This window comes from Phycisphaerae bacterium (assembly GCA_017999985.1).
Taxonomy (GTDB): Bacteria; Planctomycetota; Phycisphaerae; order UBA1845; family Fen-1342; genus JAGNKU01.
Map to the genome: position 1 here is coordinate 57,672 of JAGNKU010000014.1, position 57,671 is coordinate 115,342.

The window sequence follows — 57,671 nt, forward strand, 5'->3', positions numbered from 1 at the left end:
CAATATCCAGCACGGGCGCCGGGCCAGTCACGTATAAGGCGACGCGTGCCTCGTAGGCCAGTTTCTGGCTCTTGCGCAGTTCCTGCACCTGGTGGATCAACTCACGGCACAGCCCCTCGTCGCGCAGCTCCGGGGTGAGTTCGGTTTTGACGACTACGACGCCACCACGGCCCTGGGCCGCGGACCAGCCGGGCTTCGCCTCCAGCCGGACGGCGACCTCCTGCTCGGTAAGGTGCACGGCCTGGCCTGCGACGGTCACGGTCAGCATGCCGGTCTCGACGAGCGCCTTACGGGCGGCGGTCGGCTCCAGCGCGGTGAGGGCGGCAGCGACCTCTTTGGCGAGCTTGCCGAACTTCGGGCCGATGGCCTTGAAGTCGGGCTTGATCTGGTAGGTCACGTACTGCTCGGCCTCGGTCGTAAAGCCGACCTGCTTGATGTTCAGCTCTTCCGCGATAAGTGCGCTATGTGACTGCAGCCACTCCGTATGCTCTCGGCGGGCGAGGATGATCTCGGCCCGGGCGAGCGGCTGGCGGACCTTGAGCTTCGCGGCCGTACGCGCGGCGCGGCCGAGGGAGACGATCTGGCGGACAAGGTCCATCTCCTGCGCGAGCCCCTCGTCGATGAGCGTCTCATCGGCCGTCGGGTAGTCGCACAGGTGAACGGAGATCGGCTGCCCTTCGCCGCTGCGTGGCTCCGTGGCTGCGTGGCTTTGGTTGATGAGGTTCTGGTACATCGTCTCCGCGAAGAACGGCGTGAACGGAGCGATGAGCTGGCTGAGCGTCCAGAGTACGCCATAGAGCGTGTGGTACGCGTCCCACTTGTCCTGGTCTTTCTGGCCGCGCCAGAAGCGCTCGCGCGAGCGGCGGACGTACCAGTTCGAGAGGCCGTCGACGAAATCGTTGATCCGGCCGGCGGCGGGGTAGTTTTCGAAGCGATCCATGTTCGCGCGGACGTCGCGGATGGTGCGGTGCAGCTCGCTGATGATCCAGCGATCGAGCTCGGAGCGCTCGGCGGCGGGTCGCCAGCTTGTTCCCTGTTGCCTGTTCCCTGTTCCCTCGATCGCAAAGCCGTCGATGTTCGCGTAGATGTTGAAGAAGCTGAAGACGTTGTAGAGGCGCACGAGGAACTCGCGCTGCGCGTCGCGGATGTTGGCCTCCTGGAAGCGGACGGAGGTCCAGGGGGCCTGCGCGCTGAAGAAGTACCAGCGCATCGCGTCTGCGCCGTAGTGGTCGAAGATGTACGTCGGCTCCTTGTAGTTCTTCGTCCGCTTCGACATCTTCAGCCCGTCCTCGCCCATGACGTGGCCGAGGACGATGCAGGTCTTGTACGGCATGGGGTACGCGCGCGGAGCATTGGGTGACCCCGGCTTGAACAGCAGCGTACTGATCGCCAGTAGCCCGTAGAACCAGCCGCGCGTCTGGTCGATAGCCTCGCTGATGAAGTCGGCGGGGAAGCGCTTCGAGAAAGTCTGCACGCTGTTGTCCGCGTGCGGGAAACCCCACTGTGCGAACGGCATGCTGCCGGCGTCCCACCAGCAGTCGATGACTTCCGGGACGCGCCGCATGCGGGCGGTGGCCGTTCCCTGTTCCCTGTTCCCTGTTCCCTGATCCACAAACGGGCTGTCATACGTCCACGCGTCGATGTACGGCTTGTGGACCCGCAGGTGATCGGGGATCGTCGGATCTTCGCGTTTCGCCTGCTCCCAGACGCCGCCATCGGTGGCGCCGGGCTTGGCCAGCAGTTCCGCGTACGAGCCGATTGCTTCCATCTTGCCGGTCTTCTCGCAGACCCAGATCGGCAGCGGCGTGCCCCAGTAACGCTCGCGCGACAGCGCCCAGTCCACGTTGTTGCGCAGGAAATCGCCGAAGCGGCCTTCCTGGATGTGCTCGGGCAGCCAATTGACCGCGTCGTTGTTCTTGAGAAATTCCTCTTTGAACTGGCTTGTGCGGACGAACCAGCTCTGCCGGGCGTACTGGATGAGCGGGTCATCTTCCGACCGCGGGCAGAAGGGGTACTCGTGCTCGATCGTCGCCTGGTGATACAGGACGCCGCGCTCTTTCAGCTCCTGCATGATCTCCTTGTCGCAGTCCTTTACCCAGCGGCCCTGGTACTTTGCGGGGGCCTCCGCACTGAAGTTGCCGTCGGGCTTTACTGCGTTGATCAGCGGGATGGCGTCGAAATCGGCGAACCGCTGCCGCTCGTCCTGGAGCAGCAGGAAGTCCACTTCGCCGTACGCCGGCGCGATGTGCACGATGCCCGTGCCGGTCTCCAGGTCGATGAAGTCGGCGGGGACCACGCGCCAGGCGATGGCTTGCACGCTGCCGTCCTTGCACGCGGCGGTCTGGCTGGCCATCGTGCGGGCATAGCAGTCGAATGGCGGCGCATAGCGCAGGCCGATCAGGTCGCTGCCTTTGCACACGCCGATGGCTTCGAAGTCGTGCTTCGTCTTGCTGGCGACGTCGGCAACCAGCGGGCTGGCGATGTAGAAGCACTCGTTGGTCGTCTTGTCGCGCATCAGGGCGTAGTCGATGTCCGGGCCGACGGCGGCGAAGTGGTTGCTGATCAGCGTCCAGGGCGTCGTCGTCCAGACAAGGAGCGAAACGCGCTGAGAGGGATCGAGGGATCCAGGGATCGAGGGATCAAGGTGCGGCGGTGGGCGGCCTTCGCTCGACCCCTTGATCCCTGGATCCCTTGATCCCTTCTCCGGCACCAGCGGGAACCGGATGTACACCGACGGGTCCTGCACCGTTCGGTAGCCCTCGCCGACCTCGCCGGCGGAGAGGGCCGTGCCGCCCTGGGCCCACCACCAGACGACCTTGTGGCCCTGGTAGAGCAGGCCGCGCTCGAAGAGCGTCTTCAGGCTCCACCACACGCTCTCGACATAGCTTTGATGGAACGTGACGTACGCGTCCTCGAGGTTCACCCAGAACCCGAGCCGGCGGGTCATCTGCTCCCATTCGCGGGTGTAGCGGAAGACGCTCTCGATGCATTTGCGGACGAATTTCTCGACGCCGTAGGCCTCGATTTCCTCTTTCGTGTGGATGCCAATGCCCTTGCAGACCTCGACCTCGACGGGCAGGCCGTGGGTGTCCCAGCCGGCTTTACGCTCGACGAGCTTGCCGCACATGGTCTGATAGCGCGGGAAGAGGTCCTTGATGGCGCGCGTCAGGCAGTGCCCGGGGTGCGGCAGGCCGTTGGCGGTCGGGGGGCCCTCGTAGAAGACGAAGCGCGCAGCCTCCCGGCGCTGGTCCAGTGAGCGCTGGAAAATGTTGTGCCGCTCCCAGAATTCGAGCACGCGTTCTTCGGATTCAGGAAAGCTGAACTGAGCGGGCAGCGGCGCGAACATTCATACCTCCGCGGGACAAGAGCGACGTACGTCCGCGAAATCCTACACCATACAGAATCCCGGCCGCGCCTGCTACGGGCCGCCCGCAGCCGGTGACGTTGCCACCGCCGCGGTCTTGGCGGCCGGTTCGTTGCCGGCGACCGGGCCGTGGTCCTGAAACAGGCGAATCGCACGCCAGCGCTGACCGTGCCACCGCCACCACAAGACGACGCCCACAACGATGATGTACAGCGTGCACATCGACCACGGGCCGTTCAGGCCCCACCCGGGTGCCAGAGCAACGGTCGCGTAGCCGCCGGCGACGAAGATGCCCCAGCAGCAGACGGCCATGAGAATCGCCATGAAGCGCGTATCGCCGGCGCCACGCAGAGCGTTCATGTATGTGATGCCCATCGCGTCGAAGATCTGGAACACTGCGGCCCAGATCAGCACGTGCCCGCCGGCGCGAATGACCAGCGGATCGGTGTTGAAGATGGCGATCAGCGGTTCGCGGGCGAGCAGGAACAGCAGCCCGACCGCGCCCATGTAGATCATGTTCAAGGCGAGGGCGATGCGGGCGCGCCACATGGCTTCTTCCGGCCGGCCAGCCCCGATGGCGAACCCGACCTGCGAGCAGAGGGCGATGCCGACGCCGATCGCGGGCATGAAGGACAGGTGCATGAGCTGGAGCCCGACGTTGCTGGCGGCCGTGGTGTTCACACCGAGCGGCGGCACAATCAGCAGGAGGAACACGGCCCACGAGCCGATGTCTACCAGCCATTGCACGCCGGTCGGGCCGCCGATCCGCAACAGGCCGGCCAGTTTCTCCCAGCGCAGGCCGAGTGAATGGCGCGTGCCGAATTGGGTGTCGGTCTCGCGGTGGAGGATGGCCACCACGAGCACTCCGACGCGCACCAGCCAGCCAATCACGGTGGCCAGGGCCGCGCCGGCGACGCCCATGCGGGGGCAGCCCAGGTGCCCGAAGATAAACAACCAGTTGCCGGCGACGTTGACGACCAACGCGGCGAGGATGGCCACGAGGGCGATGCGCGGGCGCTGAATGCCGTTGAAGAAGCCCTCCAGGCCAATGCAGAGGACCGACGGCACGAGGCTCCACAGGGCGATGCGCACGTACGCGACTTCCATCTCGACCATCCCGGGCGAATGCTGGCCGAGTTGCGTCAGCGGCGTGAACCAGGTCGCGGTCGTGGCGGCCAGGGGGGCGGTGATCAGCCCCAGCGCCAGGGCGATGTACAGGCTTTGCCACGCGTAGCCGCCGGCCTCGCGGGGCTGGCCGCGGCCCACGGCCTGGGCGACAAACGTCTGTGTCGCGGTGGCAATGCCAAGGCCCAGACAGCCCAGCACGAACACGAACATGGTGGCGGGTGAGATGGCGGCCTGCGCCTCGGTCCCGAGCTGCGACACCATGACGAAGTCGACAAAGGTCATGAGCATGCGGGAGACCGTCATGGCGACAATCGGCAGCGCGAGGCGTACGAGCTCGCGCAGCGCGGTGCCCGTCGTCCACTCGGGATGCTCAACGGTCGTCGTCACGGCAGTACGCCTTTCCCGCCCGGGGTCGTCCCCGGGGAGTACGAAAAAAAGCCCCGGCAGTCGGTTGGCTGCCGGGGCGGTTGGCTTTCGCAGGCTGCGGGCGAGTCTACGGCGGCGCGGGTGACCCCGGCACGAACACGGGCTCCAGGTTCCAGGTAATCAACGGGCCCATCGGCTTCCTCGCAGCGCGAGCCGGTCGCGACGCATCGCAACCGCTCCACGAACAATCCAGTATGCTCACCACTGGCCCATCCTGTCAAGGCGGTGGTCATCATCAGTGGTGCATCCTTTGCGGTGGCCGTAGAATGTGATGGCAGAGACTTCCGGCTGCACGGGTGAACCGCATGCACGCAACACGGCTGTGCCTTGTGCTCTTGCTCGGCCTGGGTGCCGCCGTGACCCACGCGCAAATCGTGCAGGGCCAGGTGGTCGGCATCGGTTTCCAGACCTCCAAGGGGCCGGTGATTCGCGAGGGGCAATGGTTCCCCATACTCGTCACCCTGCAATGCCAGGGCAGCCAGGTGTTCAGCGGCGAGCTGCGGGTCGAGACGGCCGACTTGGACGGTGACCGCGTCGCGTATACGCAACCGCAGGTCACCCTCGCCGGCGAGGGCGGCCCGCCGAAACGGTTCTGGTGCTACGCGGTGGCCGAGGCGTTGAACGAACTGCCGACGGCCGTGGACCTCGTCAGCGACCAGGACGCGCTGGTGGCCGAGCTGCCGCTGCCGGCGCAGCCCGTCGCGACGCTTGTGAGCGAGGACTTGCTCATCCTGGACCTCAGCTATCCGCATGTGACGCGCCTGGACGGCCTCGAAAGCAGCACTTGGTCGCCCGGGGAACGCACGGAGGGGCGGCGGGAGTTTTACCGCAACGTGGTCGTGGCGCACCTGCCGGCGGCGGACCTGCCGGACCGGTGGTGGGGCCTCGAGGCGGTGGATGTCGTGATCTGGGACAAGCCGGACCCGGTCGTGCTCAGCATTGCGCAGCGCGACGCGCTGCGCGCGTGGGTCCGCGCGGGCGGGCAACTGATCATCGGCGTCGGGCCGCAGTGGGGCGCGCTGCGCAAAAGCGACCTGGCCGACATTCTGCCGCTGGCCGGCGAGGGCGCGACCGTCGAGGTCACGCGGCTCCCGGCGCTGTTCGACAACGTCGCGCCTTCCACCTGGCGCACGCGGGAGTTCCGCACGCCGGTGGCCGTCACGACCGCGCAGCCGGCGGCGGGCGCCTTTCGCACGCTGGGCGATTTCGGCCCGACGGGGGCGCTCGCGCTGGTGACGATGCGGCTGGTCGGGTCCGGGCGCGTGGTGACGTTGGCCGGCGGACTGGCGGACATGCTCGACCAGGCACCGCTCGAGGTGGACAAGTTGGTGGGGGCGCTGATCGATTTGAACCGCTATCCGACCGTGTTCAAGGACAAGGAAGCGGAGACGCTGCACTATGGACTCGATGACCGGGAACGGCTCTATGACGGGTTCGTGAAGCCGGTGCAGTTCACCGCCACCACCGCGCTGCTGGGCCTGTTCGCGTTTCTGTTCGTCGCCGCGTATATCGTGCTGGCGACGCTGGCGAGTTGGGCGTGGCTGCGCGGGCGAAAGCAGACGCACCTGAGCTGGACGGTCTTCGCGGGCTGTGCCGTGCTGGCGAGCGCGGCGAGCCTGGGGACGGTCAGCGCGGTGCAGGGGCTGTCGCGCGGCGTGCATTCGTTCTGCATCGTGGACCTGGAGGCGGGGTCGACGGAGGGGCGCGGGCCGTGCCTGTTCGGGTACTGTAGTCCGGTGCGGCAACGCGTGGATCTGGCCCTGGCCGGTGACGCGGGCTGGCTCCGACCGCTGGCCCGCAACCCGCGCGGGGCCACGCGCTACGTGACGCCGGCGCGCTACGCGAACCTGCCGACGCGTGGGCTGGTGCAGGACATGCTGGTGCGGGCGACGCTGAAGCAGGTGGCGGGGCATTGGGCCGGCACCCTGAACGGCACGCTGCGCGGCGACCTGCGCGTGGACCGGGCGACGGGGCGGCTGACGGCCGGGAGCTGGCTGGCCAACGATCTGACCGTCGGCCTCGACGGGGGTTACTTGCTGTTCATCGACCCGCGCCAGGACGCCGCCGGTGTGCCGTGGCGGGCGGCCGGCCTGAACACGCTCTACCCGCTGGTGGACGGGGACGCGGTGAAAGCGGACGTTGCGGAAGTGCCGCCGGCAGCGAACGTGCTGGTGGTGCGCGTGCCGGCGATCGCGGCGGGCCAGCAGGTGTCGGAGCTGGGGAAGGCGGAGTATGGCACGGTGGCCACCAATCGGGCAAAATGGGAGCGGCAGGGCACGCGGGCGCGCAGCGAATTGCTGGGCGACAAGCGCGACCTGCCGACGTTGTGGGGCGAACAGCAGAATTGGCTGAGCGGAGGGCTGAGCGGTCTGCTGCGGCTGCGCGGCGAAACCACCGCGGCCCTGCAGGCTGTGCTGCTCGGCTCGACGCGCAACTATCACCTGCACAACCGCGGGATTGACCTTGGCGGGGTGGGCCGGCCCCTCTCGCTGGAGGCGATGCCGCCGCTGGATATCACGCATTGGCTGCTGCGCGGGCAGGCCGTGCTGATCTGCTGGAGTTCGACGCCCGGGCCGGCGCGGCTGATGCGCAACGGACGGCTGCTGGACGCGTCGGAGGGCCTGACGGTGTATCGCGTGCGGCTGCCGCTGGCGTACGAAGGCGTGCCGCCTCGGCCTGAAGCGGGGCTGGGCGTGGAAGGTGTACCGTGATCATCCAGACCATCAACCTGACGAAGCGCTATGGCAAGCTGGTGGCCTTGAACAACCTGCACCTGGAGATCGCGGAGGGCGAGTGCTTCGGGTACATCGGCCCGAACGGGGCGGGCAAGACGACCACGATTCGCATCCTGTCGACGCTGCTGCAGCCGACGTGGGGCGAGGCACGGGTCTGCGGGCACGTCGTGGGTTACGAGTCGCGGAAAATCCGCCCGCTGATCGGCTACGTGCCGGACTTCTTCGGCGCCTACGAGGATATGGTGGTCCAGGAGTACCTGGAGTTCTTCGCCAGCGCCTATGACATCACGGGCAAGAAGCGCACGCAGATCGTTGGCGACGTGCTCGAGCTGACCGACTTGACCTTCAAGCGCGATGCACTGGTGGACTCGCTTTCGCGCGGCATGAAGCAGCGCCTCAGCATCGCGCGGGTGCTGCTGCACGACCCGAAGCTGCTGCTGCTGGACGAGCCGGCCAGCGGGCTCGACCCGCGCGCCCGCATCGAGATCCGCGAGCTGCTCAAGGAGCTGCACCGCATGGGCAAGACGATCCTGATCAGCTCGCACATCCTGCCCGAGCTGGCGGACCTGTGCACGAGCATCGGCATCCTCGAGCAGGGGGAGCTCATCTTCCAGGGCCCGGTCCGCGAGGCGCTGCGCCGCGCGCGGGTGGGGACCGTCGTGCATGTCGTTACGCCAGACGATGCCCAACGGGCCCGGCAGGTGCTCGCGGCGTTGCCGCACGTGGAAGATGTGCAGGTCAACGACGGGGCGCTGGTGGTGAACCTCAGCGCGGAAGTGTCGGACTTCAGCTTCATCGCGGAGGCCATGCTGCAGAACAAACTGCGGATCAACGAGCTGAAGCGCGAGGAGGTCGACCTCGAGACGGCGTTCATGCGCTTGACCAAGGGCGTGGTGCAGTAGGGTGGGCACCGCCCACCAAGAGCGGGAAAATGTAGGGTGGGCACCGCCCACCACTTTGGTGATATGCCCGAATATCGCCGGATGATTGCCCCGGGCGGTACGTTCTTTCTGACGCTCGTCACCTACGCGCGTCGCCCACTGTTCCGCGACGGGGCGCTGGTGGCGCTGCTGCGCGCGACGGTGGCGCGAGTACGTGGTGAACATCCGTTCGAGCTCCGTGGCGCGGTCGTGATGCCCGACCACATCCATCTGCTCTGCGAGCTTCCGGACGGTGACGCGGACTACTCCACGCGGATCGGGTTGATCAAGGCGCGGTTCACACGGGCTTTCCTGGCGGCGCACGCTGTTCCGGAACCGGTCTGCACGTCACGTCTACGGCATCGGGGGCGTTCCGTTTGGCAACGACGATTCTGGGAGCACACGATTCGCGACGACGATGATTTCGCCGCGCACCTGGAATACATCCATTACAACCCGGTGAAGCACGGTTGGGTGAGCTGCCCGCATGCCTGGCCGTACTCAAGTTTTTCGCGGTGGGTGCGTGAAGGACGGTATCCTGCGGACTGGCAGTGTCGTTGCGCGGCGCAGCATGTGATGCCGCCGGCATTTGACCACATCGCTCGCACGGTTGGAGAGTGATGCCGCGGGGATGGTGGGCGGTGGGCACCCCACGGCGAGGGGATGGTGGGCGGTGCCCACCCTACGGCGAGGAGGTGGAACTCGTGACCGCGTTCGTGCGATTGATGAAGGGTGCGGTGCAGTAGGGTGGGCACCGCCCACCAAAAGCGGGAAAATGTCGAGGGGAAAGGTGTAGGGTGGGCATCGCCCACCATTCGTAGAAACGGCGGGGCGGGCACCTTTGCCTGTGTACCAAGCAGGCGGAATCGCCGGCCGCAGTGCGGCACCCGTGCCCGGAAAAGGCCGGGGGCCCCAACGCACACGGAGGCTCCGAGACGGTACAATACTCGTTACAAGCTGGCTTCACGCCGAGCACGGAAAGCTGGGCACCATCGGTCAACCACGACCAAGCGCATGGCCCGGTGGCGTCCCTCGGGAACAGGACAACCAGCACGTGCCACGAGAACCGACCGTCGTCGATCACCTGCGCAGCCTCGACCTCGGGGCCGACGCCACCGGGGACGAGGTGCGGGCGGCGTTTCGACGGCTGGCACGCAAATACCACCCGGATCTGAATCGCACACCGGAGGGCAATCGCCGCTTCGTCGAAGTGATCGCGGCCTATCGGGCGCTGCAGTTGGCGATGGGCCTGCGTCCGAACATGGCCCACTACCGCCTGTGCCCGCGGTGCGGACACTACGCCGAGTTGCTGGACGGCCTGGACGGCCGACTGGGCTGTCCGGACTGCCTGCTCGGCATGATGGAGAAACGGCGGTATCTGCCTTTGCCCACGTTCGTGACCGTACAGCATTTGGGAGTGATCGTGCTGTACGCCGCCAGCGGCCTGTTCGCGCTGCTTTACGCTGGGCAAGGGTCGCCACAAATGGCCGTGCTGAGCCTGGGCTGTGCGGTGCTGGGGCTGGTGCTGCTCTTTTTCGCGTGCATGACGGTGCCGGACGTTGTCTCGGGGAGGCAGAGCCGGAGGCATCCGTGATGCCCTCGACGTATTCGGTGCGGATGCCGGGCAGGCGATGCGGTGGCCGTGATGTCGGATGAGCGCCTGTATTTCTGTCTGTCACTCGCGGCCGCGGGGCTCCTGATGCTGGTCGTCGCGGCTGGGCTGGCGTTCTCTATGCCGGGGGCGGAAGCGCCGGCGACCAACCGGCCCGCCACCGTCACCGGCGAGGGCGCTGCGGACGGCACCGACGCACCCAGGCCGCCGCCATCCCGTGTGCCCATCTGGCTTCCCGCGTTGCTGGGGGTTGCCCTGTTGGGTTCGGCGTTCGTCGTGCTTCTGCGGGGTTCAGTGTCGCCGGGCTACGCCGGTCCACGGGGCGATCGCACCTGTCGGCGCTGCGGACAGCGGCTCGACTCTGCGGCCGCGCTGGATTGTCCGAATTGCGCTGCGCCGACGCGTTGTCCGCAATGCGGGACTGACCTCACACGCGGTGAGGTTGATGTCTGCCCAACCTGCGGCGCCCCGTGGGGTTGCCGGTACTGCGGATACAGCCTGAAGGGCCTCGCGTCGAACCCGTGCCCGAGTTGCCACGCGCCCACGCTCTGCCACCGCTGTGGCGCTGAGTTGAACCACAACATCACCGGGCGCTGCGCAGGCTGCGGGGCGCGTATTGCCGGCTGGCGCGAGTGGCGTTGACGCGGAGACTACCGGGCCGCGGTGCGTGCCTGGATTGAAAGGCCAATCCCCGGCCCGCACCCGGACTGCTGTACGGCAGTCCACACACTTCACGTGGAAAATCCAGCCCCGTTGGTGGATGGGCGTTCACACGGCGCGGACCTGAACTTCCGGCGCACCGGACTTGCGTGCGGCGTGCATGAGCTTCTCGGCGGCCGCGGTTACCACGTCGAGCGCCTGAGCGCGGTTGGAGGCCTGCACGAACAGCAGCCCGGCATGCACGCCAATCGTCGCCTTGTGCTCGCCGTCAGAGAACGGGTGTCGGGCCAGGTGACTCAGGCAATTGTTGAGCCCCTCGGTCACGTCGCCGCGCCGGCAGGAATTGATCAGCACCATGAACTGGTCATCCGTCCAGCGCGCGACCAGCGCGTCGGACGGCAGGGCGCCGCCCAGCTCGGCAACAACGCTGCGGAGCACGTGATCGCCGAACGCTTTGCCGTGCTGGTCATACGCGGCCTTGAGCTGATCGATGCCGACGGACGCCACGCCGAGCGCCACGCCGTACCGAGCCGCCTGCGCAAGCAGCTTCTCAGCGGCGGCGGTGAACGCGGCGCGGTTTAGCGTGCCGGTCAGGGCGTCGCGGTCGCTGGCCGGCTGCGGACCGGGCACGGCGGCTGGTGCAGGTGCGCCCTGGGCGGCGGCGTCGCGCAGCAGGGCATTCATGCTGCCGACCAGCGCGGTCGTCTGGTCGGCGTTCTCGCGCGCCGTCTGGGCCAGCAGGTCGGTGAGCTGGGCGTGGGGCGTCAGGCCCTCGTTGAAGAACGTGTAAAGCTGCGCGAACTCCGCCTGCACGTCCGCGACGTACGTGGACATGTCCACCGGTGCCCCGCGCTGCTGGAAGAACTCGGACAGCTTCTGTACATCGCCATAGTGCCAGGCGTCCAGCGCGTGCGGGAAGAGCGCCGCGACGTACGTGGCGTCGCGCAGCGGCACGGCATCCACGAACTCGGTGAGCCGTTCGTAGTTGTGGTGGAACGCAATCGTGTCCACGAACATCTCGGGCAGCTCGAGTTTCTGCGCCAGCGCGCGGCCGACCTCGGTGTGATCGATGCCGAACAGGTCACGCTCGCTCTGCAACTGGCTGTCTACGCCGGTCTGCGGATCCTGCAGCAGCTTGAGGTACAACTGGCGGACGACCGAGTACATGACCGTGATGGCGAGGTCCTGGAACAGCCCGGCGACGAAGGCCTCGTCGGCCAGCTTCACGTCGAACAGGCTCGCGTAGCGTTTGGCGGCGACGGCCTTGGAGAGCGACGCTTCCCAGAACGCCTCGGATTCGGCCGGGGTCAGGCGCAGCTCGTTGTGCAGGCCGGTCATGCAGTAACTGATCGCCAGGGTACGCACGGTCCCGAGCCCGAGCAGATTCACCGCCATGCGGACGCTCGTGACCTTCGTGCGCACGCCGGCCCAGGACGAGTTCGACAGCGCCAGGAGCTTGCTGCTCAGCGAGCTGTCGGCTCCGATAACCTTGGCATAGTCCGCCGGCTCAGCCAGCGGGTTTTTGCCGAGCTCGACGAACTTGATCGCCACGGCCGCGGTGGTTGGCAGGTACGAGAGTGAGCCAATCCGGGCCGCGAGCTGTTGCTGCAGATCCGCCGAATTAACCGGAGCTTCAGTGGTGCTGCACGTTTGCGGTTCCATCGGTCGCCCTCACGCCGGCACGTCCGGGGCCGCGCCGCCGGCGTACGACCGTGCCTGCGGTCGCTCCCCCTCCGTCATGACCCCTACTTAGTATCGTGTGGGGATGGGGCCGGCTTGACTGCGGCGGCGCGGTGGCGTGCCGCGCCGGGGCCGCCAGTGCGCGGGTGCGGCCTGCGGCGGGTTGTACTCGGACGCGCGAAAGCAGGGCTGCGTTGTTGATCCTGGCGAACGATCGGGCCGATGATCCCGATGCGTGGGTTGATAAAACCGCGCTGTGTGCGGCCCGGGGCGACACGACTGGCCCCGGGACTGGGAGGTCCGGGCGTGGATCTGATTGCCACGACCAGCAAGCGTGCCCTGCTCGTCGGTGCCGGCGACTTCGTCCGGGACTTGGAGGCATTGCTGCAGGACGACGGCTGGATCTGCCAGCGCGCTGCGTCGACCTCCGGCGTGTTACGCCGCGTGCACGACCAGCCGGACCTCGACCTGGTCCTGCTGATACCGGGGGACGCGGTCGCAGACTACGTCGAGCTGTGCCGCCATATCAAGTTCGATGCACGCACGGCGTTCCTGTCAGTCATCTTCCTGCTTGCGGCCGACGTGCCGACGGGACGCGCGGCTGTGCTGGCAGCGGGCCCCGATGACTGCATCCGCCTGCCGGCCCAGCCGGATGAGCTGATGTTGCGGCTGTCGAGCGCGCTGCGGGCGAAGCGGGCCACGGACTCGCTTGAGGACGCGACGGCCGTCATCACGTCGCTGGCGAATGCCATCGAGGGACGCGATGCCTACACGCGCGGCCACGTCGAGCGCGTCAGCACCTACGCTGTCGAGATGGGCCGGCGGGTCGGCGTCCCGGCGGATGACCTGGCGGTCCTGCGCATCGGCGGGGTGGTGCACGACATCGGCAAGGTGGCCGTGCCGGACCATATTCTGAACAAGCCCGGAAAGCTGACCGACGAAGAGATCGCCATCGTGCAACGCCATCCGGTGGTGGGGCACGACATCCTGCAGCCGCTCCGGACATTTCGCCGCGTGCTGCCACTGGTGCGCTGGCACCATGAGCGGCCGAATGGGCGCGGCTATCCAGACGGCTTGCGCGCGGACGAGGTGCCGCTGCTGGCGCGGATCGTCGCCGTGGCCGACGTCTTCGACGCGCTGAACACCGCCCGCTCGTACCGGCCGGCGTTTCCGCCGCCGCAGTGCCGGGCCATCCTGCTGAAGGCGTCCGCCGACGGAGACTTGGACGCCGAACTGGTCACCGTGCTGCTCGAGATGCTGGACCAGAGCGCCAGCGCGCTCGGCGCAGCGGTTCCGGACGTGCTGGCGGCGGGTGGCATGATCGCCAACCGCAACTGACGCTCGGGCGACGGGGGTACGCGTACAGGATCTGGACCGCAGACGCGTCGCGGCGGGCCCGCTATACTGGATGCCCTCGGCCGCGGCCCACAGCGGTGGGGGCCGGCGGACGCTGTGTGGCCGGTCCTTGGACGGGTGTGCGGCGCGCATGGGAATCCTCCGCGACATCGGGCTCTGGCTGTGGCGGCTCTTGCCGGCCAACCCGATTCTCGTGCGCGTCGTGTCCGGCGGAGGGCGCCGTACGCGTCATCTCTGGGCGCGCATCGTCTACCTGGGCGTGCTGGCGCTGGTCTTCCTGCTTGGGGGTGGGTTGTTCCTGTCGGCGGGCCAGCAGTCGCTCGCCGATCTGGCCAAGAAGGCCACCAACACGTTCATGTGGGTGAGTGTTACGCAGCTCTTTCTCATGAGCTTCGTCGCGCCCGTCTTCTGCGCGGGGGCGATCACGCAGGAGAAAGACGCCAACACTTACCACATCCTGCTTACCACGCCCCTCAGCAACGCCCAGATCGTGCTGGGGTCGCTCTTCAGCCGCATCTACTTCGTCTGGGCGCTCCTGCTCTCCGGACTGCCGATCTTCTGCATCACCATGATCTACGGCGGCGTCACCACGGCCGAAATCCTCGAGAGCTTCGGGTTGGCGGCCTGCACCGGGCTGCTGACCGGCTCCATTGCCATCATGATCAGTTTCCTCAAGATCGGCACACGACGGACGATCTTCGCGTTCTTCGCCGGCGTCGCGGTCTACCTGGTCGGCGTCGAGCTGCTGGGCCTGTCGTCGTACGGCCAGTTGGCGGCCGCGCCGGCCGCGTTCCCGTTCTTCGACCCGCTGCGGCCATACCGCATGAGCTGGCTTGCGCCTGTGCACCCATTCCTGGCGCTGCTCGTCGTGACCGGCCAGACGCCCGCGCCCGATCCGGCCGCGGTGCAGGCGGCGGGCTGGCCGGCACGCTGGCTGCTGGCGTACCCGCAATACGGGTACGTCGTGCTCACCACGGCGGCGTCTGCCCTGATGGTGCTCATCAGTCTGATCTACGTCCGCCGGGGCGCGCGCGAGGGCGAGACGACGTGGCTCTCGCAGCTCGTCGAGCGCGTCGTGCCGCATCGCGCCGGCGAGCGCCGCCGGACGCCGCGCCGCGTGTGGCGCAACCCGATCGCCTGGCGCGAGGCCGCGACGCGCGCCTCGGCGGGCGGGCGTTCGTTTCTGCGGCTGTTCTTCATCCTGGCCGGCATCGTCATCGGGTTCTATCTGCTCATCGTGTACCACGCCGGCGGGTTTGGCTCCGGTGCGGTCGGGGCGGCAGCGGTACGCGCCTGGCTGACTCCGCTGGTCTGGATCGAGCTGGCGGTCATCCTGCTGGTCGTGACGAACACGGCCGCCACCACGCTGACGCGCGAGAAAGAATCGCTGACGATCGAGCTGCTGCTGTCCACGCCGCTTACCAGCCGTTACATCATCGCGGGCATGTTGCAGGGCCTGGTACGGCTGGTGATTCCGCTCATCGCCGTGCCCACCCTGACGATCGCGGCCTTCTGGCTCGCGGACCTGCTGCACACCGGTGCGGCGATGGACGTGATGACCATTGAGGCCGTGTTCCTCGTGCCGCTGCTGATGACGGCGTTCGCGGCGCTGGCGGCGATGGTCGGGCTGCACTTCTCGCTGCTTTCGCGCAAGACGGTGCAGGCCGTGATGGTCAGCACCGGCATCGTGATGGGCGCGGCGGGCCTGCTGACCGCGTGCGGGCTGGCGTTCCGCGGGACGAACCCGACCATCGCCGCGGTCGTGTTGCCGTTTACGCCGGTGTGGGGCTTGCAGAGCCTGCTTGATCCGTGGGCGGTCGCGGAGGCCGCCAACGCCGGCAGCCGCAGCCCGGTGTCGGTGGGCGATCTCATCGCGTTTCGCGTGACGCGGATCGTCTTTGCGCTGGTGGCGGCCGCGGTGTACCTGGCGATCACCTACGCGCTCTACAGCAGCATGGTGCGCAGCTTCGATATGACGGTGCGGCGGCAATCCGTGTGAATGAGGGGAGTCGCGGTTCAGGCGGTGGCGTCTCGAGTGCGCGGCGTGCCCGCGGCGGACGCGGGGACGAACCGCGAGCGCTCTGGGCGCTGACACAGGGCCGGTATGCCGCCCGCGGCCGAGTTCGCCGGTATGTCGTGAATCACGACGGCGCCGGGCTCAACCAGTGCGCCACACCCGATGCGCCGGCCGGGAATGACCGCAGCGCCGATGCCCAGCGTCGCGAAGTCCTCGACCGTGACGGTGCCGGCGAGTCGGACGGCCGGGTGCAGAAACACGCCCCGCCCGAGGACGTTGTCATGTTCCGCGATCGCGCCGGCGGAGATGACGGTGTGGGGCCCGATGCGGGCATGCACGCAGATGGTGGCGCGTGGCCCGATGATGACGTGTTCGCCCAGCACGGCGGAAGGGGAGATGCTGGCAAGCGGGTGGACGGCGGACGCCAGGCACATGCCGCGGGCCTGAAGCGTCTCGGCGAGCGCGACGCGTGTCACGTTGTCGCCGATCGCGACGATGGCGTAGCGGATGCCCGCGCGCAGCAGCTCGTGGACCTGCTCGATTCCGCCGCGCACCGGCAGGCCGGCGACGATCTTGCCGTGGCGCGCGGGATTCGAGTCCAGAAAGGCGACGGGCTGGTAGCGCTCGGCCTGCTCAAGAATGTCCTGGACGAGGCTGCCAAGTCCGCCGGCACCATAGATGACCGCGGGGTCCATCATCTCAGCTCCGCTGCTGTTCCTATCGGCCGAAGTAAGCGGGCGGGGTCGGCGTGATATACGCGACGGCAGAATGTGGTACCATGTGCACGCCGCCCGGGTTTGCGGGCGACCACGGACGGGAGTTCGACGATGGTGTCCTGGATTCTTGCCACGCTTTGCACAACCTGGTTGTTCGTTTCTTCGCCCACGGCGCAGGATCCGCCGGTGCCACCGGCAGAGTCTCAGCCGGCCAGCAGTCAGCCTGGCGCGAGCGGGACGACGCTGCGAAAGCCGCCGCAGGCGGCGATCCTGCGCGGGCTGCTACGGCGGGAGGATCGCCCCGCGCCGATTCGCCCGCAGGACCCCAGTACGGGGGCAACGCAGCCCGAAGCCGGCACGGATGCCAACGGCCAGCCGCTGTTGCTGGAAGGCACGCTGCTGGTGGAACGTCCCGGGCGGCTGTTCATCGAGGCTGACCGCGCCAAATTCGTATTCCAGGCCGGCGCGGACTCTCAGGCCACGCAGTCGCTCGAAATCCTGCCGAATCAACTGCTTGAAGCAATGGAGCGCGAGGCCCAGGGCGGGCTGGGCGACTTCATCATCACCGCGGAAGTGACACGTTACCGCGATCGTAACTATTTGATCCTGCGAAAGATACTGCGTCGAGTCGCGCACGGCAACCTGAGTCCCTGACTTGCGGGACCGGATCCGTAAATCTGGATAAGGTGGGGGAAAGGGGGTCAATAAAGGCTGGCCATAATTGCTCAGTTGCCCCCATATAAAGCAGCCCTAATCAAACAACAACGCTGTATCTGGTGGCCTGTCACGACTGTCCATAAACCTCGCGAAGGAATCGCGATGTGGATGGTAAAATTGGTAATTGTTTCCGGACATCTGGGGAAAATATGTGATATTATAACTGCGTCCGATTAGTTAACGCTGTGAAGGCGGTAGCTGCGGGTCTCCTCGGCTCGCCGCGACTGATCGTGGCCAGTGTGGATCCCGGTCGGCACGGCCGCTCAGGGATGGGCTGCGGACGACCGAAGCGCATCGGCCGGGCATGGAAGCCCCGCCGATGCAACCCTTCAGCGCTGCGGACCCGACTTGGCACGGAGTGCGTGAGGGCGACCTGAAGAAACGACGTCCCAGGCCATCATAAATCGGCATCCATACGATGCATGGTTGATGGCCCCCTCGCTCGAAACCCAACCCCCCCTCCTGTGGACGTCTATCTGGGTCGCCCTTTTCTATTGCGCGATCGGCGTCAAGGCGCTGCGGCCGGCGCGGCCCGCAGCCATTGGTAATCCAGTGTCGAGTGGCTGCCATCGAGGCCGCCGCCCCACGAGAGCATAGCCGCGGGGAACCCGTCGGCATCGTCGTCGGCGTAGCGGATGGCGAGCAGCAGTAGATCTCCAGGGGCAAACGGACCAGCTCCGAATGTGCTTGCGGGGATCGTGAAAGAGAGAATCCGCGGTCCGGTTGCGGGGGCGTCGACCGTGCAACGCCAGCCGGCAAGCTGGCCCGCGGACGTGGTGTGCAGGGCCTGCGGCTGTGGGGCGGTATCCGCGGGAGCAACGCGGACTTGGGTCAGCGCGTCGCTGCCAACGCGTGTAATGCCGATGAGGAGCTGGTCGCCGCTTTCCCGCGCGTGCGCGTCCGCCGAGAACGGGACCAGCCGGTCGTCTTCGATGAGGAGGGCGAGTTCAATGGCGGCGGGCGTGTAGGCGCCGTGGACGCTGACGGAGGCAGTGGCGCGCTGTTGCGCTGCGGGGGTTAGGGCTGCGACGCGGAAAGTGGGCTCGGTCAACTTGCGGTCGCCGGCGGGCAGCAGGTTGGTGAGCGGTCGCGCTGCGAGAGGCAGGTCGATGGTCTCACCCTCGAGGGATAGCCGCAGCGTCAGTTCGACGGGACGTGGCGGCTCGCCCGGCTGGGGCGTAAGGGTGATGACCTGGCGGATCGTGTCGCCGGCTGCGCCGCGCATTGCCACGGCGGACGCGGACGCAGCCAACGGTGAGGGCTTCGGGAGGCGAAGTTGGACATAGCTGCCTTGGAGGTTGCGTGGCGCGTCCAGCTCGAGTTCGAAGGAGGTGTTCGTTCCGTAGAAGACGGTCGCCGGTACGCGGAACCAGGGTGGTGCCAGCGTCAAGGCCGGCTCGGTCTCGGCCTGCTTCAGGGCAAGGGTCAAAAAGAGCGGACGCGGGATGGTGGGCACGAGCGGTGGAGCGCTCGACGTAACGACGGTGCGGCTGCGTCGTTCAAAGTCCTGCACCGTGAAGTCGCCCGGGGACGTGCTGACCGGGACGAGGGCGATAGGGAGCAGGCGATTGGGATGGGGCAGCAGCACCGCGACCTGGCGTTTGACGCCGATGAAGAGAGCGGACTCGAAGGCGTCGGGCGTGCCCGGGAGCGGCCCGGAGCACCGATGTCCAGTGAGGATGCCCGCGGCTGAGGCAAAGCCGAGCAGCGGTGTGCGCGGGCTGAAATCCCGGCGGATCAGGCCGCGCCGGGTCGCCGGCTCGGCGGATTCGTTGTCGTCGTCGCGCAGATCGAACCACGTCAGGGTGGCCACGCCGGCGCGGGCAGCGCGGACGTAGTGGCGCAGAACGTCTTCGGCGTCGGAAAAGTGACCGGGGCCAATGAGCGGCTCGCTGAGATGTGACCACCAGTACGAGGGGTGCCATTCGAGGCCGGTCTGCGCGCGAAACGCCTCGAGCGCCCGGAGGCTGGTCGTTGAATCGCCGGTCGTTTCGAAGCCGAGCGGCAGGTGCGGATTGGCGCGGGCGAAGGCGGCCAGATCGAAGTCCGGGGCGTCAGCGGCGACGCGGATGGGCGGCGGCAGCACGTCGATCTTGGGGTGGGTCTCGGCGAGGCGTGCGCGCAGGGCAGCGACGGCCTCGAGCTGGGCCGCGAGCGTGGCTTGGCCTACGGCTGCGGCCTCGAGCCGAAAGCGGACGAGCCGCTCGCCGAAGTGACCGGCCAGAGCGGTAATTAACGCGTTGAGCGGCTGAACGCGCGCGGCGGGATCGGGCGGAAGCCATTCGGGCGGTTCGGTGATGACGAGCAGGGTGGCCATGTCGCGCGACACGATTGGAATGATTGGATCGAGCAGTGTGAAATCGAATGCGCCGGCCTTGGGCTCGATGAGTCGCCATGGTGCGTCCAGGGCCAGCAGGTTGACGCCGATGTCGCGCGCCACGCTGATTTCCAGGAGTTGATCGAGTTCCGGCTCGCGCAGCAGGTTCGTGCGGACGCCGAAGAACGTGGACCGGCCGCGCGAGACGCGGCGGTTGCTGGGTGTGACGGCGATGCTGGTCTCGACGGCGTTGGGCGTGCTCCAGGCGGAGGCGCGCGCCTGGGCGACCAGCCGATAGAGCCCGGGCTCGCGGATCCGCTGCGAAAAGTCCAGCTTGCGGCGCGAGCGGAAGTCGACGCCGCTGGCGGGCAGATTCAGCTCAGCGCGCTGCGTCTGGAGCACGGTGCCGTCCGGGCGCATCCAGGCGAGGTCGACGGTCAGGTTCAGGGCGGTCTGTCGTGAGCGATTCTCGAGCAGCACGGCCGCGCGAATGTCGGAGCCCGGCTCGTAGATGCGGGTTGGCTCGTCAAACTCGAAACCGCCCTGGATCAGCTCCTGCGGGCGTACGCGGTGCTCGACCAGCAGCTCGTCGAAGAACACCGACTGCTTGCCGAGCCGGTCGGTCGTAACGCGATAGCCCTGAATCTGTAGTGGGTAGGCCAGCGGTTCGGTGCCGCGCACACGCTGTAGCTTGTCCGGCTTGAGGTCGGCGCTAACCGGCACCCAGCGATGCGGGAGTTTCACGATCTGGACGGGCGACTCGAACAACTGGCCGCGGGCGTCGCGCACGCGAAACGCGATGCCGTTTTCCCCTTCGTTGATCCAGCAATAAGTGGAGACGCGGTCGGCCTGTGAGAAGCGGGTCGGCTCGCGAAAGGTGAGATCGCACGCGACACTAACGGCGTGCGTCGTGGCGCCGATCTCCAGTGTCAGCGAGCCTTGGCCGCGCGCGGGGATCGCGACCCGGCCCACGCGGCAGTCGCTGGCGAGCACATTCCGGGCCTCGGCGATCTGGGCGGCGACGGACGCATCCTCGAAGTCGGCCAGCACGGTGAACGCCGGCTCGTCCGCCACCACGCAAGGTGGATGCGCGAGCAGCCCAGCCGCAGCCAGCATGTATGCCGACAGGGCCGGTGATGACGTTGGCCGGGCTCTGGACACGACGGGTCTCCGGGTGCGACTCACGCGCCACGGGCGCACGCCAGCAACTCCTGCCAGCGCCGCGCATATATATGCTTATCGGCGACATGTTGGCGCGCGCGCAGGGCGCGGGGCGACGCCGCGGAGCTGCGTAAGAATTCTAGGCGTTGCCGGAGTGTCCCAAGGTCGGCGAAGGTTTCGAAATGCTCCCCGGGGTGCAACACGTCGCCAAATGCCGACGCGGGCATACGACCACCGGCGGCGTGGACCAGGAGCGGCCAGCCACGGGCAGCGGCGTGGAGGGCTGCCGGGTGCAGGGGGTCCGGCTGGCCCGCCAGCACGCAGGCCCGTGGACGCCAGCCGGGCGGAATCACGGGGTCTGCCCGCAGATGCGTTGCGAGTGACTTGAATTGTCCGCCGGACGGACGCTGCCAGCCGTGGCCCCAGGTGTAGACCGGCGCGCTGCGTGCGGCGGCGGCGGCGGTCTGCGCGGCGATTGTCGCGGGAATCAGAACCTGGGCGATCAGCCGAACGAACGCGGCCCGCAACTTGTCGTCGGTGATGGGATAGTGGCAGTCGCGTTCGGCGGTCGCCAGCAGACCCTGGGCGTCGAGGACGCGCGCTTCCTGCCAGCGCCGCGTCACCTGCTGACCCAAATGCTCCCACAGCATGAGATGGGCGTGTTGCTCGATGCCGCAGGACGTCGGTGTCGCGTCGGGCAGATCGGCCGCGATCACCACGGCATCATCCGGGGTATCCGAGCTTGTGTCTGCGGGAGGCGGCGAGCACGCCCAGTACCAGGGATGGATGCGCTCCGGCGCCACGCCGGCGTCCGCGAGCGCGCGTGCGATTGTGGGGGAGGCGGCGAGGTACTGGGTATCGTTCGCGAGAAGTTCGTCCGGGCGGGTCGGCGCATCGAGCTGCCACACGTACGTTACGCCGGGCGCGGCGATGGGCAGGTGGCTGCGCGGGTGATTCACGCAGACCGTCAGGTCCGGCTGGAACGCGGCGAGCGCTTCACAATGAGCAAGGGCGTGTGCGTGCAGCGGGTCGGTGACGGCGCTGAGCAGGACGGGCCAGCCGAGTTGTCGCGCCGCGCGCGTGATGTGCTCGGCGACGTTCTGAGTCGGAGCGTATGTCGTGAGCGAAATCACGGCGACGCGCGGCCGGTCGGGGAGAGCGCGAGCGGGTGGCCGGGGAGCGGCGGCGAGTTCGCGCAGGCGGCCGGCGCGCTGCTGCGTGATCGTTCGCAGCACGTCTTCACCCAGCGTCCGCAACGCGGCGACGCGCGCGGCGGGCACCAGAAACGGCAGCAGAATTTCGCCGGGCGAAAGCAGGCCGGGGTGCCGTTCGAGGAGTTGTGTCAGGAAGGCGTATTCGCGTTCCGGCGGAACGAGGATACAGCGGTGGCTGTTTAGCGCGGCTGCGAGATTCTGGACGCGCAGCACGGCCGCGAGGGCGCGTGTGTCGTTCTCCATGACGAACACAGCGCGATGGGCCGGCAGGCGCTCCAGGAGCATGACGATCTCAGCGCCACTGCCGCACGTGGGCAGGGCGGGGTTTTTGCCACTGGGATCGAGCTTCGCGATCAGGCTGCGCGCCCGGGCGAGTGGTGCGGCCGTGCCGCCAAGCCACGTGGGCGGCGCGCCCGGCGGTTCGATGCGGTAGGTGACGAAGTCGTCGAGGGCCAGTGCGGGGCGCCAGTGGTCCGGGAGCGCGACACGCGCGAGCTCATCAGACAGCCCGGGGTTCTGGCCCTGCAACGCCGCCAGGTTGGCGGACCACACGGTCGGGTCGAGGTTGGCGGGGCGCAGCGCGTCGAAGTGCGTCAGGTCGATCCTCGTCGGGTCGGAGCTCATCGCTGCGCGCCTCCGGTGCACGCCGCACGATCAGCGGGCAGGATAGTACACGGCCAGCCAGACCAGAAACGCGCACCAGAGGATGAAGAGCGCGATGAGCGCGACGAGCGGCCACGCGGGCCGGCGCGGATGTGTGCCGAGCGGAGCGTCCGGCGGTGATTGGGTTTTCGTGTCGACCATGGCCGGTTTCCTGTGCTAGCCGCGCGCGTCCGGTTCGGGTTTGGCCGGCGCGGCGGCGGCGGGATCGGGGGCGAGTGCGGGCGGTCCGTGTGCCAGGCGGCGGACCTCGGGCAGCACCCACTCCGCGGCGAACGTTCGCAGCGTACTGGCGACCGGGATGGCGAGCAACATGCCGAGCAGGCCGCCGAGCTGACTGCCGATCAGCAGCGCGACCACGATGACCAGCGGATGCAGCCCGGAAGCCTGGCCTTCGATGGCTGGGCTGAGGACGAACGACTCGATTGCCTGCACCGCCATATACACTGCCATCGTGAGCACGACCGGCCAGAGCCAGGGGGTCCCGGAATCGTTGGCAGCGAGGAATGCGAACACGAGCGCGGGCGGCAGCGCGAGCAGCGACATGAACGGCACCAGGTTCAGCACGCCGGCGAGCAGTCCCAGCGCCAGGCTGTAGGGCACGCCGACCAGCGTCCAGCCCAGCGCCATGAGCAGCCCGACCACGAGGCATACGATGCACCGGCCGCGGAAGAATGTCGCCATCGCCCCGTCGATTGTCCGTACGGCGCGGATCACGTTCTCGCGGTACGCCGCCGGCAGGTAGTCGCGGATCAGGGCGATGCCCTCATTGAACCGCCACAGGAAATAGAACGTGAACACGGGCACGAGCACCAGGAAGCTGAGGCAATTGGCGACGTTGGCGGCGGCGGCGCTCGCCTGGTCGAGGACCACACGCGCAATTCTGATTCCGTGTTCCTGGAGCAGCGGTGCCGCCCAGGCCCACCAGTCTCGGCCGGTTGCCGCGGCGGTTGCGGGTGCGGTTGCCGCAGGCTGTGTTTGCGCCTCGGCCTGCAGTCCCGCGATGAATTTTCCGGCCACCTGCACGTAGTGGGGGATGCGGGCCTGCAACTCGGCGAGCTGCGCCAGCGTCCGGCTGCCGGCGTACAGTCCCCCGACGAGCACGACCAGCGCCAGCAGGGCGAATGCGACGATCACCACCGCCAAGCGCGGGATGCGCCGCTGCCGCTCGAGCCAGGTTACGAGCGGATTGAGCACGTAAGCCAGCGCGGCGGCGACCAGCAGCGGCGTGAACACGCCGCGGAGCACGAACGCGATCCAGCAGAGCAGCCCGAGCGCGATCAGCAGGGAGCCGAATCGAATCCAGCGCCGGGCCGGCTCGGAGAGGCTGGGGATATAACTCGGCATGCCCAGCGGCGTCCCTACCCTTCGGTGTCGTCCATGTTGATTTCGTATGTCCCGAACGCGGTGTCGAAGTCGTAGACATCGTCGAAGTCAGTGATGTCGTCCGAGTCCTGCCGGCCCATCATGTGCAGGCCGATCATCAGGTAGACCATCTCGCCGAAGTCACGCGTACGGTGGATGTTCCAGCGGCGAAGCACCTCGCGGGCCAGTGGGCCCCACATCTGGATCGCCAGATGACGGAGCGCCTCGCACAATTCCTGCCCGGTCACGTGACGCGGGCCGGCGTCCGCTTCCGTGCCGTACTTGCCGCGGGTCGCGAATTCGAGGCCGCGATGCAGGAACTCGAACGCCTCGGGCGCATAGCGTCCGTCGGCGCGAATGGCCTGCTCGAAGCGTTCCATCAGCTCCACGTCCATAACCGCCATTCCCTCGCGCGCACTCAACCCGCCGCACCCCCGCCCGCCGGCGGCGTCCCACCCTCGGTTCGCCCGCGGCGGCGACGCCGTCCCCGGCGGCGGCGCCGCGCCGACCCCTCGGGGCGCGCGGCCGGCGCCTGGTCGGGCAGCGCGCCGGGCGGCACCGCCGGCGCGGGCGCTGCCGGGGGGGCTTCCGCTTCTGGCGCTGGCGGCGTCAGCTTGCTCTCCGGTGGCGGTGGAGCCACGGGCGGCCGCGCCGGGGGGCGCCCCTGGTCACGCGGGTCGCGATCGCGGCGCCGGCGCTGGCCGGCGTCGGCGGCGCCGCCGCGTGTCTCCGTGGGTGCATGACCCGCGGCCGGCGTTTCCTTCGGCGGCGCGGGTGGCAGGTTGAACGCGCGGATTTCGTCGAGCGGCACGGCGAAGGGACGATTATCGTCGGTCTGCACCAGCACCAGTTGCGTGAGCACCTGGCGATCGACGACGGTCGCCGGCCCGTACTCGGTCTCCACGCGGCTGCCGGTGCGCGGCAGGCGTTTACTGAGCTCTTCGTAGCCAAAGTGCTCGTAGCGCAGACAGCAGCGCAGGCGGCCGCAGCGCCCGGAGACCTTGCTCGGGTCGAGCGTCGACTTCTGGAGCTTGGCCATCTTCATGTTCACGGGCCGCAGCTTCTTCAGGAAGTTGCGGCAGCAGCACTCACGCCCGCAGACCTCGTAGTCGGCCACCAGCCGGGCTTCGTCGCGCGCGCCCACCTGGCGCATCTCGATCCGCGTGCGGTAGCGCTGTGCGAGCTGCTTGACGAGCTGCCGGAAATCGACGCGCGTCGGCGAACCGAAGTAGAAGACGATTCGCTCGCCGCCGAGCAGATGTTCGGCGGTGATGATCTTCATGTCGAGCTTGAGCTCGTGCGCGGCTTCGGCGCAGTGGTGAATGTCATCGCGGACATGCGCGTTCAGGCGCGCGTGCTCGTTGACGTCCTGCTCGCTCGCGACGCGCAGAATGCGGCCCGCGCGCGGCCGGCAGAACTCTGCGCCGCTGGTCTTGATGTACGCGAGCATCGTCTCGCGCGGCACCCCCAGGTCGCAGCCGCAGCCCGGCACCGGTGCGCCCACGGGCTGGCCGAGCTCGATGCCGCGCTCCGTCTGGACCACCACGCGGCTGCCGCAGGCAAAGGCGAGGCCGGGCTTGCAGGAAAACTCGCCCAGGTATCCCATCGCCCCATAGCGCACAACACGGGCCGGGCGCAAGGGCTCCTTGCGCGGCTCACCGCCAGGTGCGCCGCCACCGCGGTCGGCGCTACCCGGGGCAGGGTTCAGGTTGTCGGGTTCCGTTGCCATGGTCCAGCCATCGCGGGCGCGCTCGGCTCGCAAGACGCGCGCCGCGCCCGCAGTTAATTCTAACGTATTCTGGCGTTATTGCGGAACGGCGACAAGCTGATCGAGGGCGCGGCGGCCACCGATCTCCTGGGCCCCGAGCCAGACGCGCGCCCCGGCGAGGTCGCGGGCACTGGGTACGACGTACGTCTGGGCACGCAGTTCGCCGGGCAGGACGGCCAGGAACACGCCTTCCTGCTGGGGCCGGTGCGGGGGCTGGCAGAACGTCTCGAAGCTCACCGGCCGGTTCGAGGAGTTGCGCAGCGACTGCTCGATGACGAGGTCGTCACCCTGCCACCAAGCCGTCACGTCGATCGAGATGTTGCGCAGGCCGATCTGGATGGGCACGTCGAAATGCAGGTCGACGTTATCCGGGCTGCGCAGCCGGATGTCCGTGCCCATGGGCTGCTCGACTGCCAGCTCGCGCGGCGGCAGCTTGATCTCGAGCCGCTGGGAGAGCGTCTGGCCGGGGGCCAGGTGCACGGGGATGGGGTTGGGCGTCAGGTTCCAGGAAGAAGGCACGGTCAGCTCGATGGTGCCGTACAGGTCGGTGTCGTACGGGTTGCGCAGCGTCAGCACCGGCCGCGGCTCGGGTTCGTGCAACTGCAGCAGGGCGGGCGCGACCCGGAAGCTGTCCTGCAGCAGCAGCAGCTCGGCATTCAGGTTGGTCAGAAAGGCTGGCGTGTTCGTCAGTGGCACATGGGCCCGCAGGCCGTCGAATTCAAGCGGCACCGTGCAGCCGTCCAGCCGCGTCAGCTTCGCGTCCGGGCCGACGTAGAGGTCGGCAAAGACCGGTGCGTCGTCGCCGCGCCATGTCCAGAAGACCAGCGTCTGGCGGCGGCCTTGCCCGAACAGGATCGCGAGACCATCGCCCGGCAGCTCAAGCGCCGTGACAGCGGACAGGCCGGACAGGAAGTGCACGAGCGTCCGCAGCGCGATGTACTCGTCCGTGGGCTGCCAGTGCGCCACGCCGCCGGTGGGCACCAGCTCGAACGGGGCCGGCACGTACACGCGGGTTGCCCCCAGCGCCTTCGCCAGTGTGACCCGCTGCGCCAGGTCCGCCAGCCGCGCCGCCTTCGGCACGTTGCGACCACGCTCCACGCCGAGGCTGAACCAGCTCGTGGCACTGCTTGCGGCAGCGGCGGGCTCGTCGCCCTCGTCATGCGACAGGAGGAACGCGAGATGCCACGGCAGCGCGGCTGGCGGCAGCGATGCCGGAAGCCACACCGACCATGTGAATGTGCCGGGGGGCAGCAGGCCCGGGGTGGCCGGTGGGATGGCCGGCATGCGCTCCAGGGGCGTCTCCGCGTTCGCCAGCGTTTCCAGGAGCGCGGCCGTGGGAGCGAGGTCCAGCGCGGAGCAGGGGATCACGAACGGGGGAATTGCCGTAAACCGCTCCAACCGGTGTCGCACGTCTTCCACAGCCGCGCCGGTCCAGGCCGGCACCTCTTCGACCTCGTCCGCGTCGCTGCCAAGCTGCCAGGCCGCGAAATGGTTGCCCAGCGCGGCGAGCGCCGGTCCGAGGCGTTCGTCCCAGCCCGGACCGCCGCGGAGTGCGCGGGATACCGTGGTGCGGGCGCGGGACTGGTCTGCACTTGTGAACGGCAGCACCACGGCCGTTGCTTCGATCTGATCGGCGCCCAAAGCCTGAGCGAAGTCGCGCACCTGACGCATGTAAGGCATCTGGTCGAGGTCGGGGGACGTACCGACGATCGGCAGTCCGAGCTTGACGGCGCCACATCGCAGCCCGCGGATCAACTCCGCGGCGCCCGGCGTTTCGCGATTGCGGAATCGCCCCAGGTCGATCCCCAGGTCGGGCACCAGCGTGCCGCCGGCGGGCAACGCGGGCAGCACGGCGAAGCGCAGCGCGCGCTCGATCAGCCGGTCGTCGCCGGAGGTCACGCGCACGTGGGCGTCGTAGGTGCCCGGCGGCAGGGACGGGACGGGCACGCTGTATTCCTCGGTCACCAGCGGCGGGAGACAGAAGTTGGTCTGCTTGTGCGGCACACCAGCGTCGTCCACGATCATTAACTCGGCGCGCAAGTCCGCGAGCGTGGCGTTGTGCAGCGTGAGTTGAATGAACTCTCCGCTGCCGGGATGCACCAGGCCCCCAGGATTGGAGAACCGTAGGGTGGCGCGCGGGACGCGCACGATGGCGACGTCGTCGAACCACACCTGCGCATCCACGTCCTGGCGCACGATGGGATCGACGCTGTTGGCGGGCGGCTCTTCGAAGACGTACGTCTGCAGTACCCAGAGCTGCACGCGCAAGGCCCGGGCGCGCGCGTCCTCGACGCGCAGCGGGATGTCGACCCGCTGCCATTCCTCTTCGCGGCCGTTGTGGGGGCTACGCGACCGAATGAGCTGGCTGACGTGCACGCTGTCCGCAATCCGTTCGCCGGCCTCGTCCACAAGGAAACAGGCGATGAACGCGCGGGCGTGGACCAGCCCCGTGGCGCGGACGAAGCCTTCGATGAGGTAGTCCGACTCGGGCGAAATCTCCAGGTCGGCGTGTGCATACTCGTAGACGATGTTCCCACCACAGAGATTGAACCGGAACGAGGGCGCCGCGCGGTGGCCGACGGCGTCGTCGAAACGCCCGTCGGAGTACAGCGGCAGCCCGTCGCCACCAAGCCGGTGCCAGTACATGGGCACGTCTTCGAAATTGCCGAGCGGGCGCTCATCGAAGTCGAAGAGCTTCACCAGGCGATAGAGCTTGGTGGGATCCACGTCGACCGGTGCCGTGCTGACGAGATACAGCTCCTCGGCCGTGACCGAGATGTCGCCGTCCGGAAGCACGGTCCCATCGTCGGTGGCCGTGAACACGGGCGGATCCTGGGTCGGGGCCGACGCCGGGACCTCCGCACTGGCCACCGGTACTGGAGGCTCAGCCGGTGGCTCGTCAGCCGTTTGCGCAAAACCGGCGCTGCCCGCGGCGAAAGTGTACAACGCCGCCGCGAGCACCCCGGGCAACCAAACGGGCGCGCGGAATGAGTGGATCATGTCTCTCACCATCCCATCGGATAGGGCGGGGCAAGCGGTGAAGATGGCGCATGAGCGGGAGCGACGGAGCGTTGCCGGGGTCCGTGTGCGCGCACGGCCTACATCAGGCTTGCCCGGTGCTCACGCACCAGTGCTTCCGGGCGAACTCGGCCTGTCGCCGGAGCGCAACGCGCAGCTTGAGGTGGTAGAGCGCGGCGCTGAATAAAAACACGATGAGGAGCAGGCTGGCGATTCCGGAGGCCACCCGCAGCCAGACATGGACGCTGCCGAGAATCCCGGTTGTGCCGCGGAGAATTCCCGCGGCGGGCGAGGTCGTGGCGCCGAACGCTGGGAACCCCAGCAAACTCAGTCGTACCGAGAGCCAGATCGCCGTACGCTCAACGAGAATGATTGAGCATGCGCCGGCAAGCATATTGCCCAGCGACGACGCGCGCCTGGCCGCCCGCTGGTCGGGGATGCGCGCGGCGATGTCCCGCAAACGGCGAAAGTGCGCCCAGACGCCGAGGATGCCCAGGATGTACAGCCCAAACCACACGAGCGTCAGCCAGGAGGGCGACGCCACGATGACGCGCGTATACGTCACGACAAATCCGATCAGACCGAGCGGCAGGCAGACTCGGACGGCGAGTCGGAGAGCGTCTTGCCGGAAGGGCAGGTGCGACTTGGGCTCCGGGCAGGAGACTCGCCAGAGGCCGATCAGCATCAGGATCGGCCCGATGACGAGGCAAGCCGATAGCAGCAGGATCGAGGCCGCGTTCAGCAAGTAATCGAGCGCAGGGCTCGGGCTCGCCAAAGTGGCGAACAGGAATAGGACGGCTGCAATGAGCCCCACGGCGACCAGTGCCAGCCCGAAGGCAATCCAGCGCACGCCGCTCGCGACGTGCGCGACGTACGCCGGCTCCGCGTAACACAGCAGGTCCTCGCGGGCCGACAGCGCGACGAGCGTTGCGCACTCCGGGCACTGCCCGCTACGCCGCAAACCGCGGAGGTTGTAGCCGCACTGGCGGCAGGGTACATCCGACGTCAGCACGCCGTCTGGTTCAGGCGCGGCGTGCGCGGCCCGGGAGACGCTGACCGGCAGGCCGCATTCGACGCAGCATTCGGGGTCGGCGACGGTGAGCTGTCGCCCGCAGTTACCACACACAGCCCCCGCGGCGACGGCGGCCCGCGGAACTGGAGCATGCGTGTCGGCTTCTCCCGCGGTCGAGTCCATTCCGGGAAGTCTATCGGCGTTCAGAATGCACGGGAACCACGCGCGCAGCCCGGCGCAGCTCGGGTGCACGCCGGCGAGTTCAACCCTCCGCTGACTCCTCCCTGAACGGGATGGGCTCGGGGGCTGGGTTCTAGTACATCGCCGGTCGGCCGAGCTTGCGGCGGATCGGCACGAACTGCCCGGCGTGCATCAGCCAGTGCGTGCCAAGCAGCGTTAGCACAGCGGCGATCGTCGGGGCATACTCACGCATGGGCTCGGGCGAGGGCTTGTCCAGCTCCGCGTCCGGCGTCGCGTCGATTGCCGCCAGCGACGCGGCCTTCATCTTGTCCATCAGCGCGAGGTAGTCGGCCTTCTTGAAGAACTTGGCCGGATCGTCGGAAGAGGACGTTTCCTTGGTATGCGCCTCGGCAAAGCCCTTGGGCAGCGCCGGCGGCGTATGTCCGATCTCGCTCAGCATCTGGTGCTCACCGGCGATGAGGTGGCCGAGCTGCCACGCGACGTGGTTGCTGCCCGGCACGGAGCGCATGATGAGCTCCTTGTCGCTCAGGTCGTCCAGATAGCCGCGGGTGACGAGATGAGAGAACTCAACGACTTGCCGAATGACTTCCTTCGCAGTCATGCTGCCGCTCCTATGTGTATGATCGTTCAAGGCCGTTCCCAGAGGCCCTGCGGTCCGAAACTCGGTACCATGATGACCGGCGCGTCGCCGGTTGGAAAGGGCAAATCCGCGCGGCGTACCAGGCTGAGTCTGAAGCTGGCGGCCGCGATGCCAGCGCGAGGCAAACAAAGTGGACATCCTGGGCATCGTGAACGTCACGCGGGATTCGTTTTCTGATGGTGGACAATTCCTGGCGTCTGAGGCGGCGTGCGCGCATGCGCGCCGGTTGGCGAGCGAAGGGGCCACGATCATCGATCTGGGCGCGGAATCGACGCACCCGGACGCCGAGAGTGTCTCTGCTGATGAGGAAATCGCGCGGCTCACGCCGGTGGTGAGTGCGCTGCGCGCGGCCGGCCTGCGGTTGTCGGTGGATACATACAAGCCGGCGGTCATGCGTGCGATGCTGGCACTCGGCGCGGAGATCATCAACGATGTCACGGCGCTGCGCGACCCGGAAGCAGCGGCCGTGTTGCGCGACAGTGCCGCGCGCATCATCCTCATGCACTCGACCGCGACGGGGGCACGGGCAGAACGACTGGACATCAGGCCGGCGGAAATCGTGCCGCGCATCCGCGCGTTCTTCATCGAGCGCATCGCCACGCTGGCGGCTGTGGGGGTTGCCCGCGAGCGATTGATTCTTGATCCCGGCATGGGGTTTTTCCTCGGGCGCGATCCGGCGGTCAGCCTTGCGGTGTTGCGAAACCTTGACCAGCTCGCCGAACCGGGGCTGCCGTTGTGTGTATCGACCTCGCGCAAGTCGTTCATCGGGGCACTGCTGGGCAATGGCAGTGCACCGCGGCCGGTCCAGGAACGTGGCGCGGGCTCGCTCGCGACGGAACTGTGGGCGGCATGCCACGGGGTGCAGTACATCCGCACACACGACCCACGCGCCCTGACCGACGCACTGCGAGTCTGGAACGCGATTGCAGCGCCGTCGCCAGTCGGCTAAAAGACGCCTGGTCGCGATGGTGAACATGAAGGGATCAGCGATGAAGCCGATTCAGGGCACGATTACCGCATTGGTGACGCCGTTCCGCGATGGCAAGGTGGACCTGGCCGCGCTGGAAGCACTTGTCGAGCGCCAGCTTGCGGCCGGGGTCGATGGGTTGGTGCCATGTGGCACGACCGGCGAAATCCCGACGCTCACGCTGGCCGAGCACCGGCCGATCGTCTCGCTGGTCGCGAAGCTGGCCAAGCGCAAGGTGCCGGTGATTGCGGGCTCGGGGGCCAATTCGACCGCCGAAGCGCTGGAGCTCGTGCGGCTGAACATGGATTGCGGGGCCGACGCGTTGCTGATCGTCGCGCCGTATTTCAACCAGCCGTCGCAGGAGGGCCTGCGCCGCCATTACGCGACGCTTGCCGCGGCAACCCCGCTGCCGATCGTGCTGTACAACATCCCGAGCCGCACGGGGGTTGACATTTCCATCGCGACCATGAAGCGCCTGTTTGACGAGCACGCCAACATCGTGGCCATCAAGCATGCAACGGAAAGCGTGATCGGCGCGGCGGACCTGATGGCGGCGTGCGATATTCCGGTGCTGTCCGGCGACGACCCGCTGACGCTGCCGCTGATGAGCATCGGGGCGGTGGGCGTCGTCAGCACAGTGGCGAACGTCTTCCCGCGCGCGGTCAAGCGCCTGACGGAGGCGGCGCTGGCGGGAGACTGGGCGGCGGCGCAAGCGGCGCACCGGGCGCTTTACCCGCTGGCGAAGGCGCTGCTCGCGCTGGATACGAACCCGATCCCCGTCAAAACGGCGCTGGCGCTGAAGGGGCTCTGCAAAGACGAGTTTCGCATGCCCCTGTGTGAGATCGCGCCGGAGAATCGGCGCCGACTGGCGGAGCTGCTGGACCAGTACGAGCTGGACTGACCGTGCGGCGCCGGACAGGCGATCAGGGCGCTGAGTGGGCTGACACACCGGCCTGAAGCGCGACGGCCTCGACGGGCTCCACGTTCTGGGCGCGCGACCACGGATCGTTCGAACTGCGCGGGCGAGCAGCGACCGCGGCGTAGATGCGCTTGGCGCCTGCACGACGCAGGGCCTTCGCGACCTCCGTTACGGTCGCGCCGCTCTTCATCAAATTGTCCACGATGCACACCGTGCGGCCGTGCACCCAGCCCGCGCCCCAGCGCGCCGGTGCGAAACAGCCGCGCACGTTCTCAAACCGCGCCGCGTGGGTCTCGATCCCGATCTGGCTGCGGCCGTACTTCACCCGGCGAACAAGCGCCCGGGTGGGTACGCCGGTACGGCGGGACAGGGCCTCGGAGAGCACGCGCGCGTGGTTGCAGGGCCGCTGGAGCCGGCGCAGCCAGTGCATGGGCACCGGCACAAGTGCATCGAGGTCCCGGAGCCAGCCGGACCCGCGCATCGCCTGTGCGAGTCGGTCGGCCAGCGGCGTCGCGTTGCGCTCGTGGCCGTGGTACTTGAGCCGGACCAGCAATTGCCGCAGCGGCCGATCATACAGGCCGACGCGCGCCACGCCGGCGAGGTTCCAGTACCGCTCGTGTTCGCAGCGCGCGCAGCGGTGGCCATGGATCGCCGCGGTGGGCAACGTGCGCCCGCACCGGGGGCAGTAAGGGCGCAGCCAGGCGCGGGTAAGCGCGGCGTCGCAGGTGGAACAGACGGCCGGCGTGCCGGCTGGCACCCACGCGCCGCACGCGGCGCAGGTCTGCGGCAGTGCCGCGTCCAGCAGGCCGCCAGCGGCGTTGCGTAGTGGTGTGATAATCTGCCCGAACAAGGACGCGCCCCCGTCAGGGTCGCTCAGAGGTCCTCTTCGTCGTCGCCAGCTTCATCGGTGCCACCGGCCGCCGGAGGCTCAAACGGGCTGACCTGCGGTTTGCCGGCGGCATCGAGCTGGATTTTCTGGATGCGCTGTTCGGCCTGGTCGAGAATCTGGCGGCAGTGCGCGGCCAGGGTCATCGCTTCCTCGTACTTGGCGATCGAGTCTTCCACGCCGATCTCGCCGGATTCCATGGCCGCCACGATTGCGTCGAGGCGTTCCATCGCCTCCTCGAACTTGAGCTTTTTCGGGGTCTTGCTCATGCCGGCCTCGCGGGTGACCCTGTGCGGCGCGCATCATGCCACCGGTGCGGCGGCGCGGTCAAGGCGCGACGCGGTCGGTGTTTGACACTTTCCAGCGGCTTTCATACACTCAGGGTTTGCCGGTTGGCCGCGCGATTGGCCGACGGGCAAGCAGACGCCGCCGGCGTAGCTCAGTTGGATAGAGCGCCTGACTGTGGATCAGGAGGTCTCCGGTTCGAATCTGGACGCCGGCAATTCTAACTATTTATATGGCATAAAGTTGCGGTGCTATGGCGGCGTCAGGCCGGCGACGGGTTTCTCGTGTGCGGGCTTGCGGCTCAGCAGCTGCCGCGCGGCGAACTCGGCCCCGGGCAACGCGAGCGCGCCGACGAGCCACCAGGGCCAGTGCCGCGCGGGTTCGTAGCTGAAGACCACGCGGTGCCGGCCGGCCGGGACGTCTGTGGCGGCGAACCCGGGCACGACGGGGTAAACCGTGCTCGGCACGCCGTCCACTGTGGCCCGCAATCCGGGGTGGTAGCCACAGCGGCGGATCACGGCCATTGGCCGCGCAACGTCGACTTCGCATTCCCAGAGGCTGAGTTGATGCAGCGTGGTAGCGGCCGCGGCCGGCGCGGCGGCGGCGGCGCGCAACTCGCTCATGAGCACGTTGGGATTGAGCGGACGGAGCGGGACGTCTGCAGGGGCGCGGCCGTCGATTGCGAGCGCGGGGTAGATCTGCCAACCGGGCAGGGTTGTGCGGAGCCACGCATAGCCGATGTCGTAGGCGGAGCGCTTCGTGCACGGCACGGCAAACGGGACTTGGGCGACGCCGAAGTAGGACACATCTGCGACTTCATACACGCGGTAGCGGCCGATGCTGTGGCGCAGCTCGGCGAACGGTGGCGGCTGGGCGTGCTGGTCGTAGACGAGATAACGCACACCGAAGGTGCGGCAGTAAAGTTCGTTCGCAGGATCGAACCAGACCTGCACGTCGCCGGCGAACGTGATTGGAATCCAGAGGAAGCCCAGCGTGTCGATGCCGTGCAGGAGGCACAGCGCGGTGAGTGGAATCGCATCGATGCGGAGGTATTCCGCCTCCCGCCGCGGCATGCCGACGTAGGCGCGGCCGTCCGGGAGGGCCTTCAACTGCTGCATGAGCTGCGCGACGTGGGGTGACGCGGCGAGTGCGGCGGCGGCGCGCTGCTTCCAGCCGAAGCTGTTGCGGAGATAGCTCATGCGCTCGTACCCGGGCGCGGCTATCAGCAATGTGAGCGCGCCGATCGCCGCCGCTGTGCGCCAGCGCCCCTGAAACAGTCCGATGCCGCGCAGCAGCCAGGCGAGGCCGGCGCCGATGAGCACCAGGCCGAACAGGTGCACGGCGCCGATGAAGCGATGCAGCGGAATGTCCTGTGCGAGCGGCAGCAGATCGATGAGTCGTCCCCAGGTGGGGCGCCCGAAATAGAGCAGCAGCCACGCGAAGAAGAGGCCGGCCAGCAGGCGCTGTTTCGCGTCGCCGCGCCAGACGATGTACACGAGTCCGACTGCGACGAGGATGGAGAGGGCCGGCAGGCGGCCGTAGTCGAAGAGCCGGCCGGTGACGAGGTGAAGTAGAACCGCCGGCGCACCGAGTGAGTCCCACTTCTCCTGCTTTTCCCACACGCTGTGGTTGGCGAACTCGGCGCCGCTGAGTGCGGGGACGAAGAAGTATGAACCGACGAGGAACGCCGTACTGAGCAGCACGGCGACGCGCGCTGCGCGCCAGCGACGCTGCGGTGCCAGGATGGCGAACGCCGGGATCGACAGCGCGACCATGTATCCGTAGACCAGTTGCGAGATGAACGTGGCGGCAATGAGGACCGCCGCCACTGACATGCCCCGGCCGGTGGACACGGCGCGGTAGGCTTCCGCCAGGGCTAGCGGCGCGAGCGCCGCGGCGACGAGCTGCGCGTACAGCCCGCTGCCGCCCCAGAGGTATGACTCGAACCCCAGTCCGTACAGGTGAGGCGTTGAGAGCAGCGGGGCAGCGAGGGCGGCGCCGCCCGCGACGAGCGGTGCGAGGCCGATCCGCCGGAAGCTGATGAACACCGACAGCGGGAACAGCGCGAGCAGCAGACCGAGTGTGAGGCGCTGGAGCGTGGCGATGGACACCGTTCCGCCGGTGAGGTGGTGGGCGGTCGCCAGCGCGACATGTGGCAGGTGCTGATAGTGCCGCAGCAGGGGGAAGCCGAGCGCCACATCGGGGTACCAGAAATCGATCGGCGAGTCCCCCCGTTGCCAGGCTTCGTCCGCGCGTGAAGCCAGCGCGACGTGGTACGCCGAGTCGTTCAAGTCCGGCGCGTCGAGCAGCACTTCGGGGGCGACGCCCACTGCGACCGCCACGGCGGCGAGCAGGACGAGACACCACCCCGCGCGGCGTTCGCGCCGCTCGGCCGTTGTCGATGCCGGCTCAACCATGCGCGTCAGCGTAGCACGCAAGGCGGCGCGCTGCCACGCCCGCAGTTGCCGCGGCTTGCCCGGCGGGCGGCGTTATGGTAAACAGCCGAGCTTGCCTGAGTTCGGAGGAACGGCCTTGGCTGGCACTGTGGAACCGCGTCTGTTGCGGGGGTTGCGTGACTTGTTTCCCGCGCAGATGCACGCGCGGCAGTGGATCATCGATACGATTCGCGGCGTGTACGAGCGCTACGGGTTCGTGCCGCTGGGTACGCCCGCGCTGGAGTTTCTCGATGTGCTGCGCGGGACCGCTGGCGAGGAGAGCGAGAAGCAGCTTTTCGAGGTGCGTGGGCCGGAAGACGAGCGGCTGGGGCTGCGGTTCGATCAGACGGTGTCGCTGGCCCGGGTCGTGGCGCAGTATCCCGACCTGCCGCGACCGTTTCGGCGGTACCAGATTTCGCCTGCGTGGCGCTGCGACAACCCATACGAAAAGCGCGGGCGGTTTCGCGAATTCGTGCAGTTCGACATCGACGCGGTGGGCGTGGAGTCCGACGTCGCGGACCTCGAGACAATCACCGCGATGTGCGACACGATGGCGGCGCTGGAGGTTGGGGCGTACCGCGTCCGCGTGTCGAGCCGGCGTGTGCTGAACCTGCTGATCGAGTACGCCGGTCTGCCGACCGACAGCGCCCACGACGTCTTCCGCGTGCTGGACAAGCTCGAGAAGCTGGGGCCAGAGAAGGTCCGGCTGGAGCTGACGATCGGCTACAAGGATGAGTCCGGCAGCCCGGTGCGTGGACTGGGATACAGCAGCGCGGCCGTGGACCGTATCGACGAGTTCCTCGCGATTCGGGCGGATCGGCGGGAAGATGCGCTCGCGCAGGTGAGCAAGCTGTTCGGCGCGTTGCCGGACGCTGAGGCGGAACTCGCGCCCCTGGCGCGCATGTCGGAGCGGCTGCGCACGCTGGGCTACGGCGACGATCTGGTCGCGTACGATTTCTCGATCGCCCGCGGGCTCGACTACTACACCGGCACGGTCTTCGAGACGGTGCTGCTCGATCTGCCGGAGTTCGGCTCGGTCTGCTCCGGCGGGCGCTATGACGACCTTGTGATGCGGTTCCTGGGCGAGCGCGTGCCGGCGGTGGGGACGTCGGTCGGCGTCGATCGGATGCTGGTCGCGCTGGAGGAGCTGGGCCGCGCGCGGCTGCGCAAGGCGACGGCGCAGGTGCTGGTGACCGCGTTCGATCAGGCGTTGATGGACCACTACGTGACCATGACGTATGAGCTGCGCCGCGCGGGCATCAACGCCGAGCTGTATCTCGGCCCGGAGAAGCGGATTGGCAAGCAGATTCGCTACGGCGACCACTACGAGATCCCGGTGCTGGTCGTGTGTGGCGGCGACGAGCACGCGCGCGGCGAGGTGCAGCTCAAGGATATGTCGGTCGGTCGGAAGCGCACGGCCGAAGTGAAGGACCGCGGTCAGTGGCGTGCCGAGCGGCCGGGGCAGTTCAACGTCCCGCGCGACCAGCTCGTGCCGGCGGTGAAGAAGCTGCTGGCGGAGATTGAAGCGTCCTGATCGCGCGACAGGGAGCCTTCAGCTATCAGCCGGAAGGGCCGATCGCCGTGCCACTCCTGTGACGGCGTGCCTTCAGAGTCGCTGGCGATTAGGATGCCGCGATGGACACTGCTGACCTGACCCCCGTTGTGCTGGATGGAGCGCGGCTGTCGATTTCTGACCTCGTCCGCGTCGCCCGCGACCCCCGTGTCGAAGTGCGCTGCGAACCGCAAGCGCTGCAGGCCGTGCAACGCGGCTGGGACGCCATCCGGCAGATCGTGGCCGATTATCAATCCGCCCTCAGCACCGGCCGGCCGCTGCCGCGCGTCTACGGCGTCACCACCGGCTTCGGCGAGTTCAAGAACAAACGCATCGAACCCGCCCACTTCGAGCAGATGCAACGCAACATCCTGCTGAGCCACTCCGTCGGCGTCGGCGATAACGCGGACCCGAACGACCCGATCAACTATTTCCCGGTCGAGGTGGTGCGCGGAGCCCTGCTGCTGCGTCTCAACGCATTCCTGAAAGGCCACTCCGGCGTGCGGCCGGAACTGGTCGAGTGCATCCGGCGAATGCTCAATCGCGGCATCGTGCCGCTCGTACCGATCCGCGGCTCGCTCGGCGCCAGCGGCGACCTGTGCCCGCTCGCGCACCTGTTCGTCGTGCTGCTCGGCGAGGGACGCTACTTCGTGGTCAAAGGCCCCGAAGACCTGGAGTATCAGACGTACGCCGGCGTGGAATTGCGGGAGGCGCGGACGCATCTGGCGGCGGACCTGGGCTACGAGACGCTGCCGACGCCGAGCTTCAAGGAGGGGCTGGCGCTGACCAATGGCGCGAACTTCTCCGCGGCGATGCTGGCGCTCGCGGTGCACGACGCCGAGCGGCTGGCGAACGTGGCGGATGTGTCGGCCGCGCTGACGCTCGAAGGCATCTGTGGGCGGACGCGGGCGTTTGATCCGCGCGTGCATGCGGCGCGCGGGCTGGATGGGCAATGCGACAGTGCGGCGAATCTGCGGCAGATCGTCACGGGCAGCCGGCAGATGGACCGCGCCGACGATGTGCAGGATGCGTACTCGGTGCGCTGCACGCCGCAGGTGCACGGTGCGACGCGCGACGCGATCGCGTACGCGCGCATGGTCGTCGAGCGCGAGTGCAACGCCGCCACGGATAACCCGCTGTTTTTCCCTGGCGCGGGCGAGCCATGGGACAAGCAGACGTTCTACGCGAATCGGCCGGAGAGCTTCGCCGACCTGCACGCGTATTCGGCCGGGAATTTCCACGGGCAACCGCTGGCGCTGGCGGCGGATTTTCTGACGATTGGCGTCGCGGAACTCGCGGATATCGCGGAACGCCGGACGCAAATGCTGCTCGACGCCCGGCATAACCGTTATCTGCCGTCGAACCTGATTGCGCAGGGCGGGCTGAACACGGGGTACATGATCGCGCAATACACGGCGGCGAGCGTGGTGTCGGAGAACAAGGTACTGTCGCATCCGGCGTCGGTGGACTCGATCCCGTCGTCATCGAACACGGAGGATCACGTGTCGATGTCGACGATTGCAGCGCGGAAGTTGCGGACGGTGCTGGGCAATGCGCAGGCGGTCTTGGCGATCGAGCTGCTGGTGGCGGCACAGGCGGTGGATTGGCGCGTGGGGATGCAGCGCGATCCGAACACACCGGCGGCAGCGATGTCGGGGGCGGAAGAGTCGGTCGCGTTTGACGCCGCGACGAAACCGGAGCGGCGAGCCGCGATTGCAGCGCTACTTGGGCGCGGGACGGGGGCGGCGTATCTCGCGCTGCGGCGCGTGGCCGAGCCGATGCTGGCAGATCGCATGCTGGAGCCGGACATTCGGGCGGTGCGGCGGATCATCGATAATGGGACGCTGCTGGCGGCGGTGAACGCACGGCTGGAGACGCCGCTGCGGGGAATCCCGGCGCTGGAAAGACCGCACACATGAAGTCGCGGTGTGATTGACCCTCCGCTGGCCTCTCCGTAGTGTGCCACCTCGCTGGAAGTAACTCATAACAAGGGTGGTACGGGCGTCCCGCCCGTCGTCGAAACGGGCAAGATGCCGGTACCAGCCATGTTGGAATAATCCTGCGGCACCAGACCAAGAGGGAGGGGAGTCACGGGGCGGTGGCGACGCTGCGCACCAGGTCGGGGGTGATTTCGTCGAGGCTACGGACAACGCTGTTGGCGCCGGCGGCCTGCAGTCGCTCCGGCGGATGCGTGCCCGCGAGGCCGATGACTTTCATGCCCGCGGCCAGCGCGGCGGCGATGCCGACCGGGGCATCTTCGACGACGACGCACTTCGATGGCGGCATTTGCAGACGGTCGGCCGTTAAGAGGAAACAATCCGGGGCGGGTTTGCCCAGGGCCACGTCGAAGCCATGCACCTCGGCGTCAAAGTAGTTCGCGATCAAACCCTCCGAGAGGACGAGGTCGAGATTCTCCGGCGGGCCGGATGTGGCGACGCCGAGCGTGTAACCGGCCTGCCGGAGCCGGGTCAACAACTTCCGACAACCGGGCATGAGCGGCACCTTCGTGCCGATCAACTCGCGATAGACGCCCTCTTTCTCGGCGTCGTAACGGGCCACCTCGTCGTCGGTCACCTGCTCGCCCCACAGCATGCGGATGATGTCGCGGCTGGGGCGACCGAAAGCCTGCTTGAACTGCTCGGCGGAAACTGCGATGCCATGCTGCTCGGCGAGACGTTGCCAGCTCTGGTGGTGGGCCGGGCCGGAGTCCACGAGCACGCCATCCATGTCGAAGATCACGCCGAGCGACATAGTCGCAGTCCCTTTCGTAATACGCCGGGTGCCGGCGCCAGGCACACAGCGTACCCGGACGGCCCGGCCGGCTCAACGCCGCGCGTTGTGGACGCGGCGGCGGCGGTCTACACTGGCGCCCATGGAGACGTTGGAACAGTCGCAGGCGATGCCGGAGCTGCCGCCGCCGGCCGTGACGAGCGACCTGGTGGTGGAAGCCAACGCGCTGCGCAAGATATACGACACGTCGGGGCAGCAGGTTACGGCGCTCGACGGTGTTGACCTGACGGTGCCAGCGGGGCGGTTCTTCGCGATCATGGGGGCGAGCGGCTCAGGCAAGAGCACGCTACTGCACGTGATTGGCGGGTTGACACCGCCGTCGGGTGGTGTGCTGTTCGTGGAAGGGCACGACCTGGCGGCGATGTCCGACCGCGCGCGGACGATCTTTCGGCGTCGCCGGCTGGGGATCGTGTTTCAGGAGTACAACCTGCTGCCGACGCTGACGGCCCGTGAGAACGTCGCGTTGCCGCTGCTGGTGGACGGACAATCCCTGGCCGGGTGCTGGGAGCGGGTGGACGAGCTGCTGGCGATCGTGCACTTGCAGCAGCGGGCGGACCATCGACCGGACGCGCTGTCCGGCGGCGAGCAGCAGCGCGTGGCGATTGCGCGGGCGCTGCTGAATGATCCGGCGATCATCCTGGCGGACGAGCCGACGGGCAACCTGGATTCTAAGCAGTCGGCAGAAATCTGGACGCTGCTGCGCAAAGTGGCGGACGAACGGGGCAAGACGATCCTGATGGTGACCCACGAGGCCCACGGGGCGGCGTACGCGGACCGCGTCATCGTGCTGAAGGACGGCCGCGTGGTGGGCTCGATCGAACCGAAAGGCGCGGCGGATGCGGCACTGGTCGCAACTGGCTACCAGGAACTGGCGGGTTAAGCGGATCCGCACCGCCGGTGCCGTGCTGGCCATTGCGCTGGGCACCGGCGCCGTGGTGTGGGTGACGTGCTGCTACGAGTCGGTACGTCAGACCATGCTGGCGTGGGCGGCGGGGTACGTCGGCCGCAGCCACATCACGATTCAGTCGCCGCTGGGCAAATACGACGTCTTCCCGCAACGTCTGCTGCAGAAGATCGCGGCCGTGGACGGCGTGCAGACCGCGGCGGCGACGCTCGTGCAGCGCCTGCCGTCGGCGACAGAGCAGCGTGGCGCGCCGGTGGCGCCCGAGCTGCGTCAGCCGACGATGTGGGACGTGGATTTCCAGGGGATCGACCTGCGGACCGAGTTCGAGGTTCGGCCCGAATGGACGGAGCGTCTGGCGGCGGGGCGGATGCTGGCGGAGACGGACGGGCTGGCGTGCGTGCTGGAACAGTCCATCGCGGAAGAACAGGGCGTCGGCGTCGGCGACACGCTGCTGGTGTGGGGAACGGGGTTGCCGGAGGATACCCCGACGGCGCTGGAGATTGTGGGGCTGATCCGGCGGGAGCGGATCGCGCGGTTTCAAAAAGGCGTGGCGCTGCTGCGTCTGCCCGTGCTGCAGCAGCTCAGCCACCGGCAGGCATTCGTCAACTCGATCGACGTGGTGGTGGCAGATCCGACCCTGGGACGCGTCAATGATGTCGGGGCCCGGATTCGCGCGGCGATCAACCGCGAGTTCCCGAACATGCTGGTGCGCAGTGCGGCGATGCGCATCGAGCGGATTCGCATGGCGCAGGACCAGCAGCAGGTGGTGCTGATCCTGTTGAGCTGCATGGCGCTGCTGACGGCGCTGTTCATCATTCTCAGCACGCTGAGCATGGGGATGATCGAGCGCATCACGCAACTCGGGTTGCTGCGCTGCGTGGGCATGACACGCGCGCAGATGGCGTGGCTGGTGATGGCGGAGGTACTGCCATTGGGGGTGCTGGGCATCAGCCTGGGCGTACCGGTGGGCCTGGCGCTGACCGGGCTCAGTGTCTGGCTGGTGCCGCAATACGTCGGGCGCTTCACGGTCAGTTGGTGGGGCGTGGTGCTCGCGTGCGGCGCAGGGCTGGCGACGACCCTGATCGCGGCGGTCCTGCCGGCGGCGGCCTCGGCAACGGTGTCGCCGCTCGAGGCGACGCGGCCGCGCGCGCGGCGCGCGGGGCTCGGCGCGCTGCTGGCGACGTTCGCGATCGCGCTGGCGCTGCTGGCGGCACAATACTACGTCGTCCAGTACCGCGTGCAGCGCGACATGGCGTTCGTGCAGTGGTCGGCCACCTCGGTCGTGCTGCTGTACCTGCTGTACGCGAGCGCCGCCCCGTTGCTGGTCTGGATCGTCAGCCGACTGGCTGTGCCGATCACGGCCTTGTTTGTGGCGGTGCGGACGCGTCTCCTGCAGGACCAGGTGGGCTTCGCCGTCTGGCGCTCGGCCGGCATCTGCTGCGGTCTGATGGTCGGGCTGTCGCTCATCGTGGGATTGATCGTCTTTAATGCCAGCTTCAAGACGGGCTGGCAGTTCCCGAAGCAGTTCCCGGAGGCGTACATCTGGAGCGATGACCAGATCGAGGGCGATGTCGCGGGGATCGTGGGCCGCACGCCGGGCGTGAAGAACTTCACCGTTGCCAATGCGCCGAACGTCATCGTGGAGGAGCGGCCGGTGCTGGTGCCGGAGCGCGTGCTGCGCTCGGTGACCTGGTTCCTGGGGATCGAACCGGATTCGTTCTTCCGGTTGCTGAAGCTGGAATTCGTCGAGGGCGACGAGGCCTCGGCCCGCGCCAAGCTCAAGCAGGGCGGGCATGTGCTGGTGGCGGCGGACTTCGCCCGCACGCGGCGCAAGGGCGTGACCGAGGTCCGCGACGAGCAAGGCAACGTGGTGGTCAGCAACACGGTGCGCGTCTGGTTCAACAGCCGCTGGACGACGTTCAAGGTCGCCGGCGTGATCGATTCGCCCGCGCTGGATATCGCAGCCAGTTATTTCCAGGTGCAGAGTGAGTCGTACATGGCCGCGGTCGGATCGGTGATCGGGACGAACGACGACTTGAAGCGGCTCTGGCAGATTGACGGCACGAAGCTGATTCTGGTGAATTTTGACCTGCCGCCCGAGCCGCCGCCGGCCGGCTGGCCGCCGCCGCCGGGGACGCCGGAGGCTGCGGGCCTCTCGCACATGCATTACAACACAAAGCTGCCTGTGGAGCGGCGGTGGCAGAACTACCGCGAGACGCGCGTGCTGCAGAACATCCTGTGGGATCTGCGGGCCCACGCGCGCTACGGCACGGCCCGCGAGCTCAAGGACGAAATCGACAGCGAGTTGACGAAGATGACGTACCTGCTCACGGCGGTGCCGGCGGTGGCGCTGCTGGTGGCGGCGATCGGCGTCGCGAACCTGATGACGGCGAACGTCGCCAGCCGGACGAAGCAGTTGGCAATGCTGCGCGCGGTGGGGGCGACGCGCAGCCTGGTGTTGCGGATGGTGATCGGCGAGGCGCTGATCCTGGGCTTGCTCGGCAGCGCGCTGGGCATGGCGCTGGGGCTGCACCTGGCCTGGAACGTCTCGATCATGACCGAGCGGATGTGGGGCTATGCGCTGCCTTTTGCTGTGCCGTGGGACTACGTGGGCGTGGCAGTCGCCCTGACGGTCGGCTTGTGCATCGTGGCGGGCGTGCTGCCGGCACGACACGCCTCGCGGACCAACGTGATCGAAGCGCTGCACGTCGCGTAGCCGAGGGTCGTGTCCGTGAAGCTGTTCGCCGCGTTCATTGCTGTGTGCGCGATTATGGTGGGGGTCACGGCGTGGTTCGTCTTCAGCGGCCTGGAATTCGGGCCGGCTGAGGCGGGGGTCGCTCCGCCGCTGCCGCGCCCGGCGCCGCCCGAGGATCGTCTCCCGGCACCTTCCCCTGATCCGCTCCCTGGAATCGAAGCGCGCGCTGCCGAACAGCATGTGCCGACCGCGGTGCCGGGCGAAGCGACGCGGGCCCACGTTCTTGCCGCGTCGACTGTTCCGGCCGCGACCGCGCCTGCGGCGCAGGCGACCGTGCGGTGGGCCGCTGACCCGGTGGAACAGGCGGATCGCCGGCGGCTTGAGGCGGCCCGGGCGGCGCTGCGGAGCGATCCGGACCATCCGGCCGCGCTGCGCGACGAGCTGGCGGCACTGGTGGGGCTGCGACGGTGGGAGGAGGCGGCCAATACTGCAACGCGGCTCGTAAGCCTGACGCCGGGCGATGATGAGCTGCGGTTTGAGCTGGGGGCCCTGCAGATCAAGGCGCGGCGCTGGACGGAGGCCATTGCCACGCTGCGCGACTGGGTGGCGCGTCATCCGGCTGAGCCGCGCGGCTGGTTTAACCTCGCGGTAGCGCACCAGGCGGCGGGGCATCTGGCGGATGCGCGTGCAACCTGGGACCGGTGCATGGCGTTGGCGCCGAGCGTCGAGGCGCGGGCACGGCGCGGTGAAGTCCTGCTGGACGTGGAGGACTGGGCGGCGGCGGCGGACGATTTTGCCGCGGCGTGCGCGGAGCAGGGGAGTTCGCCGGAGCTGACCCTCAATCTGGCGCTGGCGCTGTGGAAGCTCGGTCGGACGGGCGAGGCGCGGACTCGCTTGCTGGCGCTCCTTGCCGAACATCCGCGTCACGTGCCGACGTTGAACCGGCTGGCGGAAATGGCGTGGGCGGCCTGCGTGGCCGCGGCGCCCGACGAGCGGCAGCCATGCGAAGAGGCTGCCGAGTGGTGTCGGCGTTCGCTGGAGTGTGACCCGACGCAGCCGGAAATCGAAGCGCTGCGGGCGGCAGCGCTGCGGCCGCGGAGTTGAAGCCGCAACCGTTGCAGCGGCGCGCCATCACGTCCTCGCTGCACCAGAACATCCCACCCGGGCGCCTCAGCGGGAGCTGCGCCCTCCCGCAGGCATGCGCGGTCGGCGGGGGCGCGTCTCGATCAGTCCCAGGAGCACGACGGCGGCGAGCAGGAGTGTGGCGCCCATGATCATGATCGCGGGGCGCGTGCGACTGTCGACGAACACGCGCGTCCGGGGGTAGCGCTGCATGACGCGCGCGAGGAAGTCCGACAGCTCGGGCAGCAGTTCGTCCTGGGTACTCACGAACAGGCCGCTGGGGATCGGCGGCGGGGCGGGGGCGTCCACCGGCGCCCCCGGCACCACTTGGACCGGCTGGGAATCCGAAAGCCGGAGCGAGTGGCCGAAATCCTGCTCGGCCAGGCGCAGCACATACGCCGGGTCATTGTTCATGTGCTCAATCTGCTTGCGGGCCATCAGCAGTCGCGCCTGGAGCGACTGGAGATGGGCTTCGGTTGCCTGGAGATACTCGAGCTGGGCTTGCCGTTCGAGCCACGCCGGCAGGACCAGGCAGGGCGCGAGCGCAGCGGCGCCGAGCAGGGTCATGACCCAGAAAAGCACCGTGTTTGCGGGTTGCGGGCTTGCCATGGCGTCCTGCTCGCGACCATCACGGGGCTGGCCGGCACACATCAGCCGGTGAACGCCTGCGCTGCGGCGTCCGCTAGGACCGGCGCCAGAACACGGAGCCGTAGACCGCGTCGTCGCCCAGCTCTTCCTCAATGCGCAGCAGCCGGTTGTACTTCGCGATGCGGTCACTGCGCGAGGCGCTGCCGGTCTTGATCTGGCCGGCGTTTGTGGCGACCGCGAAATCCGCGATGGTCGTATCCTCGGTTTCGCCACTGCGGTGACTGATGACGGCGGCGAAGGAGTTGCGCATCGCGAGGTTGACCGTGGCAAGCGTCTCGGTGAGCGAGCCGATCTGGTTGATCTTCACGAGGATCGCGTTGGCGCTGTGCTCGCGAATGCCGCGTTCGAGGTACTGCACGTTGGTGACGAACACGTCGTCGCCGACGATCTGGATCTGGTCACCAAGCTTGGCCGTCATCTTTGCCCAGCCGGCCCAGTCGTGCTCGGCCATGCCGTCCTCGATGCTGCGGATGGGGTACTTGCGGCACCAGGTGGCCCACAGATCGATCAGTTCATCGCTGGGCGCGTACTTCTGCGGGTTGGACTTGAAGAAGCGGTACTGGCCCTTGTCCTTGTCCCACATCTCGCTGGTCGCCGGATCGAGCGCGATGAACACGTCCTCGCCGGGCTTGTAGCCGGCCTTGTCGATGGCCAGGGTAATGACGTCCAGCGCCTCCTCGTTGCTCTTGAGGCTGGGTGCGAAGCCGCCCTCGTCGCCGACGGACGTGTTGTAGCCCCTGCTCTTCAGCACGGCCTTGAGGTTGTGGAAAATTTCCGCGCCCATCCGCAGCCCTTCGCGGAAATTCGGCGCGCCCCACGGCTGGACCATGAACTCCTGGAAATCCACGTTGTTGTCCGCGTGACTGCCGCCGTTGAGGATGTTCATCATCGGCACGGGCAACGTGTGCGCCGCGGCCCCGCCGAGATAGCGGTAGAGCGGCAGGCCCGCGACGGCGGCGGCGGCCTTCGCGACCGCGACCGACACCGCCAGGATGGCATTGGCGCCCAGCTTGGCCTTGTTGGGTGTCCCGTCCAGTTCCAGCATACGCCGGTCGATCTCTTCCTGCAGGTGCGGGTCCATCCCCACCAGCGCGGGGGCGATGATCTCGTTGACGTTCTTCACCGCCTTGAGCACGCCCTTGCCGAGGTAGCGCTGCCTGTCACCGTCACGCAGCTCAATCGCCTCGTTCTCGCCCGTCGAGGCGCCGCTGGGGACGGCCGCGCTGGCGAAGGTGCCGTCCGTGAGCACCACGTCGGCTTCGACGGTGGGGTTGCCGCGCGAATCGAGGATCTCGCGCGCGACGACGGTTTCGATCAGGGGGATCTCCGGCATGTTCACTTCTCCTGACTCGGTGTTGCGGGTTGGCTGGTCGGAATCGGCAGATCGGGCGGGGGCGGCAGCGCCGCGCTGCGTGAGATCCGCGCGAGCGACACCAGGAAACGCTCGGTACGCGGGTCCGGATCGACGTACCCGATCAGTTCCACATCGTCGCCAATGTCAATCTCAGCAATACTGCTGAACTTGTCATTGATATACACTTCAGCGTCGCTGGTGATGAGACAGGTGACGTTCTGATCGTCGATTCCGTCGGGCCGCTCCAGGCCGGTGCGCACCGTCAGTTCACCCGTGTCCGCCCGGAGGCCCGCGACCGTGCCCGTAAGTACATCGAAGCGGCTGGGCGGCGGCCGCCGCTCGCAGCCGCTCGATCCGCAGACCGCCAGAAGCGCGAGCGCGGCGACGGCCCCACAGGGCTTACCCGCCGGACTGCACCGCAATGGGAGTAACCACGCGTTCATCGCCCGCGGATTCTAATGCCGCGCCGCGCGGTTGTCAGGGCGGCCATTTTGGCAGGCTCCCGCCGACGTACGCCTTCGCTTCGGATGTGCCACCGCCGATTGGCTGGCTGGCACGGTGCTTGCTTACGATTGGGTAATCGCCGGAGCGGGCGATCCGCTCGGTCCCGGCGCTCGTAGAATCGGTCGGAAACGACGACACGCAGCGTGGCTGCCTGGAGGCGTGCGATGCGTTGGCTGAACAACATCAAGACGGCGGTTCTGCTCGGCTCGCTCATGAGCCTGTGCATGGCGGTGGGCTATTTCGTCGGTGGCGGGACGCAGGGCCTGATCTGGGGCTTTCTGGCCGGCGGGCTCGGCAATCTGATTGCGTATTTCTTCAGCGACAAGATCGCGCTGGCGACCATGGGGGCGCGCGAAGTGCCGCGCGAGGACATGCCGTGGCTGCACGACATGGTAGAGCGGCTGGCCGTGCGGGCCGGGCTGCCCAAGCCGCGGGTCTTTGTCTGCCCGCAGGCCGCGCCGAATGCGTTCGCGACGGGGCGGAACCCGCAGCACGCGGCGGTAGCGGTCACGGCCGGGATGCTGCGCGGCTTCCCACCGCATGAAATCGAGGGTGTGCTCGCCCACGAACTAGCGCACGTCAAGCATCGCGACGTGCTCATCAGCACGGTCGCGGCGGTCCTTGCGGGCATGATCAGCATGATGGGTTATCTGCTGATGTTCGGCGGCGGGCGCGACCGGGATAATCCGCTGGCGGGGATCGGCGCGCTCGCGATGCTGATTCTCTCACCGCTGGCGGCGGGTTTGATCCAGGCGGCCATTTCGCGGCAGCGGGAGTTTGCCGCGGACTCCTATGGCGGTGAGCTGTGCGGCGATCCGCTGAAGCTGGTGGGGGCGCTGGCGCGTCTGCAGGCTGGCAACGAGCGCATCCCGACGGACACGAACCCGGCGTTCCACAACCTGTACATCATGGAGCCGCTCTCGTCCCGCGGGGTCATGTCGCTGTTCAGCACCCACCCCCCGACGGAGGCGCGCATCGCCGCCCTGCGGCGCCAGGCAAGCTCGCAGCGGTAGCTGAGGGCCGGTAGGTTGGGGGTGCGACGTCCCAGGCACTTCGTCTGTGAGCAGACGCTGCAGGGGGGCGGTCGTGTCTGCCGGGGGGCGTGGATCGGGAGGCAGAGCAGGACCCCAAAGCGATTTGGGGCCACAGTCACGTGGATAGCGGCTGAACCTGCGCGTATGCCGAGCTCGGTGCCCGGTTGCGCAATGTCCTTGTGGATCAAGACACAGCCGGACCTGCATGCCCTTTACCGAGCGGCGCGGCTGCGAGGGGGTGCGTGCCCGGCGACCACAGACGCGCGCCCGCGTGTTCAGCGAGGCGACGACGCAGGGATGGGGCTTACTGGCCTGCGTGGGGCAGCAGCGGCATCACGATCCCCAGCGCGATCAGCAGGATGATGATCCACTCGAGAAGTTCCATCCGGCGATTCGCGTTGCGGTCGGACACCTTCTCGTAGATGCTCTCGATGGTCTGCAGCTTCCGCTGGATGCTCTGGTCCCACTCCGTCAGGTGGAAGCGCTGAGCGGCCAGGCGGTGGACGCGCGCCAGGAACTGGTCGCCGAGGAGCTTGAGCGCGTTGTTCACGCCCTCGTAGAGCACGGCGTGGTCGGTCTGCAGGCGAGCAATGCGCCACAGGTCGGCCGGGTTGGTGCGCACGAAGGGCAGCCAGCGCTGCCGGCCTTTCGCCGCGATCTGGTACGCCTGGTCGAGCACGTCGTCGAGGCGGTCGTCGAGGTAGCGCAGCTCGAGCAGCTCGATGTTGGCGAATTCGAGCACGGCGCGCACGTCATCCAGGTTGCGCCCGAACAGCAGGGCCGCGTTCCAGTCGATCAGCGTGCGGTCGTCGGGGGCATACGAGATCGCACACGCCAGCGTGTCGTCGATTTCCTGGGCGGCCAGCGGCGTGCGCTCGGCGCGCAGCACCTGGGCCAGCAACGCGGCGTGCTCGCGCAACGTGTCGTGGAGCTCGGCCGCCGGCGCCAGCTCTTCGAGCTGGTAGACTTGGTAGTCCTCGACGAGGTCGGCGATAGCGGGGTGCGCGACCGTCGGCCCGAGCTGCTGCGCGAGCGATTCGACGAGTCGGCGCGATTCGGCCAGCAAGGCGCTGTGGGCATAGAGCTCGGTGCTGACGGCCAGCAGGTCCGCGAAGGGGCCATGAAGGGGAATGCTGTACTGCACGGACACGGCGCCGAAGTCGAACAGCAGGATATCGACGGCGGTATCGGTGGCCTGTGCACCGACTTGGATCGGGGCGCTGTTGAGCGTCAAGCGCACCGGGGCTGGTTGGTAATCAAAGTAGTGCGGCGTGCGCCGCTGGGCCCGGAGCGAACCGCGTTGCGTGCCGGCGGCGATCCGCTGCTCGGCTTGCTCGAGATTGATTGCCAGCCCGACGTCGTACGCGAACATGGCGTAGCAGGTGCCCCGAACGACGCGTGGCTGCGGCGACTGCGACGGCGGGGTTCCTGGGGTTGGTACCTGTGGCGGCATCGTGCGGCTTCCCGGTCGGGGGCGGTTGCGCTGGGACGCATAGTAGTGTAGCGGCGTCAGTTGCCTGTCGCACTGGTCGGCGTGGAGAGGGCCTGTGAGGTGGGGGGTGCACCATCGAGGGCGGACAGCTCCGTGTCGCAGCCGGCGATTTCGGCCGCCAGTTCCGCGGGTACGGCCGCGTCGCCAGGAGACAGGATGTCCCGGGCGCGCATGTCGACGAAGACGCTGCGGCATTGGTCGAGCCAATCGCGCGCCGCTTGCCAATGGGCCCGGCGTTCCGCCACGGGTCGCGCCGTGTCCTGCCCGTAGGTCCGCGCCAGTTCGGCCAGCTTGTAGTATGACACACCAAGGAGGCGGAGCACGTCGGGGCGGTCGGGCTGTGCCCGGGCCACCGCCGCGACGAGCTCCGCGGAGCGTGCGAAGCTGCGCTGTGCCTCGTCCGTGTGGCCGGCGGCAAGATGGATTTCCCCGAGCTTGGACCAGTTCGTCGCGAGCTGGGTCTGCGCCACGCTATCGGTCGGGTCGTCCCGCAGCAGGGCGTCGAACACAGCGTTGGATGCCTCGAAGGCTGCCTGCGCAGGTTCGGGCTGTTTCAGATCTGCCTGAATGATGCCAATCCACTGGTGCGCGATACCGACGTCGCGTCGGGCCACCACGTCGCTGGGATGCGCGGCCTGCACGCGCTGCGAAGTCTCCAGGAATTTCTGGTAGCACTCGAGCGCCTCGGACAAGCGGCCCTGGGCGTAGTGCACGCCGGCGATCTTGGTCCAGTTCACGCCGACCGAGCGGAGCCGCCAGACGTCATTGGGATCCGGCGGGGTGTTGATTTCGACCAGCTGCGCATACTTGTCGAAGTGCGCCTGGGCCGCGTCGACTTCGCCGCGACTGAGCAGGGTGCTGCCAAGGCGTTGATGCGCATTGGCGACGTTGCCACGTACGAGTCTATCGTCCGGCAGCGCCGCCAGTCGCTCGTCACCGCGCTGGATGACTGTTTCGTACAGTGACTGGGCACCGGGCAGATCGCCCAGTGCTTGCCGGGCGTCGCCAATCTTGAGGAGATTGAGGAGGGTCGTGGTAAAGACGCGGTGCTCGCCGGGGAGCCGGACGGCGAGGTCCGCCAGGAGCTGGTCGGCCTTGCCGTAGCTTTCCAGCGCGGCGCGCGCATCGCCGAGGCTGGCGGTTGCCACGTCGCCCTGCACGTCGCCGATGGTCATGTACGCCGCTGCGACCTCCAGTTGCAGGTCGACGTCGTCGCGCGCCTCGCGGGCCAGCGCGTCGAGATAAGTCAGGCTCTTTTCCACCAGCGCCCGGCGGGCCGGAGCCGCACCCGGCACGTGGGCCAGGAGCGGATCGAACTGCAGCACGAAATAGTTGGCCAGTTCGCGCACCTGCGCAAAACGCCGCTCTGCCGTGGCTTCCGCGGTCCGGGCGACCGCGGCGTGGTGCTCGGCCGCGGCGCGCAGCGCGGCCTGCCGCGTGTACATGACCCCCAGCGCGAGCGCGGCGCCGGTGATCACAGTCACGAACGCCAGGGCGGCGAGGGCGGCGAACCGGTAGCGCTGGAGCAGCTTGCGCAGCACGTACACGCCGCTGTCGCGCCGGGCTTCGATCGGCTCGCCGGCCAGGTAGTGCTCCACGTCGCGGGCCAGCTCGCCGGCGCTCTGGTAGCGCCGCTCGCGCTCCTTGGCCAGAGCTTTCAGCAGGATGGTCTCCAGGTCGAGATCAATGCGCGGGGGCGCACCGGTCGCGGCCGGCGTGGGCCGGCGCCAAACGCGCGTGGGCTCCGATTCGACGATGTGCCGCAGGACCTGCAAGACGTCACCGGACACCGGGTAGGGAAAGCGGCCGGTGAGCATTTCATAGAGCATGACACCCAGGGCGTACACGTCGCTCCGGACGTCCACGGCGTCGGGCAGGCCGCGGGCCTGCTCCGGCGACATGTAGGGCAACGTGCCGGCGACTTCGCCCGCGGTGGTCATGGCCGCGGCGCCGGGCTCAGGAACATGCCGGGCGAGGCCGAAATCCAGAATCCGCGGGTGCCCGTCGTCGGCGACGAGGACGTTGGAGGGCTTCAGGTCGCGGTGGATGACGCCGCGCTGATGCGCGTAGTTGACCGCCTGGCAGACCCGCGCGAAAAGTCGCAGCCGGTCGGCGACGGGTGGTCGACGGGTCGCGAGATAGCGGTCCAGCGGGAGGCCGGGCGCGAAGTCCATGACGTAGTAGCGCCGGCGGTCGGCCGTCTCGCCGGAGTCGAACACGGTGACGATGTGGGGGTGGTTCAGGCCGGCGACCAGCTCGATCTCGCGCTCGAAACGGCGGCGGGTCGCGGCCGTCGCATAGGGGCCCTCGCGCAAGACCTTGATGGCCACGTCGCGGCGCGACGTGACCTGCAGCGCGCGGTACACAATGCCCTGTCCGCCGCGGCTGATTTCGGTGCGGATCTCGTAGCCCGGGATGTCGGGTGGGGGAATCGGCGCGGGGCTGGTCGGCTGGGGCGGCACGCCGACGAGGCGCAGGCGCCCGATCCACGTATTGTGCTCAGCCAGCAGGGCCGCGTGGCGCGCGGCGCACGCCGGACAGTTTGCCAGGTGCCCCTCGATGACCTGGGCAGTGTCCGGGGCCAGTTCGTGCGCGTGGAGACGCCGCAACTCGGCCTCAGGCGGACAGGCACACTGGACGCGGTCACTCAGTGCCATCGAGCAACTCGCTCATCTTGGCGGCGACCCGCTCGGTGAGCCGCCACTTGATCGTGTACACGTTGCTGGACGACAGCCCGAGCGTGGTGCACACGCGTTCCACTGGCCATTGCTCGATCACGTAGTGCTGGAACGCCACGTAGGTGGTTTCGTCGACCTCGCTGCGCAGCTCGCGCAGGCAGTGCCAGAGGTGCTCTTCCATCCAGATCTGATCGAAGGCCGCGTCGGGCGACGTTTCGCGCTGCTGGGCAGCGTCGAAAACAGCCGCGGCGCCTTGCTGCTCGTGGCGGTCGCGGAGGAGGTTGCGGACGCGGTTGTTGACCAGGGTCCGGAGCCAGCTCTTGAAGCGGCCCTTTGCGGGATCGTAAGTGAAGTCGGCGATGTTGTCCGCCACCGCCGTCAGGCACTGCTGGGCCACGTCCTCGGCGTCGTCGGCCGCCAGGCCGCGGCTGCGCGCAAAGCGCTCGAGCATCGGCCGGTAGAGGGCGTCGAAAGTCTGCCACGCCTCCGCGTCGGCACGATCGCGAATTCGCAGCAACAGGCTGGGACGAGTGGTGTCCACGGCACTTGCGGCCTCCCGTGGACTCCATTGTAACCCGATTCCCGCCGGCCTGCATCGCGATTTCGACTCCCGCGCGGGGCGTAACACCCAGCGTCCGAATGTGCGTACCCGCGCCCCCGGCCAGTCTCACACGCCCCCGGACGGATTTCCGCGGGGCGTGTGAGGCGGCCGCCCCGTCGGTGTACTACTGGACGAGGAGCGGGAACCGGGCGGTCGCCAGGTGACGGTGAACTCGGCACGCCGCTCCGCTTCCTGTGACCGGAGGAATTGTCCATGTGTGCGAGTAGGAGCGACTGGGGTACAGTTCGCCGCATGGCGGCGAGCGCGGCGGTGTTAGCGGGCCTGGCGGTGGCCGCGCCGGCCGCAATCCTGCGGGTGGATGCGTACAACGGCAATGATGCCAATAATGGCACGGCCTGGGACACGGACGCCCTCAAGACGATCGAGGCGGCGGTCACCAAGGCCGCGGCGGGCGACGAGATCTGGGTTAAAACCGGCACCTACGCTGCGACGACCCACGGGTCCCTGTATTACATCTTGGTGAACAAGGGCGTGGGGATCTACGGCGGGTTCGCCGGCACCGAAACGGACCGCAACCAGCGGAATCCCCGCACGTACACCACGACCGTGGATTGCTGGCTGAACAGTGGCAACGGGCACGCTTTCTACGTGAATCCCGCCGCAGGGGCCGCGGTGACGATCGACGGCTTCACGATCCACGGCGGCTGGGCGGGAGGCACAGGCTACCCGAACAACTCCGGCGGCGGAATCCTGATCAACGCCGGCAACGTGATCGTGGCCAACTGCACCTTCACGGAGTGCTATGCATTCTTTGGGGCCGCCATCGGCATCGGTGCCGGCACGTCGGTGGCGGTCGTCCACTGCAGCTTCCGCAACAACGACGCGTACGGCGGGTTCGGCGGCGGCATCGATTCGTCGGTGAGCAATACGACCGTGGCCAACTGCCTGTTCCGCGACAACAGCGCCTGGGAAGGCGGCGCGATTCGGCTTTACTTCGGAGGGACGATCGTCAACTGCACGGTGACCAGGAACACCGTCACCAATTCCCTGGACCCGACCGCCGGCGCCGTGAACTGCGAATGGGGCGCGCTGTCGGTCGTCAACAGCATCGTCTGGGGCAACACGCACAACGGCCAGCCGGGCGAGCTCAAGGCGGGCACGAATGGCACTATCGCTGTCAGCTACAGCGACGTGCGCGGCGGTCATGCCGGCACGGGCAACATCGACGCCGATCCGTACTTCTTCAAGACCGAGTATGACAGCGACTACCGCTTGCAGCCGTTTTCGGCCTGCACGGACGCGGGCAACAACGCTGCGTTGCCGGCGGACGTGGCCGACGTCGACCGCGATGGTGACTTCGCGGAGAGCCTGCCGATCGACTGGCTCGGCCGGGCCCGCGTGGCAGATGGCAATGGGGATAGCACGGCGACGGTGGACATGGGCGCATTCGAGTATGTACCCGGCTCGGAGACGCTGTCCACGGTTACGGTCGTGATCGATCCGAGCCCGTCGGGCTCGGTAACCGGCCCGGGGATAGCTTGTCCGAGCAGCTGTACGCAGCAGTACATCGTCGGCAGTCGTGCGACGCTGACGGCCACGTCGGACAGCAACGGAATCTTCGACACGTGGGATGGGTGGGACTCGAGCCCGACGTACACCGTCTGGGTCGGCCCTGACGATCAGACGGTCACGGCGTACTTCACAATGCCGCAACCGGGTGTAGTGATCGGCGTGACGCCGACGGCCCACGACTTCGGTGAAATCGAGCCGGGCCATGAGTCGGACAACGATTTCATCGTTCGCAACCTGGGGACGGAGCCGTTGGTATTGGGTGACATCCTGCCGCCCACCGCGCCGTTCACGCTGGAGTGGGACAATTGCTCCGGCGTGACGCTGACGACGGGGCAAGCCTGCACGGTCACGGCTGGTTTTCATCCCGGCGAGGACGACTACGGCCATCTCAGTAGCAACTTCGCCATTCCGTCCAACGATCCGGACAACAACCCGTTCGTCGTTCAACTCTCCGGCATCGTCTATCGTGATGCCGACGGTGACCAGACGTCGGATGAGGATGAACAAGGTCCGTACCACAACGATGAAGAGTACGACGGCAACGGCGACGGCGAGCCGGACTGGCAGCAAAGCAACGTCGTCTCGATGCCGCGCGCGGACGGCGCTGGCTATGCGACGATCGCTGTACCCGAGATGACCGGCCACTTCCGGTATTCGGACAGCCTGCCACTGACCTACTGGACCGATGATGACGAGTACCCCGACCCGCCGGCCGGCGTGTCCTTCCTGCAGGGTCTGTACAAGTTCCGCCTGGAGCTGGCGCCGGACACGACCACGGCGGTGGTGACGATGTACCTGCCGGCCAACACGTATCCGTCGCGCTACTACCAGTTCACGGATGCCGAGAAGGACAACTATCGCTGGTACGAGTTCAACTACATTAATCCAACTGGCGCACAGATCAGCGCGAATGTCGTCACGCTGCGCTACGTGGACGGCGAACGCGGGGATGACGACCGTGACGAGCCGGACGGGTACATCGTCGGCGTGGGCGGCCCCGGGTGGCGGGCGGGCGACGACGACGACGGCGACGGGATCATCTCGACCGTGGACAACTGCCCGTTCACGTTTAACCCGAATCAGGCGGACTCGGACGGCGATGGGGTTGGCAACACCTGTGACGGCTGCCCCAACAACCCGAACAAGACCACGCCAGGGATTTGCGGGTGTGGAGCCGCCGACACCGACATCGACGGCGACCAGGTCCCGGATTGCCAGGACGGTTGCGACAATGACCGGTTCAAGACCGACCCCGGGGTTTGCGGGTGCGGTGTGGCGGACGTCGACACGGACAGCGACGGAACGATGGACTGCGCGGACGGCTGCCCGGACAACCCCGACAAGACCGCACCGGGCGCCTGCGGGTGTGATGTCGCGGACACCGATACCGACGGCGACGGCGTCGCTGACTGCGTGGACAACTGCCCGGCAGTGGCCAACGCCGACCAGGCGGATGCGGACAGCGATGGTAACGGCGACGCCTGTGATCCACCCGCCGATGAGGACGGCGTACCCGATGCGATCGAGGACGGCGCTCCCAACGGCGGCGATGGCAACAACGACGGCGTGCCGGACAGTACGCAGCCCAACGTCACTTCGCTGCCGAATACCGAGGGCGCCTACGTTACGCTGGCCGTGCCCGAGGGGCTGGGTTTGGCGAACGTGGCGGCGACGGACAACCCCTCGCCAGGCGACATGCCGATGGGCGCGGAGTTCCCGGCGGGCTTCCTGACCTTCGAGGTAACGGGTCTGGAGCCGGGGGCGTCGGTCGCGGTACAGATCATCCTGCACACGCCGCCCGAGAGCGGGGTCAACAGCTACTGGAAGTATGGCGCGACGCCGGATCTGGCAGCGGCGCACTGGTATGAATTCATGTTCGACGGCACGACCGGCGCGGAAATCGCCGGTAACCTGATCACGCTGCATTTCCAGGACGGCGCGCGCGGCGATGCGGACGTCACCGCGGATGGCGTGGTGACCGATCCAGGCGCGCCGGCGTTGTACACCGGCGACGACAGCGGCCAGGACATCCCGGGGCTATGCGGGGCCGGGGCCTGCGGGGCGGGGGTCGTGGGCTACGTGCCCATGACCCTGGCGGGCATCGGCGTGCTGAAAATGCGTCGCAAACTGCGGCGCGGGTAACCGCAGAGTTCGTGGCGCCGGGCATCCGGCCAAGCCGCGGTCATTCATGCCGCAGCGCATCGATGGGATGGATGATCGCGGCTTTGAACGCCGGAATGATGCCGAAGAAGATCCCGACGCCGGCGCTGAAGCTCAGCGCGAGCCCGACGGACCAGAGTGGCACCTTGACCTGCACCATGCTGGGATGCAGCGACGCGACGTAGCTGATCGCGTAGCCGAGCCCGATGCCGATGGCGCCGCCGACCGTGCTCAGCACGACGGCCTCGGTCAGGAACTGCAGCAGGATATCGCGGCGGTGCGCGCCGACGCTCTTGCGCAGGCCGATCTCGCGCGTGCGTTCGGTGACCGAGACCAGCATGACGTTCATGATGCCGATGCCGCCGACGAGCAGGGAGATGCTGACGATGCCCGCCAGCACGCTGGTCGCGACGAGCCGCACCTTG

The 57,671-nt window shown here is 67.9% G+C and carries 41 protein-coding genes and 1 tRNA gene (2 of these 42 cut by a window edge); 18 read left to right on the forward strand and 24 right to left on the reverse strand.

Annotated elements, in window-relative coordinates; all coding sequences use genetic code 11:
- Both KA383_16565 and KA383_16570 read right to left on the reverse strand, forming a co-directional pair.
- Window positions 1-3,346 carry the 5' portion of an isoleucine--tRNA ligase gene (locus KA383_16565; GenBank protein MBP7747731.1) on the reverse strand. It extends 137 nt beyond the left edge of the window, so only the first 3,346 of its 3,483 coding nucleotides appear in the window; it begins with the start codon at window positions 3,344-3,346; its stop codon lies off the left edge, out of view.
- A 72-nt stretch (window positions 3,347-3,418) separates the two neighbouring features.
- On the reverse strand, window positions 3,419-4,879 hold the full coding sequence (locus tag KA383_16570) for an MATE family efflux transporter (GenBank protein ID MBP7747732.1): 1,461 nt from the start codon (window positions 4,877-4,879) through the stop codon (window positions 3,419-3,421).
- A gap of 344 nt (window positions 4,880-5,223) precedes the next feature.
- On the opposite strand from KA383_16570, the gene KA383_16575 reads away from it, so the two are divergent.
- From KA383_16575 to KA383_16595, 5 genes are all read left to right on the forward strand, one after another.
- Window positions 5,224-7,629, forward strand: coding sequence for a hypothetical protein (locus tag KA383_16575; protein ID MBP7747733.1), 2,406 nt, complete (start codon window positions 5,224-5,226; stop codon window positions 7,627-7,629).
- Window positions 7,629-8,555, forward strand: a complete 927-nt coding sequence (locus KA383_16580) for an ABC transporter ATP-binding protein (GenBank protein ID MBP7747734.1) — start codon at window positions 7,629-7,631, stop codon at window positions 8,553-8,555. Before KA383_16575 ends, KA383_16580 begins: the two co-directional genes overlap by 1 nt.
- A gap of 63 nt (window positions 8,556-8,618) precedes the next feature.
- Window positions 8,619-9,194, forward strand: a complete 576-nt coding sequence (locus tag KA383_16585; GenBank protein ID MBP7747735.1) for a transposase — start codon at window positions 8,619-8,621, stop codon at window positions 9,192-9,194.
- A 463-nt stretch (window positions 9,195-9,657) separates the two neighbouring features.
- On the forward strand, window positions 9,658-10,167 hold the full coding sequence (locus KA383_16590) for a J domain-containing protein (GenBank protein MBP7747736.1): 510 nt from the start codon (window positions 9,658-9,660) through the stop codon (window positions 10,165-10,167).
- Window positions 10,168-10,218: 51 nt separating this feature from the next.
- Window positions 10,219-10,827 (forward strand): hypothetical protein, encoded by a 609-nt coding sequence (locus KA383_16595; protein MBP7747737.1) that lies wholly within the window; start codon window positions 10,219-10,221, stop codon window positions 10,825-10,827.
- 126 nt (window positions 10,828-10,953) lie between these two features.
- On the opposite strand, the gene KA383_16600 is transcribed toward KA383_16595, so the two are convergent.
- Window positions 10,954-12,507: an HDOD domain-containing protein gene (locus KA383_16600; protein ID MBP7747738.1), complete on the reverse strand. Its 1,554-nt coding sequence runs from the start codon at window positions 12,505-12,507 to the stop codon at window positions 10,954-10,956.
- A 324-nt stretch (window positions 12,508-12,831) separates the two neighbouring features.
- On the opposite strand from KA383_16600, the gene KA383_16605 reads away from it, so the two are divergent.
- Both KA383_16605 and KA383_16610 read left to right on the forward strand, forming a co-directional pair.
- Window positions 12,832-13,863: an HD domain-containing protein gene (locus KA383_16605; GenBank protein MBP7747739.1), complete on the forward strand. Its 1,032-nt coding sequence runs from the start codon at window positions 12,832-12,834 to the stop codon at window positions 13,861-13,863.
- Window positions 13,864-14,011: 148 nt separating this feature from the next.
- Window positions 14,012-15,880 (forward strand): ABC transporter permease subunit, encoded by a 1,869-nt coding sequence (locus KA383_16610; protein MBP7747740.1) that lies wholly within the window; start codon window positions 14,012-14,014, stop codon window positions 15,878-15,880.
- A 17-nt stretch (window positions 15,881-15,897) separates the two neighbouring features.
- Here the strand turns inward: KA383_16610 and KA383_16615 are convergent, their stop codons facing one another.
- The gene (locus KA383_16615; protein MBP7747741.1) at window positions 15,898-16,596 is read right to left on the reverse strand and encodes an acetyltransferase; all 699 of its coding nucleotides are present in this window, start codon (window positions 16,594-16,596) and stop codon (window positions 15,898-15,900) included.
- A gap of 129 nt (window positions 16,597-16,725) precedes the next feature.
- On the opposite strand from KA383_16615, the gene KA383_16620 reads away from it, so the two are divergent.
- Window positions 16,726-17,268 (forward strand): hypothetical protein, encoded by a 543-nt coding sequence (locus KA383_16620; protein MBP7747742.1) that lies wholly within the window; start codon window positions 16,726-16,728, stop codon window positions 17,266-17,268.
- Between the two features lie 571 nt (window positions 17,269-17,839).
- Here the strand turns inward: KA383_16620 and KA383_16625 are convergent.
- From KA383_16625 to KA383_16665, 9 genes are all read right to left on the reverse strand, one after another.
- A complete protein-coding gene (locus tag KA383_16625; protein MBP7747743.1) occupies window positions 17,840-20,809 on the reverse strand; it encodes a hypothetical protein in 2,970 nt (989 codons plus the stop codon).
- A 20-nt stretch (window positions 20,810-20,829) separates the two neighbouring features.
- Window positions 20,830-22,647 carry a glycosyltransferase family 1 protein gene (locus tag KA383_16630; GenBank protein ID MBP7747744.1) on the reverse strand — a complete coding sequence of 606 codons (1,818 nt, stop codon included), beginning with the start codon at window positions 22,645-22,647 and terminating at the stop codon, window positions 20,830-20,832.
- A 30-nt stretch (window positions 22,648-22,677) separates the two neighbouring features.
- Window positions 22,678-22,827: a hypothetical protein gene (locus KA383_16635; protein ID MBP7747745.1), complete on the reverse strand. Its 150-nt coding sequence runs from the start codon at window positions 22,825-22,827 to the stop codon at window positions 22,678-22,680.
- 15 nt (window positions 22,828-22,842) lie between these two features.
- Window positions 22,843-24,030, reverse strand: a complete 1,188-nt coding sequence (locus KA383_16640; GenBank protein MBP7747746.1) for an AI-2E family transporter — start codon at window positions 24,028-24,030, stop codon at window positions 22,843-22,845.
- A 14-nt stretch (window positions 24,031-24,044) separates the two neighbouring features.
- Entirely contained in the window at window positions 24,045-24,443 is a 399-nt protein-coding gene (locus KA383_16645) for a hypothetical protein (protein ID MBP7747747.1), read from the reverse strand.
- A gap of 23 nt (window positions 24,444-24,466) precedes the next feature.
- Window positions 24,467-25,777 carry a hypothetical protein gene (locus KA383_16650; protein ID MBP7747748.1) on the reverse strand — a complete coding sequence of 437 codons (1,311 nt, stop codon included), beginning with the start codon at window positions 25,775-25,777 and terminating at the stop codon, window positions 24,467-24,469.
- A gap of 75 nt (window positions 25,778-25,852) precedes the next feature.
- Window positions 25,853-28,639 (reverse strand): hypothetical protein, encoded by a 2,787-nt coding sequence (locus KA383_16655; GenBank protein ID MBP7747749.1) that lies wholly within the window; start codon window positions 28,637-28,639, stop codon window positions 25,853-25,855.
- Window positions 28,640-28,919: 280 nt separating this feature from the next.
- Window positions 28,920-30,029 carry a hypothetical protein gene (locus KA383_16660; protein ID MBP7747750.1) on the reverse strand — a complete coding sequence of 370 codons (1,110 nt, stop codon included), beginning with the start codon at window positions 30,027-30,029 and terminating at the stop codon, window positions 28,920-28,922.
- Between the two features lie 130 nt (window positions 30,030-30,159).
- A complete protein-coding gene (locus KA383_16665) occupies window positions 30,160-30,648 on the reverse strand; it encodes a DinB family protein (protein ID MBP7747751.1) in 489 nt (162 codons plus the stop codon).
- A gap of 169 nt (window positions 30,649-30,817) precedes the next feature.
- Here KA383_16665 and folP point away from each other — a divergent pair, with 169 nt between their 5' ends.
- Both folP and KA383_16675 read left to right on the forward strand, forming a co-directional pair.
- Window positions 30,818-31,636: a dihydropteroate synthase gene (gene folP / locus KA383_16670; protein MBP7747752.1), complete on the forward strand. Its 819-nt coding sequence runs from the start codon at window positions 30,818-30,820 to the stop codon at window positions 31,634-31,636.
- Window positions 31,637-31,676: 40 nt separating this feature from the next.
- On the forward strand, window positions 31,677-32,555 hold the full coding sequence (locus KA383_16675) for a 4-hydroxy-tetrahydrodipicolinate synthase (protein MBP7747753.1): 879 nt from the start codon (window positions 31,677-31,679) through the stop codon (window positions 32,553-32,555).
- Between the two features lie 22 nt (window positions 32,556-32,577).
- On the opposite strand, the gene KA383_16680 is transcribed toward KA383_16675, so the two are convergent.
- Both KA383_16680 and xseB read right to left on the reverse strand, forming a co-directional pair.
- Window positions 32,578-33,423 (reverse strand): ComF family protein, encoded by an 846-nt coding sequence (locus tag KA383_16680; GenBank protein ID MBP7747754.1) that lies wholly within the window; start codon window positions 33,421-33,423, stop codon window positions 32,578-32,580.
- Window positions 33,424-33,446: 23 nt separating this feature from the next.
- Window positions 33,447-33,728, reverse strand: a complete 282-nt coding sequence (gene xseB, locus KA383_16685; protein MBP7747755.1) for an exodeoxyribonuclease VII small subunit — start codon at window positions 33,726-33,728, stop codon at window positions 33,447-33,449.
- A 159-nt stretch (window positions 33,729-33,887) separates the two neighbouring features.
- On the opposite strand from xseB, the gene KA383_16690 reads away from it, so the two are divergent.
- A tRNA-His gene (locus tag KA383_16690) sits at window positions 33,888-33,961 on the forward strand.
- A 34-nt stretch (window positions 33,962-33,995) separates the two neighbouring features.
- Here KA383_16690 and KA383_16695 read toward each other — a convergent pair.
- Window positions 33,996-36,161 (reverse strand): hypothetical protein, encoded by a 2,166-nt coding sequence (locus KA383_16695; protein ID MBP7747756.1) that lies wholly within the window; start codon window positions 36,159-36,161, stop codon window positions 33,996-33,998.
- A gap of 115 nt (window positions 36,162-36,276) precedes the next feature.
- Between KA383_16695 and hisS the strand changes: the two genes are divergently transcribed.
- Both hisS and KA383_16705 read left to right on the forward strand, forming a co-directional pair.
- Window positions 36,277-37,713, forward strand: coding sequence for a histidine--tRNA ligase (gene hisS, locus KA383_16700; protein MBP7747757.1), 1,437 nt, complete (start codon window positions 36,277-36,279; stop codon window positions 37,711-37,713).
- A gap of 101 nt (window positions 37,714-37,814) precedes the next feature.
- Window positions 37,815-39,650 (forward strand): histidine ammonia-lyase, encoded by a 1,836-nt coding sequence (locus KA383_16705; protein ID MBP7747758.1) that lies wholly within the window; start codon window positions 37,815-37,817, stop codon window positions 39,648-39,650.
- A gap of 169 nt (window positions 39,651-39,819) precedes the next feature.
- Here KA383_16705 and KA383_16710 read toward each other — a convergent pair whose 3' ends face one another.
- Window positions 39,820-40,482: an HAD family phosphatase gene (locus KA383_16710; GenBank protein ID MBP7747759.1), complete on the reverse strand. Its 663-nt coding sequence runs from the start codon at window positions 40,480-40,482 to the stop codon at window positions 39,820-39,822.
- 148 nt (window positions 40,483-40,630) lie between these two features.
- Here KA383_16710 and KA383_16715 point away from each other — a divergent pair, with 148 nt between their 5' ends.
- From KA383_16715 to KA383_16725, 3 genes are read left to right on the forward strand one after another with little or no spacing between them, the layout of a single operon-like run.
- Window positions 40,631-41,401 (forward strand): ABC transporter ATP-binding protein, encoded by a 771-nt coding sequence (locus KA383_16715; protein MBP7747760.1) that lies wholly within the window; start codon window positions 40,631-40,633, stop codon window positions 41,399-41,401.
- Window positions 41,358-44,141 (forward strand): ABC transporter permease, encoded by a 2,784-nt coding sequence (locus KA383_16720; GenBank protein MBP7747761.1) that lies wholly within the window; start codon window positions 41,358-41,360, stop codon window positions 44,139-44,141. Before KA383_16715 ends, KA383_16720 begins: the two co-directional genes overlap by 44 nt.
- A gap of 15 nt (window positions 44,142-44,156) precedes the next feature.
- Entirely contained in the window at window positions 44,157-45,224 is a 1,068-nt protein-coding gene (locus KA383_16725; protein ID MBP7747762.1) for a tetratricopeptide repeat protein, read from the forward strand.
- A gap of 66 nt (window positions 45,225-45,290) precedes the next feature.
- On the opposite strand, the gene KA383_16730 is transcribed toward KA383_16725, so the two are convergent.
- The 3 genes from KA383_16730 to KA383_16740 form a co-directional block, all read right to left on the reverse strand.
- On the reverse strand, window positions 45,291-45,851 hold the full coding sequence (locus tag KA383_16730) for a hypothetical protein (protein ID MBP7747763.1): 561 nt from the start codon (window positions 45,849-45,851) through the stop codon (window positions 45,291-45,293).
- A gap of 73 nt (window positions 45,852-45,924) precedes the next feature.
- Window positions 45,925-47,214: a phosphopyruvate hydratase gene (gene eno, locus KA383_16735; GenBank protein ID MBP7747764.1), complete on the reverse strand. Its 1,290-nt coding sequence runs from the start codon at window positions 47,212-47,214 to the stop codon at window positions 45,925-45,927.
- Between the two features lie 11 nt (window positions 47,215-47,225).
- Complete coding sequence (locus tag KA383_16740) at window positions 47,226-47,687, reverse strand: hypothetical protein (protein MBP7747765.1); 462 nt, start codon at window positions 47,685-47,687, stop codon at window positions 47,226-47,228.
- 225 nt (window positions 47,688-47,912) lie between these two features.
- Between KA383_16740 and KA383_16745 the strand changes: the two genes are divergently transcribed.
- Window positions 47,913-48,761: a zinc metalloprotease HtpX gene (locus tag KA383_16745; GenBank protein MBP7747766.1), complete on the forward strand. Its 849-nt coding sequence runs from the start codon at window positions 47,913-47,915 to the stop codon at window positions 48,759-48,761.
- A 325-nt stretch (window positions 48,762-49,086) separates the two neighbouring features.
- On the opposite strand, the gene KA383_16750 is transcribed toward KA383_16745, so the two are convergent.
- The 3 genes from KA383_16750 to KA383_16760 are packed head-to-tail and all read right to left on the reverse strand — an operon-like array spanning window position 49,087 to window position 53,493.
- Window positions 49,087-50,235 carry a hypothetical protein gene (locus tag KA383_16750; protein MBP7747767.1) on the reverse strand — a complete coding sequence of 383 codons (1,149 nt, stop codon included), beginning with the start codon at window positions 50,233-50,235 and terminating at the stop codon, window positions 49,087-49,089.
- A gap of 56 nt (window positions 50,236-50,291) precedes the next feature.
- A complete protein-coding gene (locus tag KA383_16755; GenBank protein ID MBP7747768.1) occupies window positions 50,292-52,931 on the reverse strand; it encodes a protein kinase in 2,640 nt (879 codons plus the stop codon).
- Complete coding sequence (locus tag KA383_16760; GenBank protein MBP7747769.1) at window positions 52,918-53,493, reverse strand: sigma-70 family RNA polymerase sigma factor; 576 nt, start codon at window positions 53,491-53,493, stop codon at window positions 52,918-52,920. Before KA383_16760 ends, KA383_16755 begins: the two co-directional genes overlap by 14 nt.
- 273 nt (window positions 53,494-53,766) lie before the next feature.
- Between KA383_16760 and KA383_16765 the strand changes: the two genes are divergently transcribed.
- Window positions 53,767-57,228, forward strand: a complete 3,462-nt coding sequence (locus KA383_16765) for a thrombospondin type 3 repeat-containing protein (protein ID MBP7747770.1) — start codon at window positions 53,767-53,769, stop codon at window positions 57,226-57,228.
- Window positions 57,229-57,268: 40 nt separating this feature from the next.
- Here KA383_16765 and KA383_16770 read toward each other — a convergent pair whose 3' ends face one another.
- Window positions 57,269-57,671, reverse strand: the final stretch of a protein-coding gene (locus KA383_16770) for an ABC transporter permease (protein MBP7747771.1). Its footprint extends 806 nt past the window's final position; only the last 403 of its 1,209 coding nucleotides appear in the window; the start codon falls outside the window, past its right edge; the stop codon is at window positions 57,269-57,271.

Bases quoted from the DNA above. Each gene is read 5' to 3' on its own strand.
- KA383_16575 (MBP7747733.1), top strand. From the start codon at position 5,224: ATGCACGCAACACGGCTGTGCCTTGTGCTCTTGCTCGGCCTGGGTGCC.
- KA383_16585 (MBP7747735.1), top strand. From the start codon at position 8,619: ATGCCCGAATATCGCCGGATGATTGCCCCGGGCGGTACGTTCTTTCTG.
- KA383_16595 (MBP7747737.1), top strand. From the start codon at position 10,219: ATGTCGGATGAGCGCCTGTATTTCTGTCTGTCACTCGCGGCCGCGGGG.
- KA383_16600 (MBP7747738.1), bottom strand. From the start codon at position 12,507: ATGGAACCGCAAACGTGCAGCACCACTGAAGCTCCGGTTAATTCGGCG.
- KA383_16610 (MBP7747740.1), top strand. From the start codon at position 14,012: ATGGGAATCCTCCGCGACATCGGGCTCTGGCTGTGGCGGCTCTTGCCG.
- KA383_16615 (MBP7747741.1), bottom strand. From the start codon at position 16,596: ATGATGGACCCCGCGGTCATCTATGGTGCCGGCGGACTTGGCAGCCTC.
- KA383_16620 (MBP7747742.1), top strand. From the start codon at position 16,726: ATGGTGTCCTGGATTCTTGCCACGCTTTGCACAACCTGGTTGTTCGTT.
- KA383_16630 (MBP7747744.1), bottom strand. From the start codon at position 22,647: ATGAGCTCCGACCCGACGAGGATCGACCTGACGCACTTCGACGCGCTG.
- KA383_16635 (MBP7747745.1), bottom strand. From the start codon at position 22,827: ATGGTCGACACGAAAACCCAATCACCGCCGGACGCTCCGCTCGGCACA.
- KA383_16640 (MBP7747746.1), bottom strand. From the start codon at position 24,030: ATGCCGAGTTATATCCCCAGCCTCTCCGAGCCGGCCCGGCGCTGGATT.
- KA383_16645 (MBP7747747.1), bottom strand. From the start codon at position 24,443: ATGGACGTGGAGCTGATGGAACGCTTCGAGCAGGCCATTCGCGCCGAC.
- KA383_16650 (MBP7747748.1), bottom strand. From the start codon at position 25,777: ATGGCAACGGAACCCGACAACCTGAACCCTGCCCCGGGTAGCGCCGAC.
- KA383_16660 (MBP7747750.1), bottom strand. From the start codon at position 30,029: ATGGACTCGACCGCGGGAGAAGCCGACACGCATGCTCCAGTTCCGCGG.
- KA383_16665 (MBP7747751.1), bottom strand. From the start codon at position 30,648: ATGACTGCGAAGGAAGTCATTCGGCAAGTCGTTGAGTTCTCTCATCTC.
- KA383_16675 (MBP7747753.1), top strand. From the start codon at position 31,677: ATGAAGCCGATTCAGGGCACGATTACCGCATTGGTGACGCCGTTCCGC.
- xseB (MBP7747755.1), bottom strand. From the start codon at position 33,728: ATGAGCAAGACCCCGAAAAAGCTCAAGTTCGAGGAGGCGATGGAACGC.
- KA383_16695 (MBP7747756.1), bottom strand. From the start codon at position 36,161: ATGGTTGAGCCGGCATCGACAACGGCCGAGCGGCGCGAACGCCGCGCG.
- KA383_16705 (MBP7747758.1), top strand. From the start codon at position 37,815: ATGGACACTGCTGACCTGACCCCCGTTGTGCTGGATGGAGCGCGGCTG.
- KA383_16710 (MBP7747759.1), bottom strand. From the start codon at position 40,482: ATGTCGCTCGGCGTGATCTTCGACATGGATGGCGTGCTCGTGGACTCC.
- KA383_16715 (MBP7747760.1), top strand. From the start codon at position 40,631: ATGCCGGAGCTGCCGCCGCCGGCCGTGACGAGCGACCTGGTGGTGGAA.
- KA383_16720 (MBP7747761.1), top strand. From the start codon at position 41,358: ATGCGGCACTGGTCGCAACTGGCTACCAGGAACTGGCGGGTTAAGCGG.
- KA383_16730 (MBP7747763.1), bottom strand. From the start codon at position 45,851: ATGGCAAGCCCGCAACCCGCAAACACGGTGCTTTTCTGGGTCATGACC.
- KA383_16740 (MBP7747765.1), bottom strand. From the start codon at position 47,687: ATGAACGCGTGGTTACTCCCATTGCGGTGCAGTCCGGCGGGTAAGCCC.
- KA383_16745 (MBP7747766.1), top strand. From the start codon at position 47,913: ATGCGTTGGCTGAACAACATCAAGACGGCGGTTCTGCTCGGCTCGCTC.
- KA383_16750 (MBP7747767.1), bottom strand. From the start codon at position 50,235: ATGCCGCCACAGGTACCAACCCCAGGAACCCCGCCGTCGCAGTCGCCG.
- KA383_16755 (MBP7747768.1), bottom strand. From the start codon at position 52,931: ATGGCACTGAGTGACCGCGTCCAGTGTGCCTGTCCGCCTGAGGCCGAG.
- KA383_16765 (MBP7747770.1), top strand. From the start codon at position 53,767: ATGTGTGCGAGTAGGAGCGACTGGGGTACAGTTCGCCGCATGGCGGCG.